The organism is Leptospira gomenensis (assembly GCF_004770155.1).
GTDB classification, from domain to species: domain Bacteria; phylum Spirochaetota; class Leptospiria; order Leptospirales; family Leptospiraceae; genus Leptospira; species Leptospira gomenensis.
This window is the reverse complement of the sequence record NZ_RQFA01000026.1, coordinates 132,672-190,342: the sequence shown is the minus strand read 5'-3', so window position 1 is coordinate 190,342 and position 57,671 is coordinate 132,672. Positions and strand designations below refer to the sequence as shown.

Genomic DNA, 57,671 nt, shown 5'->3' with positions numbered 1-57,671 from the left:
AAACCTTGGGACGGACCGGACGTAACCACGGTGATCAATTATTTTCCGAAAGGATTCCAATTCACGATGGCCGCGCCTACGTTCAACGAACCGGTGATGGCGGTATTGGCTTCCTTGGGAATCGCAAAACCGAATTGGTTTCTTCGTTTGATCGGACCGATTTTTTGGAAAAGTCTGGAATGGATCCTTCCTTTCGTATTCAAAAAAGGATTACTTTCCAAACCTCTTCCTCCCGGAGCGCCGGGCGCAGGAGATCCGAAATATATGACCAATCTTTTCGCCATAGGAAGGGACAATGCCAACGGAAGAATCGTACGCTGCGGAAAGAACATCGACATACGCTGGAACTATTCGAAAGAAAACAAAACATTGATTCAGAATATGACGGCATCGATGCAACAGGTGGGGGACGCTTACGGCGGGCAGTTCGGTCCTCTCGCGACGTTTCTTTTGTTCAATCGAATTCTTTCGGTCCACTCCTTGGGCGGCTGCACTCTTGCTTCCAATCCCGACAAAGGTGTCGTTTCAGAAACGGGAGAGGTGTTCGGTTATAAGAATTTGTTCATCGCGGACGGCTCGGTAATTCCTTCTTCCATCGGCTTCCATCCCGTAATGACCATCTCCGCAGTAGCCGAACATACGGCGGCCTCGATTTGTGCCGGATTATAAGAAGATAAAGGAGTTCGGCCGCGGCTTTGATTCGAATTCCGCAAATGAATGGACAAAGTTTTATTATATTCAAGAATAATGAATTATGAATTCTTGATTCTTTTTTATTTTAAAATAAAACTAATTAAGAATTCCGTAAAATAACACTCCGTCCGTTCACACGAAAAGGGCTCGAAAAGGAAAGAAAAATGCAGCAAGATCAACTCTATATCGACCTTGGATTATCCGAAAACCAATACAGCAAGGAAGTGATCGCGGGACAACAGGTTTATACGAGTAGTTTTCTTAGAGTTTACGATCTTATCGTATTGCATATCATCAGCCGCTGGTTATGGCGTTGTCCTCCGCAGAACATGGTTGATTTATACAATAAGTATTTGAGCGGAAACCATCTCGACATCGGAGTGGGAACCGGATATCTTCTGCAAAAGGCGAAGTTCCCCGTGGAAAAACCCTCCATCTCCGTTATGGATCTGAATCCGAACAGCCTCATCGAATCTAAACGAAGACTCGCGGGAATCGCCGGGCAGCTCAACGCGTATCGCGCGAATATTCTGGAACCGATTCAGACCAAGGAAAAATTCGATTCGATCGGAATGAGTTTTCTTTTTCATTGTGTTCCCGGCGCGATACGAAAAAAGGCTTCCGTCGCGTTTCAAAATCTTCTCAAGATACGCAAACCGGAAGGGGTCATTTTCGGAGCGACCGGATTACACGATCTCGGTCAGACTCACCTTCTTTCCAGAAAAGGAATGAAAAATTTGAATCGGAAAGGCGTGTTCCACAATACGGAAGACACGTTACCCGATCTAGAAGCGGCACTTAAGGAGAATTTCAAGGACTACGAACTCTACGTAATCGGAGCGATCGCCTTTTTTGCGGGAAAAAAAGCCAAGTAGGAAACCGGAAGACGTGAATCTCCGGTTCGTTTTGGAGGCGCAAGGGAGCGAACGAATTTAAATTTTCTATTTATTCCTCAAAGTTTCGGCATCTTGTTCGCATCAATTATGTTAGGCGATAGATCGATCGAATACGGAGTTAAATGATAGATGCCGGGTTCTATCCAGGTCCGTTCCCATTAGTATCACTTTAGGAAATTGAACGTTAACGACCTTTTCGGAAATTTTGCTCAAGATAAAGATTTAGCAAAAACGATTCGAACCAAATGTTTTATTCCAGATTTTTACGAAACTGAAACGATGATTTTCGATTTCAAATTTATAGAGTATTGTTTTAAAAAGTTAACGGATAAAAAGAAAAACGTATCCGATGTCGAAATCGACTCGGTGGAAACGATGATGTTATTGTAGTTTAACCCTGACAATCGTATAACTTAGATTTTGCTTTCGAAACAAGCATATTCCCTCCGATCTTACTCGGCTTCACCGCTTCGGCTTACAAAAGCGGACTCGGGTTCTTGCAAACCGGCGGACCGATCAACCGATTCCCCTCCCGCATCCCCCGCCGCTCCGACCGTTCCAACGACGATAAACCGCCGAGGTTATACGTTATGCGAAACGGATCCGTTTTCCCGCAATCGTTTCAGATCCGCTTTTGCCCCTAAGTCTAGGAAGATTTTTTCCGCGGCGGAAATACGTTCTCCATCCTGCAACAATTCGCCGATTTCATACAACGCAGTAGCGTATTCCCAACGGTTTTGTGTGGTGGAAAGGAAAGATTCCGCTTCCTTAAAAAGGGCTTCCGCTTTTTTGCGTTTGCCGGAATAAAACGACAATTTGCCCTTCAATACGAGCGAAGGACCGTAAAGATACGGAAGGGATTTTCCGAGTTTCAGCCCGTTTTTTAATCCGTAATCGATGATCTTGTTCAGACTTTTATCGCCGGTGTTCCTTTGAGCGTATAACGCCGCTTCGGCGAGATAAACGTTTCCGATCTGTAGCTGCGGAAATTTCACTTCGCACTTCAAGAATCCCGCATAACTGCGTTTAGACCAATACGCCGCCTTTTCCGGCCATCCTTCCAGAATCGCCAGTTTGAGAAGTTTATTGATCGTGGAAAGTTCGTTCATAACGTCGTTTTCCAACGAGGCTCGTTCGACCTCGATCAAAAGACGTTTTTCCAATTCCAACGGATCGAATTCGCCCAAAAGATAACCGAAATAAGGGGACCAGATCCTCGTCCAACGTAGCTGAAGTTGCGCACCGAGATCGCTCGCGATCTCTCCGATGTCGTCGAAGTATTTTTTCGCGGTTCTGAAATCGGATTGGAAGTAATACAAAAATCCGCCCGAAGAAAGCGCGGAAAGCAGATCCCACTTTTCTCCCACTTGACGATAAATGGAAATCGAATCTTGAAGATACGGAAGTCCTTGATCGGGACGGTTCAACATCATATAATAAAGACCTCGGACCAAAAGACTGATCGCGCGCGCATAAGGATCACCCGTCTTTTCGGCGAGTTCTCCGCCTTTGGTCAAAAAATGTTTCGAAGGTCCGAAAAGATTCATTCCCACGAAAACCTGACCGAGCGCACATTCCGCCAATGACTGACGAACAGGATCGTCGAATCTCTGTGTCGCGTTGTATTGCGTGAACACCGACCATCCGAATTTTTTTATGTCCTTCATGATATACATTTTCGCCAAAGTAACCAAGACCAGACAACGCAGCCGTAACCGTTCCGCCTTATTGTCCGAAGTGTAAGAGGAACCCAACAAGGCGAAACGAATCACAAAAGGAAGTTGTAATACGATTTTGAAAATCGTATCCGGTCTACTTCCGGGAGCGCGAATGCCGGTGATCTTCAACGCCTTCTCCAAGGTTTCCATCGCCCGGGGAATATCGTCCTGTTCCTGATACACCTGCCCCAGTCCGGTGTAGGAACGGATAAGATTCAGATTGGATTTATTTTCCAGACATTCCTTAAATAGAACTTCGGCGACTGAATACTGACCGAGCTGACGATGAACGTGCGCGAGCTCCAGTTTGATTTCGTAATACGTTTCGCTTTTGTCCTTTTCGAATTCGGCGATCAACTCCAAGGTTTTGGAGTAGTGATAAATCGCATCGCGGTTTGCGTATTTGCTTCTCGCTTTACGGGCCGCCATCAGGGAATACTTGGCTGCTCTTTCAAAATCGGAACATTGTTGATAATGGAACGAAAGTATATCCGCCATTTCGGTGACGTTATTCTCGTTCTCTTTTTCGATGAAGAACGCGATCCTTCTGTGAAGGTCCTCTCGTGTGGAATGCAGTAGAGTATTGTAGACGATGTCTCGTATCACGATATGTTTGAAGATATACGTCAAAGGATCCGTGATTTCCAACGGAGTAAGATCCAAACCTTCCAGGCTTTGGAGAATATTCTGGATTTCGGAACGGAACTCCACCGGAAGAAGATGATTGAGCGTTTCAACGTTGATCAATCTGCCGATTACGGAAGCGGTCTTTAATACGATCTTTTCCCGTTCCTGGAGACGATCCACCCTTGCGAGTAGAACGTCGTTAAGCGTGTTGGGAATTTGTATATCGCGGTTCGTATCCGCGGGAGACAACGTCCCGTCTTCCAGTCGTTTTAACGTACCTTCTTCGATCAGGTTGTGTACGATGGATTCCAAAAAGAAAGGGTTACCGCTGGATCTCGTGAGAATCTGATCCATAAACTCGTCCTGATTCCGATCCATCTGAAATTTGTGGATGAGAAAATCGCGCGCTTCCTCCGGTTTGAACTCCTTGAGTCGGATCAATTCTTCGTCGGCGGAAACGGCCTCTTCTCCGAATTGTCCTTCGGGTCTGGAAACGAGAACGAGCATGGATTTCATCGAAGGCAAACGGGAGGCGAGTTTTTCCAAAAGACGACTGGAAAGTTCGTCGATCCAGTGAACGTCTTCGAAGATCAACAGAAGAGGTTTTTTCGAGGAGCGTTCCTCGAGCAAAGAGAGGATGATCTCGAACAATCTTTCGTTTTTCTGTTTACGATCGATCTCTCTCGTGAGCGTGTCCTCTTCGACGGGAACTCCCATCAACGCGACTAACGCTTTGGCCCACGCCATGTCGAATGACTGCAGATTTTCCAAAGCCTTTTCCGCCTTTCCTACGCGGACCTCAACCGAGTCCTCTTCGAAAATTCCCAGAAAAAGACTGAGCAATTCCTTCCACGGATAAAACGGAGTGAATTTTTCGTACGGATAACAATAACCTATTAGAATTTCAACGTCGCGATCGTAGGCCTGATCGATGAACGTATTGGTAAGTCTGGACTTTCCCAAACCGGCGTCGGCGATGATTCTGCAGACGACTCCGTGTTTTTCTACGGAACGATCGAGCATACGATGCAGGCGATCGATCTCTTCCTTTCTACCGATCATCGGATCGCGATATTGAATCAAAAGACCGGGAATATTTTTTTGTTCGGAAGCGAGTTGGAAAACCTTTTTGGCTCCGGAAACCCCTTTGAGTTCGATTTCGCCGAGCTCGTGGATCGAAAAATTCTTTCCTAATTTCGTTTTCGTCTGCGAATCGATGAGGATTCCGGTTCGACCGGGCAGCGTTGCGAGACGCGCGGCGATGTTCATCATTTCTCCGATGGCCGTAAAATCTTTTCGAAACGGCGCGCCTAAATCCCCGCAATACGCCATTCCCGTCGAAATTCCCACCTGAAGATTTTTGGCCGCGGAAAAATTGGAGGAGGCTTCCGAAACCCGGATCGCAAAACGGGCGGCCAACGCCTCCTTGTTTTCGAGAGCGGCAGGAGCCCCGAAAAGAATCAGAAACAAACCGCCCTTATCGGACAAATCCGTAAGAACGAACGTTCCGGAAAAGGAGGCGGCCGCTTCCTGAACGTATACGAAAAAGTCGTTGAAGTTTTTGGAATCCGTATTCGATTCCAAAGGCGAATCGATGTGGACGAACACGGCCGCAACTTCCCGATAATCCCCTGAAAACGCGCGATGAACGTTAGTCGCTCTTTGATACAATTCGGGTACGATAAAACGCCTGCATCGTTTGAAAAAACGCTCCGTGGAAATCCGTTCCCCTTCTTCCCGAGAAGGAGGAGAGATCGTATTTTCGATTCGTTCGCAATCGGTCAGACGATAAAAACCTTCTCCGACCGCTTCTCCCATCCTCGACTCCGAGGACAAAAGATTCCAAAGACCAGCACTGAGAATGATTTCTCCTCCGGAAGCCAACTTTTCGGCTGCGATACATTCGTCCACGGGAGTTCCCGCGATGACAGCTCGAAGGAAACGGCTCGGTTCTCCCAATATGAATTCCTGAAATTCACCGTAAGCCAGACCTACCCTCGCCGGAAGATTTACTTCCTCCTCCAAAAGACGGTTGGAACTGAACTCGGAAATCGAATTAAAAATTCCTAATGCACAATTCGCGACGCGCAAAGCGGCTTCCGCGTCCGTTTCATTTTCCTTTTTTTCGAAACTTACAAGAACGGAATCTCCCGCGAACTGGTAAACGGCCCCGCCCCAATGACTGAGATGTTTTAACAGCGCTGTATAATAATTGGAAAGGACGGTTTGTAAAACGTCGATCCCGCGCGTCCCCTTGGCGGCGAGAGCGAGTGTCGTAGGCGTGAACCCGACCACGTCGAAAAAAAGGACGGCCCCTTGGAACGACTGCGACCTTTGCAGTTTGGATTCGTTCGCATCCGCCAACCTTCGTACGATTCCGGAAGGAAGATAAGGTCGTATCAGCTCGAGAGTGTCTTTGGTGGATTCGGTCGTACTATTCATAATAAACCTAAAAACGATTTTTTTATACGGTTTTCACTGCAGGCAGTGTTAGACGAATATTTTTGCCTTAATAGTTTCACTTGTTTTCATTTCGCCCGCAGAATCGTGTTTTTTATTACAACTTATCCGTCGGCCGATTTTACAATTTCGCCGTGGGTTTGATCCCTGTAATTCCTTCCGCAACGCGTTCGGACAAAGCGGCGATCGTCATCGAAGGATTGGCTCCGATGGCGGTAGGAGACAAACTTCCGTCCGCAACGTAAAGTCCTTGGTATGAAAAAACCTGACCGAACGTTTTCGGGTCCGAGGATGTGACCGAATTCGTTTTGGAAGTTCCGAGAATACAACCCCCTAAGGGATGCACCGAAACGTTGTTGCGAATCGGCCACGCCCAAGTCGGCAACGCAAAATGAGTTCTTGCTTTGATGAACGCTGCGAAACGTTTGGTGACTCCTAAAATGCTTTCGTACAAAGGCATGCTGTTTTTCTGGGGCCATACCACTTGCAGACCGCGTTTGCGATCCAAAACCATTTCTCCGTCCGCGCGATCGATTCCCATACAAAGCAAAACCGCGGTCGTATAGGAAACGTCGCCTTTCATCAACTCGCTGAAAAGATAACCCACTTTTCCGAAAATTTTTCCCGAGAAAAAACGTTTGCACAGCTCGACGATCGTATGAAAGAAAAATCCGATCCTCAAAAACCAAGGGATGGCCGCCTCGGTGAAATACGAAGCGAAAACCGGATAACTCGCGTCCTCCAAAACGAAGGCCCGTTGCGGGTCGAAATTCTTAAACAGATTGTAATCCGTATACTGCGTTATGATCGGTCCGTAATTAGGATCCGCGGGTTCCTTTCCCTGCGTCGCAAAGGAAAGAAAGTCCCCGTTACCAGAAAACTGTTTTCCCAAATGATCGGATACATCCGGTAAAGTTTTAAATTGTTGTTTGCATTTCAGAAGAAGTTCCGTACTTCCCAACGTCCCCGCCGAAATAATCACACGTTTCGTCACCGCGGATTCGAATTCCCGGTTTTCGGAATTTAGATTTCTATAATATACTCTGTAACCGTGTTCGCCGTGGAAGGAAGGATCGTCGCTTCCATCGGGAGCCAAAGGTACGATCCGATCGACCAGGTGTTCGGTGCGTATGTCCGCCCTGTATTTGTTCTCCGCTACGAAAAGATAATTGAGGTCCAACGTGTTTTTGGAATGTGTGTTACAACCTACGTCGCATTCGGCGCAGTAAACGCAGGATGTCTGAACCGCTCCGTATCGGTTTTTTTCCTGAAGCCCGATCGGTGTAGGTTTTTTGAAATCGTTGCCGAAAAAGACGTTGATATCCGCCAATTTCGATTCTCTTCCCGCCGCTTTGGCGAATTTTTGAAACAACTCCGTACGGACGATCCGCCTACGGGGATCCGAGTTTTGCGGAATCGGTCTAGAACCCAAAACCTCTTTTACAATTTTATAATAGGGTGAAAGAGACTTTTTTTTGACGTTGGCGGGCCAACGATCATCGAAGATATGATCGGGCGGCTCCAAAAAAACGTTCGCATAAATCAGGGAACCTCCGCCCAATCCCGCGGAAAGAACCACGTCCATGTGCGGATAATTCCTAATATCGAACAAACCAGTCTGATTCAGTTTGGAAAGTTTTTTAGGACGGACCCTACTGTTCTCTTCGGGGACGTTCCAAAAATTTTTGGACATGGCGTGCGGAGAACGGGGAAAGGAGCCCATCGGATAGCGTTTACCGCGCTCCAAAACCAAGACTTGTCCCGGCCATTTTTTGCTCAGCCTACAACCGTTAACGGCTCCGCCGAAACCGGTTCCTATCACGACAGCTTCGTATTTTTTCATGACAACCCCGAAAATTCTATAAATATATTAAAATAAACTAAATTCGAAATGACGAAGAAGATAAATTCCTATGATCAAAGCTCCCAAAAAGGAAACGAATGAAAACAGAACATGGAACTTATCCCAATTTTCCAAAGAACGAAAACCGCGATAACTTCTCTTCATCGACCACTTGGGAAGATCTTCGAGTTCGTCTCCCAACTTGTGAAGATCCACAAGACAAAGAACCAAAAGAACTAAGGTCGAAACCAAAAGGATCGGTTTGATGATTCCGGAAACCCTACAAAAAAGTTCTCCGAAAAAACCCAAACGTCCCCAACAGACGAAGGTTCTAAACCAAACCCAAATCAGAAGTATCGGAAGTCCCGCAAAAACGATGAACACTTCTCCGAGGATGGATTTCCGTTTCACCTTCCTCTTTCTTTTTTTCCGGGGATTCTCGTCGCTTATTGATTCTGCCATAAACCGTCCCCCTCGTAGAGCTCGATCTGTTTACGCGAAGTAGTATCCTGAAAATACCCGAGCCGTTTCCAAATCTCCATGGAAACTGTTTTGTAGATCTTCCAGGATTTTTCGCAATTCGGAGTAAACGGGATATCTCTGGATTCAACCACCTTCTCCACATAACCTTGACAGTTCGATGCCGGATAACGTTCCTTCTGAATGGGATCGTATTTAGGAAATGAATCCGATTCGCGAAGACGATTCAATAAGATTTTCCTCATATTATCTTCGCACTTTGTGCCGAAGATGCAGTGCCAAGGATTATTGTCTCCGGTAAGTTCTCGCACTTTCGGAAAATCGTCCCGGATCACGACGTCCTTTAAGTTGGAACGGAATAGGTTCGGAATTCCCTTGGCGTAATTTTCCCATTCCGTGACGCGACTATCGCTGTGAACGGGCTGATCCGGAAGCGTCATGTCGGAAGCGTGTCCCCTACCCGTGGGATACATCTTTTTGGGATTGGAAAGTTTGCGATGAGCGAAGGAATCGCCTAATAAATGAAAGGCGAAGCCGAGCGCACAAAGTTTTTCGGGTTGTTTTTCCTTTTTGGAAGTGAGTTCTCTTCGAAGATGATCCAACGTCTCCAACGCGACTTTCCGTAAATGTTCGCTATTGCCGCCGGTCAAACCGTGCAGAAGTTGTTGGACCTCCGCCATTCTTCCCAAAACGTCTCCGGATCCGCGATCCGCAAAAACCCAGAGCAAAAACTGGAGCGGATGTCCGAAAGCCAATTTCCGATATACTGAAATCGCATCGAGTTCCGGAACTTCGTCCGGAAGTTGGGCGCAAAACGCGACGAGCGCCGTCTCCTCTTTCGTAAGAGGCGAAGGAGTGTGAAAATTGTTCAGGACGGTTTGAACCGTATAAAAATGTCCGTCCTCCTGATACGCGCTTATGCCGTGACATAAGAATAGGAAGGAGAAGAAGTAAGTCAATTTCTTCCAAAACATAAATCGACAATAAATACTTTTTTTGACAACAATTGCAACAATAGTTTACTTCAATGCGGAATTTCGCGACATTTTTCCTTAAAAAAGGGGGGAATCGAAATCCGTTCCGAACAAAACCTCGGTTCGATTCTTCCGAAGGTTGTTATACGAGTTCGTTTGGAATTCGAACGTCGTTGGAAATACGGCGATTACCGAAACGCGAAAACGGACGCGACCTAAAACGAGATTTCGTTTTACGGATCGGTTTGCGATTTCCGTTGGATCACTTTCCTTCTGTAAATAAAATTGTCCGAAAACGAAAAACGGACCGCCTTTATTCCCGAACGGATCACACGCGGTGCGGATCAAATGAAACTTCAGTTTAGAATTTTTGCATATATTTTGTATTTCGCGATCACCGTTCCTGCTTCGTTGTTCTCCGAAACCCGGATCGACTTGTCGAAACGATGCGACCCTCAATCGGTCTGTGAAAATCGGGAATGGAGGATTTTGGATCGTTTCCAATCGGAATTTCTGGAGGAGAGTTTCGAACCGGACGACGAATGGAAGAAGGTTCTCCGTTTCCCGATTTGGACGAACAAATTCTACAAACCGGAAAGTTCGTTTCACACGTTCAGTTTTTATACCGAGTTCGATCTTCCTTCGGGTTTTTTGGAGAATTCGCAGGAACCGGGAATTCGTTTCGGAGAAATCGGAGAAGTTTTCGAAATTTATGTGAACGGAAAACGGATCGCGCAGGAGGGAAAAATTTCGAAGGACAAAGTCCTCGTTTCCAGAACGGTCCGCGGTCAGGTTTACGAAATCGATAAAAAAATCCTCAGACCCGAACGTAACAAAATCCTGATCAAATTGAGCGGAGATCCTCGTTACGACCATACCGGATTTTATCTGACCTCGGGATATGATTTAGGATATTATAAAGAACTAATTCATCAGGAACAAGACCGCATCGGAATGATGTTGATCGGAATTTACGTCACCACCGGTCTCTACCATCTTTTCCTATTCCTAAAAAGAAGGAAGGAAAAACACAATTTTTCTTTCGGAGTTTTCGCACTTCTTTTGGGGCTTTACATCTACACGAGATCTTCGTCGGTTTTCGAAAACGAAATCGACACAACGATCGTTCAAAGAGTGGAGTTGATAGCGTTGTATATTCTGGTTTCCTGTTATTTCACTTTCATGAGTCAGCTTTTTAACGGAAAAACTGTTCCGATGATACGGTATTATTCCGCGTTTAACGTCCTTTTGGCGATCCCCACCTTTTTCGCTCCGATGTATATCTGCGAATACCTTCTCAGACTTTGGCAATTCGCCGCGATCTTTTTTGCCGCTCCCGTAAATTTCTACGTTTTGATCCGGGGAATCCGTCACAAACTTCCCTCAGCAAAAAGACTATTCCTCGGAACGATCGTAATCACCGCGACGGCGATCTTCGACGTCGTCGATTCTTTGATCCTCAACACTGGAATCGCCCTCAGCAAATACGGGTTTTTCATTTACGTGATGGGAATCGCGACGATTTTGGCGGAACGTTTCAGCGAGCTTCACCTCAAAACCGAAGAGCTAAACTCCAATCTGGAACATCGCGTAGAGGAAAGAACGAAAGAACTTTCCGAAACCCTGGACGTCATGAGTAAACTCAAGAATCAACAGGACGGGGATTATTTTCTGACTTCCCTTTTAATCAATCCTTTGGGCAAAAACAACGCGGACAGCGACAACGTTCGAATCCGATTCTTTATAAAACAAAAGAAGGAATTTCTTTTTAAGAACGTCCGCAACGAAATCGGAGGAGACCTCTGCAAAACGGAAAGTATCGAATTAAAAGGAAGGAAGGTCACCGTGTTCTTCAACGCGGATGCGATGGGGAAATCGATGCAAGGCGCGGGTGGCGCTTTGGTATTGGGCGCCGTTTTTAAATCCATCATAGAAAGAACCAGATTCGATTCGTTTATGAAGGATCTCTATCCGGAACGATGGTTGAAAAACTCCTTCATCGAACTTCACCGTGTGTTCGAAAGTTTCGAAGGATCGATGCTCGTATCGATCGTGTTAGGCGTTATAGACGATAAGACCGGATTCATGTATTATATGAACGCGGAACATCCCTATTCCATACTTTACCGGGACGGGATCGCGTCCTTTTTGGGAGACGACGTGTTCTATAGAAAATTGGGATCGCAGCTCGTGGAAGGAACCCTTTCCGTACAGACCTTTCAGCTTCTACCCGGAGACGTATTGTTCAACGGTTCCGACGGAAGGGACGACATCCTTGTGGAAACTACGGACGGCGGAAAAAACATGAACTACGACGAAACTAGAATTCTGAGAATCGTGGAACGATGCGGTGGAAATCTGGAGGATATAGAAAGACAACTGGATCTCGAAGGCGTTCTCACGGACGATCTTTCTATTATGAAAATTGAATGGAATGGAAGAATCCGCCACGACGAAAAAATCAAACTTCCGAAAAAAGACGGCAGGTCTCTGGAAAGAATGTTTTCCGAACTCCGCGACGGTAAAGAGATACATCCATCCGCGATCAAGGAACTCGCTTTCTTTTTTTTCAGAACCAGGGAATACCACAAAACTTCCTTTTGTCTGCAGGAATATACGGACGCGGTTCCATCCGACGAACGTATGTTAGGTTATGCTTCCAGAATGTTGCGTAAAGCCGGAGAAATACATCGCGCCGTGGATATGGGGGAAAGACTTCGTATTAGAAGACCCAGGAACGCGCGCAATCTCAGGAATCTCATCCGAGCGTACAAGGACCTAAAAAACGCGGATCGAATCGCAAAACTGGAAGAGACATTGCTCTCGTTCGACGTCGGTCGAAACGACCGAAGTTCCGGATAAAGTTCGAACCGATCCTGTTCTAAAAATTCTTTCCGCGACCGATCGTTTCGGTTTTTACGGAAAACTCCGTTCCTACTTTAAGAAAATCTAATTCTACGTAAATTCGTCCGAGCATACGATCTTCGTTATCAGAGAACCCATTCTCAACAACGGATCGATTTTTCTGTTTACATTCGCGCATAGACTCTAATCTGGACGATAGCTCGACTTTCTGGAAAACGAAATGGGACATCATCACGATCACACACATTCTCACGACCATTCACATCACGATCACGGCGCGAAATCCGGAAACGTAAATAGAACCCTACTCGTTGCCATTGTGCTCAACCTCCTCTACGCCGGTTTGGAAGCGGGAATCGGTCTTTGGTCTGGATCGCTCGCTTTGATCTCCGACGCGGGCCACAACCTAATGGATGTAAGTTCCCTTTTGTTAGCATGGATCGCGGTCAAACTACAGACACGAATTCCTTCGCCTCGTTTCACCTATGGATTGAAAAAATCATCGATTCTTATCAGCCTTTTGAATTCCATCCTCATTTTCGGAACGGTCGCTTTTATCTTTTACGAGTCCTATGAAAAACTAAAACATCCGAGTTCGGTTCCGGGAGGAATGATAGCGCTCGTCGCGCTCGCGGGAGTGGTCGTCAACTTTTCCTCTTCGTTCCTCTTTCATAAATCGAAGGACGACGACCTGAATATGAAAGGCGCGTATCTACATCTACTCGCGGACGGTTTGGTATCGTTAGGCGTAATCGTATCGGGACTGCTGATACAGTGGACAGGATTACAGTGGATCGACCCCGTTACCGGAATCGTGGTCGGACTCGTAATCCTTTACGGAAACGTTCCTTTGTTCCGTGAAAGTCTTAGGTTGAGCATGGATTCCGCGCCGGAGGCGATTCGGGCGGACGCGGTGGAACGGGAATTGAGGTCAATCGAAGGGATATTAAATATTCATCATATTCATATCTGGTCGTTAAGCACGACCGAAAACGCGCTTACCGCCCATCTCGTTTTGAAAAACGGCCTTCCCTGGGAAAAACAAAGAAACATCAAGGACAAGGTTAGGGAAGTCCTTAAAACATTAAGAATTTCTCATGTAACCTTGGAAACGGAGGAGGAACGGGAAAACTGCGGCCAAATCGACTGCAGTTGATCCGTTTGATACGATTTCCGTCAATCCTCCTGATCCTGTCTTCCGGTCATCCTCTTTAACATGGAATCCTGAAGGATAAGAACGCTCGATGTGGAAATCGCGATGAGTTTGTTCTTCGGATTCCTTACTTCGGCCTGCATCGTCATCATCGCGGGCGATTTTGAAATCACCTTCGCCTCGATGTTGATGAATTCATCCTTGGGAAAAAAAGTTCGGAAAAATTGCGTGGAAAGATCCGTCGTCACACAGGGTTTTTTCGCGGCGAGATAGGAAAGCGGACCGAAAGTATTGTCGAGGGCGGTGCAAAGCATCCCCCCCTGAAAGATGCCCATCGGATTCGCAAAACGCTCGTCATACGGAAACCGTACTACGACCCGTTTAGAATCTATCTCGATGAACTGCGCCTTCATCTCCTTGAACGATTTGGGAGGAACTTCCAGACTGAGTCCGTATTCCTTTTCCATTTTTTCGGTCATCTTGTTCAACTCTTCCTGTGCTTTCGTAACGGAATCAGTGGACGGCATTTTTTTGCTCCTTTATTTGAATCATAGATTTAAGACTTTTGATCGTTTTCGGAAAGAAATCCTTATCCTTACGGATGCGAGAGATCTGCATCGAACCTTGTATCGCGGACATAAAAAGATCCGCCGTCTCCCGAGCGTTCAACGGAAGAAGAAAAACCCCTTCCTTAGAACCGTCGCTTAACGTTTGAATCAAAAAGTCGCGATGTTGATTGTGCAACACGAGAGTTTTGTCCCGAATCGATTGCGACAAAACGTAGTATTCGCTTCCGACGACTCCGAAAGGACAGATTTTTCCGTTTTCGCCGGTATATGCTTCGTATAACTTGAATAATGCGAAAAGCCGCACCCTCGGAGGACGATCTTTCAAATTCGCGGTATAAACGGCAAAATCCTTATAATAAATTTCCAGCACTTCGAGCCCCAATTCCTCCTTGGAGGGGAAGTGATAATGAACGCTCGCCTTTTTAATCCCTAAATCGTCGGCGATATCCTGAAAACTGAAGGATTGAAAACCTACGCTTTGAAAATACCCCCTCGCCAAAGACGCGATCTTATCCCTGGTTTCTCCGGAAACTTTCATAAAACTACCTACCTATCGGTAGGTAGTTTGGTCAAGAAAAATTTGATCACCCATTTCGAATGATCCGAACCGATCCGTGCAAAAGGGTCGGTAGGTTTCGGCGGAAAAACGCCGACCTTCGTTTCTTTTTTACGTTTTAGCCGAAAAAACGGACCGAGGAAGGAGTAAGATTCCAAAACTTCTCGTCCAAAAAGTCGCCGATACAAAAAGAATTTTAGAGCCCTTCGAAATATTGACTGGAGCGATACGAATTGATAGGATAATCAATCTTAGGTTAGGGTTTTTAAACCCTTGAAATTCGACTCGATTTTTTTAAAAATGCCACTTCGTTTATCAAAACATAAAACATTAATACGAAATCACCTTTTATTCTTTTTTCTCGTAATCCTTTCGTATTTTCCGATCTCGGCGGAGGCTTCGCCTAACGAGGAAAAATGCCGATTCGAACGAATCGATATCGCCGTGGCTTCGGATTCGAACGACGAAATTCCGAATGGACCCGACGAAAACCTCGCGTATACGCAAGCGGAAACCTCGCTTCTTAAATTCGGGTTTATTCCAAACGAAATTTGGATCCGTTTTTCCGTTACCGATTATCCGCGCTCCCGTTGTTTTCTACGTATTCCGCAGGTTACTCTGGACGCCGCTGTGCTTTTTTCCAAAACTTCGATACAGATTTCCGGGGACCGCTTTCCTTATTCGGAAAGAACCATCGACGACTATTATCCGACTTTTCATCTTGAACCTTCCGAGACGAAGGACGGAAAACATCTCTATTATCTTTGGATCAAAACTTCTTCGATCGTGAATTTTCCGCTTTTACTCGAGTCGGGTTTAGAATATCAAAGAGGAAATTATTTCAGAAATTTATTGATTCTTTTCGTTCTCGTTCTAAGTCTTTTTATAACCCTTTTGACTGGTTTCGTTTATCGTCAGACTCTGGATCCTATCTATCTAAGCATCGTAGGTTTTTCGATCTTTATATCGTTGGAAGGATGGGCGTGTTTCGCAAACGGCTATAAATACCTTTGGCCGTATGCGCCAGAATTCCAGAATATTACCCCTCCCCTTTTCGCCTTCCTCGCGCTCGCGTGTTCCGCTTATTTCGTTTATCAATTTTTATCTCCCGGATCACCTTCTAAGTTCGTACGTTTTTCGTTGGTCGGAAGCGCGACCGCTCTGACGGCTTACGGAATTTTATCGGCGTTCTTTGCGAACCGTCCGTTTGTCGTCCTGTCGTTTTCTTGGAGTTTCGTAATCGTAGTGGCGTTGATCCTGATCTCGATTTTATCCGTTATCGGAAGTTTCGCGCCCGCCAAAAAAATCGTGTTCTGCGTAATTCCGATTGCGGGAAGCGTTTTGATAACGACTTTATATTATTTGGATCTAATCAAGTATAACGAGTATTCCCTACACGCTTACGTGATTTCACTTCCCGCGATCTACGTGGTCGTCATGATCAGCCTCTCGGATCGGGAAAAATTCGTCCGAAGAAAAACGATTAGCCGGGCATACGATATTCAGCAATTGCAGGAAAAACTGGAAAAACCGGTCGGAACCCCGAAAGCTCCCTCGATTCAGTTCAGTCTCGACCACCTTTTTAAGGTGGAAAGAATTTTCAAAAATCCGGACCTAACCAAAGAGGATCTGACGAGCATTTTGAAAATCTCTTCGGAAGAGTTAGAGGAATACATTCAAAAAACCGAAAATACGTCCTCGTTCGATATTTATATAAGTCGCTTCAGAGTAGAGGAAGCCAAACATCTTTTAAAAACCAGAAACAATCTTAAAAGTTCGGAGATCGCGCAAAGGGCCGGCTTCGGTTCCGCGAGAGAAATGGAAAAATCCTTTAAAAGCCTGATCGGAATGACTTCTTCCGAATACAAACTTATGGTTCGTCCGGAATCGATCTGACATGATCCGTAGTTTTTTTCGGATCCTTTTCCTTATATTCATTTTTTCTAAAACTAATATAGGATCGGAACCGTTAAACGAAGAAGGCTTTCGTAACGTTTCGGAATATCCTTTCATCGAACACGATACGGACCGGACTTCGCTGCAAAAAGCCTTTCGACAATCCGAGTTTTATATAAAAAAACTTCCCGAAAACTGGCAAACTACGATTTACGGAGAAACGTATAGTAAAAAGGATTTATCCGATTCTCTCCGCACGTTGAAGAGGATTTTCGAGGAAAAGGATCCTGAACGAAAAAGAACCGCGTTTCAAAAGAATTTTCTATTATTGGAAACCCGTCCAAAAAACGAAAAATCTAAAATAACAGGATATTATGAAGTTCTTATGGAAGGAAGAAGGTATCCGGAAGGTGAATTCGAATTTCCCGTATTGGAGACTCCTTCCGATCTTTTCTTACAAAAAAAAAAATCGGATAACGTAGTCGTAAAAAAGGAGAACGACGTTTTTACACCTTATCCTACGCGGCTTGAATTGAATAAGGATTCCGAATGGAAAGGGAAAACCTCCGCGTTAGCGTATGTCAGGATCGTCGATCTGCATTTGGCTCAGCTGGAAGGTTCCGCCAAAGTTAAAATCCCCGGCCAATCTCCGTTTCGCATAACGTATTCCGCGGATAACGGAAGAAAATATCGCAGTCCCGCAGAATCTCTGAAAGGAATCTGCAAAAGCCTGATTCCATCCGATCTTCGAAACTGTATTTCGGAATTTCCCAAAGAGGTTAAAGACGCGATTCTGCAGAATCCTAGATACGTTTTTTTCAAAAGGGAATCCTTCGCTCCGCGCGGAGGAGGAGGAATCGAGTTGATCCCGGAACGTTCCGTCGCGATGGACCCGGCAATTCCTTTGGGTTTACCGGCGCTACTCAGCTTTCGATCTCCTCTTAAATACGCCGTAAACCGAATCGTCTTCGTCCACGACCGAGGTTCGGAAATCAAAGGACACGGTCGTTTGGATTATTTCTTAGGTACCGGCGAAACGGCCGAATCCGCGGCCGGCAAAATCAACTCGGAAGGTAGGATACTTTTGATCCTGCCGAAGAAGTGAACAAATCATCCAAAGAACCCGCAAATTGTATTCGATACGACCTAACAGATAAAAAACGTATTCAATTTTAATCATAGTCTCTCCGTCGTAAACATAGCAGTTCCGATGAACTCGCGTGATTTTCAGAAATCGTTTTACAACGTTATCGCATCTTGTTTCTTATCACTGGGAATTCGTTTTAACACGGACATAAGAATTTCTTAAATAAGGTGCGGTTCTTGTAACGGAAACTTTCCTTTGCACGTCCTTAAAACGCGGATACCGAACGAAGATTCGTAAAGAGAAAAATTTGGGATTCAATTTTACAGGATATATGCATGCATTTGATGTTTATGGGCTCGACTGAAAAAACACTTACGGACGTTCTTTGGATCTTACTCTGCTCGGGATTGGTTCTGTTGATGCAGGGAGGATTTCTAATTTTAGAATCGGGACTGACGAGGGCTAAAAACTCGATCAATGTCGCAATCAAAAACATAGCCGACTTCGGAATCGCAACCGTACTTTTTTGGTTCGTAGGTTTCGGATTAATGTTCGGATCTTCCTGGAAGGGATTTTTCGGAACTTCCTGGTTTCTTCCCGTTTTTCCTCCCGACGATATATGGAGTCCCGCATTCTTTTTGTTCCAGTTGGTATTCTGCGGCACCGCGGCCACGATCGTCTCCGGCGCGATCGCGGAAAGATTGAAATTTATTTCCTACGTGATTTCCACGATTCTTATTTCCGGATTCATATATCCCGTCGCGGGTCATTGGGTCTGGTCCGGTTTGTATCAATCCGAAACCCACGGTTGGTTATCAGTAATCGGATTCCGCGATTTCGCGGGATCTTCGGTGGTACATAGCGTCGGAGGTTGGGTCGCGCTCGCGTTTCTAATCGTAGTCGGCCCGCGAGCCGGAAGATTTGTCCCGGGTGAACCTCCTAGAAAAGTTACGGGAAGTAATCTCCCCTTGGCGATGTTAGGTGGAATCATTCTTTGGGTCGGTTGGTTCGGATTCAACGGAGGTAGTACGCTGGCTTTCGACAAACACGTTCCGACCGTTTTGTTGAACACGGTATTGGCATCGGGAGCCGCTATGTTCTCGGCCTTATTCGTGGGTTGGTTCAGAAAAGGATATCCGGACGCGGTTCTACCGTTGAACGGTTCGCTCGGAGGTTTGGTCGCGATCACGGCCTGCGCAAACGTCGTAAACGCTCTGGAAGCCGGTATGATAGGAGTCATCGCCGGAATCCTGGTTTCCCCGATAGAAGACATATTAGAAAAACTTAAAATAGACGACGCGGTCGGTGCGGTGCCCGTACATCTCGGCATGGGCGTTTTTGGAACGATCTGCGTGGGAATCTTCGGAGATCTTAAGATATTGAATTCCGGCTTAACGAGATGGGGACAAATACAAGTCCAACTGATCGGAGTCGCTTCCATAGGCGCGTTCGCGTTCGGAACTTCTTTTTTGTTTTTCTCAGTCATCAATCGTTATTTCAAACTCAGAGTCGATCCGGAAGAGGAATACCAAGGTTTAAACATCTCGGAACACAAAGCGACCACCGAACTCATAGATTTGTTTCTCGTAATGGAACATCAAAAACGAACTGGCGACTTGAGTTACGACGTTCCAGTCGAGCCGTTTACCGAAGTGGGTCAAATTGCGGATCGTTATAATCAGGTATTGGGAACGGTTCGAAACACCCTCGACGAAAACGAAAAAGCCAGAAAGGAACTTGCAAAGGCCTACGCAAAAGTACAAAAAGAGCAGGAGCGAGCGGAAAAACTTTTGCTGAACGTGTTACCGAAGACGATCGCGGACAAACTTAAAAAAGACAGCTCCGTTATCGCACAAAGTTTCAGCGAGGCGACGATCCTATTCGCGGACATAGTAGGATTCACCGAAATCGCGGGGAAGTTTCATCCCGAAAAAGTGGTGCGCATCCTGAACAAGGTTTTTTCGGCATTCGATCTGATGGCGGAAAAATACGGATTAGAAAAGATTAAAACGATCGGCGACGCTTACATGGTTGTAGGCGGACTTCCCCAACCGAGAAAGGATCATACATTAGCGATTGCTCATATGGCTTGGGAAATGATGGATCTGTTGAAGCGTTTCAGAATCAAAGAAGGCAATCTCAAATTGGACATGCGTATCGGAATCAACACCGGTCCCGTGGTCGCCGGAGTCATCGGTACGAAAAAATTCATCTACGACATTTGGGGCGATGCGGTAAACGTAGCCAGCAGAATGGAATCGCACGGCTTGAGCGGACAAATCCAAGTGACTCCGAGCACGGCGGAGTTGATCTCGGAAGAATTCCATTTGGAAAAACGCGAGGACGTCGAAATCAAAGGCAAAGGAAGAATCGATACGTTTCTTCTGACCGGTCGCAAACGGGATCCTTCCGAAGATTTGTTTTTCGGTTTTAGGAATTAGCCGCCGCTTCCGTAGGTTCGGAGGATTGGGAGTTCGAAGTTTCCGAAGGCTCCTCGCTAGCTTTGGAAGCCTCCTCGGCGAGATGATCCAAACCTTCTCCGTTGACGTATTCCGAATCCGAAGAAACTTCGGGAGATACGGATACCGCGGATACGGTTTCGGTGGAATTTACGTTCCTCTCCGCCTCCTTACTAATCTTGAGACATTGACTGAGAATCGTAAAGTCGTACACGATCGTTTTAAAAACGTTGAAGAAAAGTTTCGGGTTTAAGGTCAACACTCGATACAAAAGATTTCTGTCTATCGAAGTCATAACGGCGACGTCGTCCACGGCCTTAACGGAAAAAACCCTCGGATTGGATCCGATCAAAGAAGAAAGATCCAGTAGATCTCCCGGATGAAAATCCCTGACTTCGGATTCCACACCGTCTCGAGTCGTTCTACACAACACCAACTTCCCCTGAAGGACGAACCATAATTTTTCGGAAGCGGGTTCGCCGGAATGAAACAGATATTTTCCTGGCGGATAATAGTTGCTGAGGTGACCGTAAATTCTGGAAATAACTCCGAGGTTGTGAATTCTGCAATTCTCATAATCCTGCGCAAACTCAAGCTGAGACGGATCGATTTTGACGAAGCGAGGTAATTTAGAAAAATATAATTCTTCCCTGTAGTGCCTACTGGCCGCAGTGAGCAACAACCGAAACATGAACTTAGGATTTTTTTGAATCATGTTTTCCATGATACGACTATCCAAAGAAATCAATCGGACTCCGTCCGTCGCCGCGATCGCGGAGGCGGTCCTTCGTCCGCCGGTGAGAAGCGCCATTTCACCGAAAAAATTATTTTCTCCGATCCTACAAATCGCGTTTTCCTTATTGTCTACAGTTTCCGATAAAACGACCGAACCTTTGGAAATAAAAAACATCTGATCCTTGGAAGGATCCCCTTGGCGAAAAATGATCTGCCCTCTGGAATAATCGATCGGCTGAATATGATTGAGCAAATTAGGAGATTCTGGCACCATTCTGTATCGCTTCTTTTCGGAATTTCTACAAAGAGACGAAGTGATTCGGACGATTCTTCGAGCGAGAATGAAAAAAAGGCAAAACTGGTCGATAGATAATCCGAATGGATTATAAACGACTTAATTATAAAATGAATTTTCCTATTCTTAAATTAGATTTGTTAAAAAGGAAGGGTTTGACCCTCTGAACTTCCAGAAAAACGTTGGATAAGGAAATCTTATGTCAATAGAAACGGAAAAAGACTTGGTCGGACTCAAAAAAATCGGCCGGATTGTTGGACTCGTATTGAAGGAAATGAAGGCGTTCGCAAAACCCGGTATGTCCACGAAAGAATTGGATGACTTCGGGTTTCATTTGCTTGCAAAATACGGCGCGAAATCAGCCCCGAAAATAACCTACAATTTTCCCGGAACCACCTGTATCAGCGTAAACCGCGAAATTGCGCACGGAATTCCCTCCTCCAAAAAAATACTCAAGGCCGGCGATCTCGTAAACATAGACGTTTCGGCGGAGTTGGACGGATATTTCGGAGACAACGGAAGTTCCTTCGTTCTCGGCGTGGGACATCCCGTATTCGATTCCCTCGTAAACTGCTCTCGCACCTCTCTTTACAAAGGTTTGGCGGCCGCCAAATCGGGAAATCGTATCAGCGACATAGGCAAAGCGATCCACCAAGAAGCGAAATCGCACGGTTTTACCGTGATCAAAAATTTAATGGGACACGGCACGGGAGGAAGTCTTCACGAAGCTCCGAAATACATCCCTTGTTATGAAGACAAAAAATATTCCCAGAAATTAAAATCAGGAATGGTGCTTGCGATAGAAACTTTCATTTCCACGAAATCGGAAATCGCAATCGAAACTTCGGACGGATGGACGCTCGTAACCAGCGACGGAAGTTACGTCGCCCAACAGGAACATACCATCGTCGTTACCGAAAACGAACCGATTCTTCTGACCGCCAGCAACGGAGTCTAAAAGAATATTCCATAATTCTAATTCTATCTGCTTTTCCCGACGGAGAAGACGATCGATCCGATCCAAGCCGCCGACCTTCTCGGAAGAATCGAAGTTAAAATTTTCTGAATATGATTTACCCAACCGACTACGATGACGGTTTTTCCTCTCTCCATTCCGGCGAGGGCGGTCGTTACCACCTTAGTCGGAGTCAGCCAAAATAGATCCGGAGATCTAAAACCTTTCGGAAATGCTTTTCCGAAAAAAGGGGTTCGTATCGGTCCGGGGGAAACTGCGTGAACACTGACTCCCGTTCCCTTGAGTTCGAAACTCAATCCGTCCGTAAAATACAAAACAAAAACCTTACTAGCGGCATAGACCGTAAAATAAGGAACCGGTTGAAAGGACGCGGTGGAAGCGAGATTCAAAATTCTTCCTTTGCCGTTTGCGATCATAATCGGAAGAATTTTTCTAGTCATCTCGGTCAACGCTTCCACGTTCACTCGAATCATCGTAAGGAAGCTGGATTCCGGTTCGTTTACGAAGTCTCCGATATAACCGAGTCCGGCGTTGTTGACCAATAAATCCGGCGTTAACCGATTCTTCGTTACGTAGGATAGGATTTTATCTCGACCTTCGGAAATAGAAAGATCCGCCTCTATCGTATGGACCGCGATTTTATAGTTTGTCTCCAATTCGGTCCGAAGTTTCTTGAGGGAACTCGAAGATAAATCCGTTACGATCAAATCGCTACCGGCCGCGGCAAGTTGATTGCAAAACTCGTTTCCCAATCCTCCCGATGCGCCCGTTATCAACGCTAATTGGTATTTCATATCAGCTCCTTTTTAGATTTTAAGAAGAATACGGATTCAGAATTTACGTTCTACCTTAAGGAATGTCCTTCGTTTACGGAAGTTCCGAAATCCGTGTGGAACGATCCTATAAAAGAGGGAATTTTTTTTCGATCGGAATTATACGTTTCAACGTGTAATATTGTTTTCGATTTTATGCGAACTCGGTTATACTCTCATCGATGAATTGGCAGTTTAAAATTCTTAAATTTTCCGTAGTAACGATGGTCTTACTTTCATTCCGTCCTTCGTTCGCACACAAAGGAAAACCTACTTTCGTTTTGGAGGAATTTTCCAAACTTACGGATCGGATCGAACTCGAAAAGGACGGGATCGTGGTTACGGAAACTCTGGAAAAACTTTTGGAAAAAGGAGGCGAAAAGGAAAGAGATTCCGAGGTTTTTATAAAGGCGCTTCCGATCGTTCGTGAACTCGGAAAGACGACGAATTCAAAAACGAAACAAAAATTCTACTCGGAACTCGTAATCCTGTTGCAGCGGGTGATCGGCTATCACGATCGATCCGGAGCGGTTCTTTATCACTGCCCCGAAACTGGAAAACAATGGATCACGAATTCGGAGCGGGTGATAAATCCTTTCGATCGAAAAAATACGACCTGCATCCGCAAAAAGGAAGAATAACGTTTTCCCTTTAGCGGATTTTTTTGTTAAACGAACTTTTCCAAAGTTTCGAAATCCAGGCACGTTAGGAACTCCAGCGAGTTCGTTATCTTCTCCGGACTCCAATCCCACCATCGTAATTTCAAAAGTTTTTCGGTCGTATCCTTTGAAAATCGATCTCGAATCAGGCGAGCGGGATTTCCCGCTACGATCGTGTACGGTGGAACGTCCCGTGCGACCACGGAATAGGCGCCGACGATCGCTCCGTCGCCGATTTTTACTCCGGGCAAAATTACCGCGTTCGTTCCGATCCAAACGTCGTTTCCTACGATCGTATCCCCTTTGTGGGGAAGATTTTGCATACGGGACATCACGACTTCCCAGCCGTTTCCGAAAATAGCGAACGGATACGTGGAAAACGAATTCATCCGGTGATTGGCGCCGTTCATGATAAATTTCACTCCTGTTGCGAGCGCGCAAAACTTACCGACGATCAACCGATCTCCACTAAAGTCGTAGTGGTAGAGCACGTTTTCGGTTTCGAAATTCTCAGCCCCTTTCGGATCGTCGTAGTAGGTATAATCGCCTACTTCGATCGACTGAGATCGAATGAAATTCTTTAAAAATCCGATCCTAGGAAATTGAGGAAATGGATGAGGGGTAGAAGGGTCCGGGCCGAATAAATTCGGGTTCGATTTTGTCATAGATATACCTCCGCAAAAGAAAGCGGTTCGTTGTTATGGGTTAATTTGAAATAAAATTAGAATATTCTAGAATTGGAATATTCCACGTTTTGAGGCGGGATTAAAGGCTCATAATGGATCCAGAATGGAAGACGACCGGTTTCCGTCAAGAATTTAAGATAAAACGGATCCGATCTAGAATTTATCCGATTCGAAGCCGAATCCGTTCACTCGATCGGCCTCTACGGTTTTGAAAACTTAGCGGGTATTTTTTTCTTCCTCCTAAACGGGAACACCGCCCGCTTCCTTCAACTTCGCGAGATTTCCTTCGAGTACGGAAAGCGTATCAAGGTGATAGTTCCTTGCGTGTTTGAGACGTGCGTTTCTTCTTTCTTCCGGTATTCTTCTGCAGGAAAGTTCCAAAAGAACTCCCGCAAGAACGCGCGAACAAGTCATTACGATTTCTTCCGCATACGTATCCCTGTCTTCCCTTGCCGGAAGATCCTTATAAAGAGACACGAGCTCTTGGAATCCGTGAAACAACTTACGAGCCAAAGAAGAATCCGATTGATTCACAAGTTCGCTTAGATATTCGCCGAACGTATGCGTCAGCCCGGAAGTGATACCGCCGATGCTGGCGTTAATCTGAATCTGGGATGTTCCGTCGTATATGGTCGTGATTCTCGCATCACGATAAATTCTTGCGATGTCATAATCCTCCGTATAACCGGCGCCACCGTGGACCTGAAGGGCGTCGCTGACGACTTTCAAACAGGATTCCGAACAGTAAAACTTACTGATCGGCGTAAGCACGTTCGCGATCTTTTCCCAATAGCGAACCACTGTATCGTTCTTCGCTTCCTTTTCGGAGGCTCCCATTTTTTCAAGGCGAAGCGCTCTCCAATAATAACGGTCCATCACTCTGGACCCTTCCAACGTTAGACAACGCATTGCAAGAGTCTCCCTTTCCAAACGGTCCATGATCTTTTTGACGGCGGGAATTTCGATCAACGGTTTTCCGAATTGAATTCTTTCTTTAGAGTATTTTAGAGCTTCATAATATGCTGCGGTTGCGAGCCCCGTGGATTGTTGTGCGATTCCCATTCTGGCTCCGTTCAGCATTCCCATAGTATATTTTACGAGCCCGTAACCTTCTTCCCCGATTAAAATCCCCGGAGAATTTTCGAAAACGACTTCGCAAGTCGGAGAACAATGAAGTCCGAGTTTGGTTTCTATTCCGGCGATCTGCACGTCCGTACTTCGTACGAGAAAAAAGGAAAGTCCGCGTGCTCCGGATCCGACTTCTCCCGAACGAGCCAAAGTCAATAGGATAGCCGGAACATCTCCAAAACCGCATCCATGTGTGATGAAACGTTTCGTTCCGTTTAAAAGCCAGGTTCCGTCCTCGCGTTTCGTGGCTTTCGTTCTTAAATTTGGAAGGTCGGAGCCGTGATCCGGTTCGGTCAACCCCATTGCACAGACGTATTCACCTGCGGTCATCTTCGGAATCCACTCCCGTTTCATTTCTTCCGAAGCGTGACGTTCGAGGATTTCCGCAAGATTCACACATCCGACGGCAATGGCGAGTGACGCGTCTACTCTATAAAAAATTTCCGAGATGAAGGATTTAACCGTCCAGGGAACGCCCAAGCCGCCGTATTTTCTGGAAAAGCCGTAGGCTTGTACGCCGGCATCGACGACTTTCGAGACGAGTTCTATCATCTTCGGAGGGAATTCCACCTTACCGTCATTAAACGAAAGTCCGGTGCGATCCAACTCTGCGACGTGCGGCGAAAGGATATTTCCCGCCAAATCACCGACGGTATCTAAAATAGTTTTATAATATTCTTTCGCCTCGGAAGGATTGGAAGGACCTCCTTCGGTTGCGTCCGAAAACTCGTTTTCATAATCGAGAATAATTTCCGTCCAGGGAAGAATGTGTTCGAAGTGATCTTGGATATCTTGTGTGTCGGAAAAGTAATTGTTCTGGATCATGGAACCTCCGGAGATTCCACCAGTTTATAAGAAGAGAAAGGAACGGAAAAGGAAAATTGGGGGAGTTCCCACATTTACGAAAATTTTTCGATGAAATTACCGACGCAAACGATAGAATGAAACTCGAAAACCGGTTGATCCGTTAAGAGGAGCGGAAAGATACAAAAAAACGCCGCACCGGTCGAACCTCCTACTTCGGAGTTCCGACCCGTACGACGACATAGGCTCAGCGTTTTTTCTTCACCTTCTTTTTAGCGGTTTGATAACCCAAAACCTGCGACATTTTCCAAAGCTCCTCCGCCTTGGACTGAAATTGATCTTTCCAAACCGAAGAATTCAAACCGGATTCCGCTCTTGAATTCTCCAAAATACTGTGAAGATAGAACTCCTCGATACCGAAACGGATTTCTTTCGGATGAATCGAAATCCAAAACCGAGGACCATAATCTCTTCCATTGACCCATTGTTCCAATTCAATTCCATCATCCGATAACTCAGGTAGATTTTTCCAGTCAGAGTCTCCGGATTTTTTCGCCGCAGAATCCAGGATATATTTCACTTCGGATTCTTTCGGAGCCGCTTTCCAAAGGATTTCGATGGCCTGTTCTCCGTCCCTTCCGAACCAATTTAGGACGGCGGGAAGCCTTGCCGCCAACGCCTCTTCGGTCGAAGAAGAAGAATAACTGTGAAGACTTGCGTATCCCAATCTTCTTTTGACGAGTTTTAAAACGGAATCAAAAGCGTCTTTTCCGAGCGATACAAAAAGTTTTGCGGCCAATAAATCCCCCCACGCGGCCCATTCCGGCGGGTTGGTATCCACGATTTTTTGAACTTCCTCCGCGTCCATGGTAAGAATCTTTTCCCACTTCCCGCTTTCCGGTTCGATAAATCTCATAAACTGAAGCGTATAAAGTTTCCAATCCGATCTTGCATAAGGAAGTTCTAATATTTTCGCAAAGGAAGGAATTGCGGGAAGACCCTGGATAAAAAGCGCCTTCATCGCCTCCCAACGATCGTAGTTCCCTCCGTATCGGTATTCGTCGGTCGAATAACGCAACGATTCCTCCAGCCAAGGCCCTCCGATTTTGATCACGTCCGGATCCTTATATTTCTTTTCCCTAATATTCTGGAATACGTGTTGAATACTGTATTTTTCGGGTTTTAAAATCGCAGCGGGAAGATCCTTCGGATTTTTCGCGAGGCGATTTGCGTATTCGTCGTCATCGTCGAAAGGAGGAAGTTCCTTACCGGTCAACTGAATCCACGCGTGTCTCGCAGCGTGTTCGATGTATGTCCAGGTATAATCCACCATCGGATCCGGATCCGCATAAACGTGATAATAAAGATGCGGTTTCAACGCTTGAATCTTCGCCTTTCCCACCGCGCGGATCGGACCGTAAACCCGGTATTCCTCTCCCTTGTTTCCCAGGATTCGATGGCCCAATTGGATCCATTCCTCGCGATCCGGCTCCAAAAAGAGCAACCCGGAAAGATAACAAGCCTGTAGATCGATCGCAATTCCGGGACTCGTATTTTTCTCCGCGCGTTCCAATAAATCCTTCAATCCGGACTTAGCCGTTTCCGGATCCAAAACCGCCCACGCGATGGAACCTTCCGATAAATTTACGAGTTGATGGAATTGAAGATACGAATCTCGTCCGCTTCCCTTGATACCGACGCCGGCCTCGAGATACGTACGGATATAATCCAGATTCTCCTTAAAACCCAATTTTGCGGAGACCGCAAAGGAATATCCCAGAGCGATTCCGAACATACCCAAGTTGTTACGATACGTTAAAACCTTTCCGGCAAGTTTGCCAGCCTCCTCGTCACCCACGAGAAGACGCTCGTTCAGGGCTTGTTGCAGATAACTGAAGACGGTGAAGATGTTGTTCAAATTCGGACCTTCCTTCTCCACCTTCTTTTTCTTTTCCAGGGCTTCGTCCAAGGTTTCGAAAAATTTCCACGCCGCTTCCGTCAAAATCGAAAGCGCGTCGTCGCGATCGCTTTGTAAAAGACAAGCGATCACTTCTTCCAGACGTTTATCGTCCTGTTTGAGTTTTTGTATCGCGTCGCGGAAGGCGTTCATCGCGTTGAGATCATCAAATTTTCCTAATGTTTTTATGATTCCTGCGAACGCCTTTTTGTTTTCGGAATCGTAGTTCAATCCTTGCCTAAACGCGGCCGAAATCGGAAGCGAAAGTCTTTCGTCCAGCTTATCGTTGTTATACGGCCATTCGTTATAGCTGGAAGAAGTCCTTTCGCGGAAGTATTCTTCCACAAGTTTACCGAACTTCTGATCCTTTTTTCCCATTTCCTTCAGAAGAAAATCGTGCGTATCCACGTCCTCCGAAAATTCCTCGACGAGCGCCATCGGATCTTCCCCTTTTTGAATCCTTTTTTTCAGATCTGCAGAGGAGATTTTTTTCTTTCCGGCAAGCCCGGTGGCTTGTTCCAAAAGGTTTCGGTTTTCGGGTTGAATCTGTTTGGGATCGCAGTTACGGAACGTCTGTTCCCGAAGTTCCTCGAGTTTTTTCAGGGACAGCCTTCCCAAAGAATCGGACTTACCGTCTAACAACGATAATACGGCCTTGGCGAGCGCCGGAAGAATTTTACCGGGAAGTTTTTTCGAGATCGTACACGCTTCGCGACAAGCGTTTTCGTTTTTCATAAAGTAATGTGCGAGAATCCAATACGCGGCCAAAACGTGGGATTTCTCCAGACTTTTCTTTTCGTTCTCCCAATCCTTGAACGTCGGAGCGGAAGCGAGTTTCTCCGCGTATGCGAACGCCGGATCGCCGTAGGAATGTCCGAGGAGCCAGGAAGAACGTTCGAACAAATCCAGGGACTTGGTGTAAAAGGGTCGTTTGGCGTATTTTTTATTCGCGTCGGTTTCGTATTGTTTCAAAACCGAATTCGACAATGCGGACGTCAGGATCGGCTCGGGAGTTTCCTCGTCGTCGTCCTCGTAATCTTCGTCGTAATCGTCCCGATCTGCGGACCAATTGGATGCGATAAAATGACTGATGGAAAAGAAGGGCTCGTCCTCCAATTCTCCGATTTCATGATTGTAACGATGTACTTCCGCGGAACCTTCTGCATGAGGAAGCAAATTGATCCAACAACTGTCGCCTCCTCCGTCCGAACCGAAATGCGCCACCCCCGTAAATAAAAACATAAGACCGTCATACGACCCGATGAGCGACGCAAGTTTGTCTTCGACCGTTTGACCTTTTTTCATCAGAAATTTCTGAAAGGAAACCGGTTGGTAGTCGGCGTCGTATTCCGCATCTTCCTCTTCTTCTTCGTCGTCGGATTGAAGTCCTCCTTCGTGATCGATCATGTTCCAGATATCGCTTACGTTATACATGATCTGTTGATAAGCGAATCTAACGTTTTCCCATTCCAAAACCTCTTCGGGAGGACGAAAGCCGTAGAGTTTTTCGAATTGATCCAAAAATTGGGCGGGAGCCTTTTTCTTTTTCGATCGATACGCTTTCCAAAAAAGATCCCGATACGATTGTTTTACGAGCATCCGATCCTCGATGATTTCGGGTAACTTTCCCGAAGAAAGGTCGGATTTTTTAAAAGAAGGGGTAGATTTCTGTGTCATAAGAATATAACAAAAAAATAATTCCGCTTTGATTCCTTTTTGAATACGTTTCATTCCCCGAAAAACGGACTTCCCGCTAATCCGAAGTCGTATTTCGGATATCGGCCTCGATCGTATTACGCGGATTATTTTCCGAATTTCGGATTTTTTTTCGATTCCGACCTTGACTTAGAGCTAACTTTAAGCTGTAGAATGGATTTAAATCGGGGGAATCTTTTGAATCAAAAACTCAGCATTTCGGAAATTTCCGAGATCACAAACTTTACTCCGCACACTCTTAGATACTACGAGAAGATGGGACTTCTCCCTAAACCGGAACGTTCTCACGGAAAAGACAGAATCTATTCCGACAAGGAAATCAGATATCTGAGACTGATCCGAACCTTGAAGGAAATCAACATGCCGCTGGAGGATATCAAGGAGTTCATCAAAGAAGGTTGTATCTTGGATAAAATTTCCCAAGGGGAGAATTTCAAACCACCTTTGAACAAAAGAATCAGGATTTTGACCTCGCACCTAGGAACCTTGGAAGAGAAAAAAAAGGATCTTGAAATCATGATAAAACTTACCAGATCGAAACTGCGCGAATACGAAACGCTTCTTTCACAAAACGGAGAAACCTAATTCAATGACCCGAATCAAACCATACCTTTCGCTACTTTCTTTTACCTTTTTTACGGGAACAACCTTTCACGTCACCAAACACGCGTTACAGTCTTTTACTCCGGCGCAAACCGGCGCAGTCCGTTTTTTATTCGCCTCGGCCATGCTCTTTTTGTTTCTGTTTTTTTCGGACAAAAAACTTCTACGCGTAGGATATAAAAATCTGATCGTATTCGTTCTTTTGGGAATCGGAGGAGTTTTCGGTTTTAACACCTTTTTCTTTTTGGGGATGAAAAAAGCGTCTCCGATCGACGCCGCGATCATCGCCGCGTTCGGGCCCGCCATTACCGTATTTCTTTCGCTTTTTCTTTTAAAAACGAAAATTCGTTGGAATCAATATCTCGGAACCTTCATCTCCTTCGTCGGAGTGATCACGGTTATTTCGGACGGAAACCTGCAATCCGTTGGAAACGTACTCGAAAGCGGAGGAATTCTCCACCTTTTTATAGCCGTGTTCTGCTGGTGTTTGTATTCCGTTGGAATCAAAAAATATCTTTCCGGAGTTTCCGCAATTCAAACTACCGCCTATACGTCGTTATTCGGTATGATATCCTTGGTGTGTTTCGTGATCGTATCGGGTGAATTCAGATTTAACCCCGACGATATTCCGACCAGTGCCTGGATGGCGATTCTTTATATGGCGGTGTTCACCACGTTTTTCAGTTATCTTTTTTGGAATTACGGAATTCAAAAGTTAGGACCGGATAAGGCCGCCGTATTCGGGAATTTGATTCCTATCGTCGCCATGTTCACCACTTGGTTTCTCGGAGAATCTCCGAACCCTCTCGACATCGTCGGAGCGATCGTCGTGATCGCCGGAATCCTCATCGTCAATTCCCGATTCGGCAAATTTAAAACGGATCCTATAAAAACTTCGACCGCAGGTACCGCATGAAAAAAATTTATTTCCTTTTGACTTTGTTTTTTTTATCGGCTTACGCTTTAACGGGCCAGGATAAACAAAGCCCGGATCTTCCTTCCGGAATTCCCGAAGATAATCCGAAGGAACTTCCTAAGTCCCGGGAGAAAAAGCCCGAATTCGGCTTGAGTCAATCGATCGCGAACGACGTCTTCGTTTTGGGTAACAGTCTTTTCGGCGAACGGTTGAGTCGGAGAAACAACGAATCCTACGGAGGTTTTTCTCAAGGTTTGGTTTTGGGAACGTTCGTAAATTTTTATACTCCGATTCCCGGTTTCCGTTTAAATTTAATTATTGCTAATCCGCTAATAGGTCGGTCGAATACGGACAACGACTTTTTTTATCAGTCTTCGCCGGGAGGACCGGACCAATCCGACAAAGCGATCAAAGCCCTGGAATCGGGCAACCTTACCTTCGATCCCAACCAGGTGCGACCTAGAAAGGAAAACAACGGTCTACGCGATTACTTCATCGGACAGATCGTGTACGAATGGAACACTTCGATCGGCCAGTTTTTCACCGGGTTTTTGATCGTCAACAGCGCTAATTATCCGTCCAACGCAAGTCTTTTGAACTATACGCTGGGATGGAAACCTTCTATATTAGCTTTTTTGAAACCGGAAATAGTTTCCAACTACCGTCTTTCCTCCGAAACCAACGGAATAAATCAAGGCAACAGTCATCATAGGGCGGCCGTAAGTCACGAATACGGTTTGGTGGGCGATTTGAAATTCAATCCCTCGTTTCAAGTCGGTTACCAGTATTTCAACAACAACACGGATCGAAGATCGGGCGTAACGGATATCACCGCCAAACTACAGTTAAACTTTAAGGACGTGAACGTAAGCGTCAGCGACGTTTACAGACCGGATCAATATCTATTCGACAACGACCGAGTCTATCCCAAACCTTCCGGCGTAACTTCCGATAACGACGCAAACGACGGCAAAGTGACGGATCCTTCCAAAATCCACGGAACGTACAACCAGACGGTCGCCTCCTTGATCCAATCGCTTCCCGTAGACGCCGCCTCTAAAAGTCATCTGCTGAATTCCTACCAACAGCAACATTTACCGAAACATCACTTCGTGGTGAGTCTCGGTTATATGACGAAATTCTAAAAACCGTTTTCCCTCTCTTCCGAACCCTCCCAGGGTTCGGAGTTTCTTTTTGGCTGGATTTTTTGGATCCAGATTTTATAATCCTAATTCTTTCTTAACCGAAAGAGCGGAAATCTTACGCCGTTTCCGGACCTTGCCACTTGAGTATCAAACTGGAATTCTTTATTATATACGTATGAGACAAAAAAAAGGTCCGCAACATTCCGAAGTCGCGGCGTGTTTAGAACCGAAAAGATTCGGTCGAAAATTCCGTTTTCCGAATGTAATTCCGACGTTGTTCGTTTTGACTCTGATCGCGTTCCAATCGACCTTTTCCGAAACCGGGATCAAGAAGAAAGAATATTCAAATTCTATAATACATTCGGAGCAAAACGTACAAAACGAAAAGACGGACGAGGTTCCCAAAAAGGAGAATGAGGAATCGAAACCGGAAAAACCGATTCCGAAATTCGGTTTTTTCACCGACTTTTATTACGCGCACAATCCGTATCGCGGATCCTCGCGCGAAAACCGATATCTAACCCAACCTTCGCGTTGGGACGAATTCAACGTAAACCTAGCGTATGTGGACGCCAAAATCGAAAACGACCGTTATCGCGGAAGGGTAGCGCTACAATTCGGCACTTCCGTCAACGCAAACTACAAAAACGAACCGAATTCGGATCAGAATTCGAATCAATTTTCGGTGAGAAACATTCAGGAAGCGTATGCGGGAATCCGTCTTTGGAAAAATCTATGGATGGATGCTGGCATTTATTTCGGCAATATCGGTTTGGAAAGTTGGATCTCCCATTCCAACTGGAATTACACGCGAGCCTTGGCCTTGGATTACGTTCCCTATTATTCCAGCGGAATACGATTCTCCTATCGATATTCGGACAAACTCTCGTTTCAACTTCATCTTATGAACGGATGGTCGAATATCGTGGAAACCAATCGGGACAAAGCGATAGGAACACAAATCGAATACAAGATCGCGGACCGTCTTAAGATCGTACACAATACGTTCGTCGGAAACGAGGCCCCCGATCGCGAGCGCAGACAAACAAGATATTATAATAATCTAATTATCCAATACGAATTGTCCGAATATTTCATCTTGGCGATTTCAGGAGATGCGGGAATACAAAGGGTACCCGATCCGGGGGTGAACGCGTATCGTCAATGGTATATAGGAACTTTTTGGATGACGTGGAAGCCCGTGGAAACCTTCCGAACCTCCGTCCGTTTGGAACGTATGTATGATCCCGACCAAACGATCATACAAACCGGTACGAAAAACGGTTTCCTTACTTCGGGTGCGACACTGGGTTTCGATTATATCCCGGACGAAAATTCCATGATCCGTTTGGAGGGAAGATATTTCCGCTCGTATGATCCCGTATTCGATTATCATAAAACGAAATCGAAGGAGGAAAAATTTTTGGTCTTTTCGGTTTCGATCAAAATCTAAAGCGGAATTCGGTTTAATTCTTGAAACCTTGGATTCTTCGTATCGAATAGAATCGTATGGAACTTGCGACTTTAGGCGGCGGTTGTTTTTGGTGTTTGGAAGCGGTTTATCAGATGGTGGAAGGAGTACAATCGGTCGTCTCCGGTTACTCCGCGGGGCATCAAAAAAATCCCGATTACCGTTCGGTTTGTTCCGGAAGCACGGGACACGCGGAAGTCGTACAAATACGTTTCGACCCTTCGATCGTATCGTATGGGGAAGTCCTGGATATTTTTTGGATTTGTCACGACCCTACGACTTTGAATCGGCAAGGAAACGACATAGGCACTCAATATCGTTCGATCATTCTTTACCATACCGTCGAACAAAAAAAAATCGCGGAGCAAGCGATCGAAAAAGCACGGTCCTTATTTTCGAATCCGATCGTTACTCAGATCGAAGCCTTAGTCGAATTTTATCCCGCCGAAGATTATCATCAGAACTATTATCGGACTAATCCGGAACAGTCTTACTGTCATTATGTGGTGCGACCCAAACTGGAAAAGTTTCTCAAGTCCGGCTTTAAGACGAAAACAAACCGCTCCGATTAAGATAATACTCGGCGCGTAAACGCGTCGTATTCTAAAACGGAATCGTATCGGACGAGAAAAACGGTCTCGTAAATTCTTCTTGATCCTTCCCTTTCCGATCCTTATCCTGATCGATTAATGAACGCAAACTTACGAAGAACTCTATTGTTCCTGATCCTAGGAACGTTTTTTTCCCGATGTGCGGCCAACATTCAACTGCAAGGGGAAATTCATCATCCAAAAACGGAAGACGGATGGGAACTGACCTTGGAACATTTTCCGCCGATCGGAAACGTTTCCAAAAAATACCCCGTCATCCTTTGCCACGGCCTCATCGCCAATCGGACCTACTTGAAGATCAACGAAAAAAGTTCCATCGTAGCCAGACTTCAAAAGGAAGGATACGACGTTTGGCTTATGGATCTTAGAGGAAGAAGGGACGCTGGATATCCTTCCCTTTTTTTCGGGGACAAAACCTATTCGTATAGTTTGGACGATTACGTCAAATACGACGTGGACGCGGCCATCAAACACGTGTTAGTTCGCTCGGGGAAGGATAAGGTCAATTGGATCGGTCATAGTATGGGTGGAATGATCGTATATGCGAGGGTCGGGGCCTTGGGGGAAAAACGGATCGCGAACTTCGTTGCGATCGGTTCTCCTATGATCATGGATCCTCCCAGCTCCTCGATTCGACGTTGGTCGTCCCTGACTTGGTTGTTGAATCTTTGGCCCGTTTTACCGGCGGAAACTTGGGCGGGTTTGCAAGGAGGAACGGGGATTCCCTTTCTTCCTCAAAAATCCTTTGAGGAACTTTTTTGGCACAAACCTAACATCGATTCGACGATCTTATCCGCGGTCAAACGCACTTCCATCAATCCGGGGGCGCGGAACGAAATCCTTCAGTTCAAGGATCTTGCCGAAAGCGGAGAACTCGGAACTCTGGATCAAAAAACTTCTTACGCGTCGGCCTTAAAAAACTTCAAAATTCCTTCCCTTTTGATCGCGGGCAGAAGGGACAAATTGGGAACCGCCACGTCGGTGCGGTACGCGTATGACACGATCGGATCCGAGGACAAGACCCTGTTCATCGCGTCCCGTTCGAATCAACACTCGGACGACTACGGACATACCGATCTCGTCGTGGGCAAAAACGCTGACAAGGACGTCTTTACGCCGTTAGTCGCCTGGTTGGATAAAAGAAATTAAATCATGGATTTTAGAATGAAATACGTAAAACATACGTCTTTAACGATCGTTTTTCTGTTAATAACCGAGTTTTGGAGCTGTACGCGTTATGCGGTCATTACGGAGCAAAAATTCGCCTCACAAACCGCCAACGTCGGACCGAACGTTTTTTTAACTACCTTTTCCTACGAGAATTCCTCCTATCCTCCGATTCTTCTGGTGGATCCGGTGTTCATCAACAAAAAGGCGTTGTATCTCGGAGACAAATCAGGACTCATCGGCGTGCTCAACGGAAACGGATTTTCGGTCTGGCTCCTTCATTTCGAGGATCATAAATCCGTAAATCTGAAGGAAGTCGGAGAGAATCTGATTCCAGAAACGGTCGCGAGAATCCAAAAAATCTCCGGAAGAAAGGAATACGTCCTCGGAGGAGTTTCGCTCGGCGGCCAGGCGATCCTTCATTCTTTCAAAGCGAAAAAAGTTCCCGATACGGCAAAGACCTTCTTTTTGGGAACGGGAATGGATTATAAATACAACGACAGTTTCTTGGAACAGATGAAATCCGAAAAACGATTCGGAACGGACGTAAACGTTTCCTGTAAGAACAAGGATTCTTTCTGTAAACGGTTCATCTCCTTGGACGAGGACGATCCGAAAACTCTATTCGTATATCAGAATCTTTTAAACTACCTGCCGACGATCGAAGAAAATCCCAAAACCTGGGAATCCTTTGAAGCTACCGGTTTTCCTTCGTTGTTCATCGGAGGAAGGATCGACAACGTCGCTCCGACGGAAAGTATTCATCCGGTTTATCGGAGAAAAAAAGGAGACAAGGAATTTTGGGAAGCGGGAAGGGACAACGGAATGTCGATCGACTACGATCACCTCGGACTTTTCGCGTATGAGGACGCTCCTTCCGAACTATATCAGAAAATCGCGGATTGGTTAAAACGATCCGTCTCCGAAACTAAGAAGACCTCTTCCAACCCAGCAAGTCCATAACCTTTTTGATGTCCTCCCAGACTTCGCGTTTGAGAGGACTGTTTTCTCCTCCGTTGCGGATCACGAAACTCGGGTGATACGTGGGCATCACAGGAATTCCGTAAAAGGAACCCCAAGTTCCACGCAACTTCGTGATACCTTCCTTCGTGTTGAGGATAAATCTCGTGGAAGGATTTCCTAAAGTGACGATGACCTTGGGTTGAATGATTTCCAACTGACGGATCAGATACGGAGCACAAGCTCTCGTTTCATCGTCCTCGGGCGGACGATCCTTTTCGAATTTCATATCGACGGTGGGTCTACACTTCACCACGTTCGCGATAAAAACCGATTCCCGAGAAACCCCCATACCTTTTTCGATGATTCTCGTCAGAAGTTCGCCGGCACGACCGACGAACGGTCTGCCTGTCAAATCCTCCTGTTTACCGGGGCCTTCTCCGATAAAAACCACTTCCGAGTCGGGATTCCCCTCTCCGAAAACGGTCTTCGTCCTCGTCGAATGGAGTTTACAAAGAGTACAATCCGATACTTCGGAATGAACGAGATTCAATCTTCTCAGTTTTTCTTCAGTGCTCATAAAAATACGTTCGATCCAGATTGAAAAAGAATTTCCCTGGAGTCAATGGAAATGATCGTCTTAACGGAAGCCGGCCTCTACGTACCACAAGCGGACGTTTACATCGATCCTTGGAAATCCGTTCCACGCGCAATTTTGACGCACGCACATTCGGATCACACGCGTAGAGGATCGTATCATTATTTGTGCGCGGAATCCGGTCTTCCTCTGACCCGGGAACGTCTCGGCGAAAAAGTTACGATCGAAACTCTTCCCTACGGACGTTCCGTATATCGCAACGGAGTAAAACTCAGCCTGCATTCGGCGGGGCATATCTTAGGTTCGGCTCAGGTAAGAATCGAATACAAAGGGCGCGTTACGGTGGTAAGCGGCGATTATAAAACCGAACCCGATCCGACCTGCGATCCGATCGAAGTCTTGAAGTGCGACACTTTTCTTTCTGAATCGACGTTTGCAAAACCGTATTACGTTTGGGAAAAATCGGATTTAGTATTTCAGAATATTCTTAACTACTTAATGGAAAATCGGGACCGGGACGAAATCACGGCATTGTTCGGATATTCCCTCGGCAAGGCGCAGAGGCTGATCCGAGGACTTGCCGACACGGCACGAACGAAAGGGATTCCCTTGGATTTTTTCGTACACGAATCGATTCATAACATGAATCGCCGCTACGAACAAGCGGGGATATCCTTGCCTCGGACGAAACGAATGGACGAAATTTCCGAAGAGCCGAAAACTCCGTTCGTGTTCGTCGTTCCGCCGGGAAGTCCGATTCCGAATCTCCGAAAGAAGAGGATTCGAACCGCCTTTTGTTCCGGGTGGATGTGCCTTTCCAAAAACAGAAAAGGCGGAAGTTTCGGAAAGGGTTTCGTACTTTCGGACCACGCGGATTGGAACGGGTTGATCGAAAGCATCCTCTCGACCGAAGCGGAAGAAATCCTACTCACTCACGGAGAAACGAAGGATATCGTCCGTTATTTGCAAGAGCGTGGCAAAAATGCCAAAACGCTCGAGACTAAGTTCGGTTCGGAAGAATTGGAACGTTTACCGTGAATTTCTTTTCCGAACATTTGGAACCTTAAAATATCAATATTCTTAAATTATAATTTTAAAACATCGTTTATTCAGACGGATTCGCCTCTATCGTTACTTTATAAGCCAAGAGGAAATTAATACGAATTCGGATTATACTGATTCACGGACTCGAAAACTCCGTTCTCGGAATTCGACCCCTTATTTTAAAAGAATCAGTAGGCGTATGAGCGAAAATTTTACCGCAAAACCCAAACGCGCATCCAGGGAAGAAATCTATTCCATGAGCCAGTGGATCGCAAAAAACAACGTGCAAAGACTCAGACAGGAAATCGAATCCAGAGGAAAGGATTTTTACGGAAGTAAACCTCTGTTTTTTGCCGCGAGCGAAAACAGCCTCCTTACTTTGGAATATCTCAAGGAGATCGGATTTTCTCCCGGAATCAAAGACTCCAATCAAAATTCGTTGCACTACTACGCGTGCCGGGATCGCGGTGAAGCCGATGTGGTTCGATATCTTTTGGATCACGACGTACAACCCGAACCCAAGGACATACTTCAGGCGGCCTGCAACGGAAAGATAGAAATATTAAAACTATATCAAGAATATGGAATAGACCTGCGCGATCCGAATCTTCGGGACGGACATTACTCGTTGATGGAAATCGCCGTCTTCAGCGGATTGGAGGTAGTTAAATTTCTTTTCGAACAGGGACTTTCCCTGGAGGATCGTCTTTTACCGGACGCCGCAAATCTCGGAAAACTGGATCTTGTTCGTTATCTCGTTTTAGAACGGAACGCGGATCCAAACCGAATCGCCCTAAAACAAAACGCCGTCCACGCGGCTTGTGTAGGACCTTCGCACCATAACCCCTCGGATCACTTAGAAATATTAAAATTTCTGCATAAACATGGCGGCGATCTCAACGCGCCCAGCGATTGGAGGGCGGGGTATACCCCTTTGCACTTCGCGTGTATGCCCGGGCCGCAGGATAAACTGCCGATCATCGTCTATCTCTTGGAAAACGGAGCGAAATTAGATCTGGCCGCGCCCGATTCCGCCCTGAGCATTGCGGACACGAAAACCAGAAAAGCCGTATTAAAACATCTGGAAAAAACGGGAAAGCCCGTTTTAAAGGACCCGTTCGAAAGATCCTTTAAAATCGATCCCATGATCGAGTTCGCGAAAAACGCCCTCAAAAAATTTGCATTAGAAAATCCTAATGCTCTTATATGCCAATTCGTAATCGAAGGGGCAATCATGAGCATGAACGACGAATTCGATCCCGAATACGTCGTTGCGGACTGGAAATACGAGGGATTCGCCGAATTCGACGAAAGCTCCGGCTTCGACTTTCCCTTATGGAAGGAACATTACGATTCCATGGGAGACGAAAATTCCGAGTATACGATCGCAATGAAGGAAGTGATCGAAGGTCTTCATAGAACGAACGCCTTCGATTGCCTCAATCGAGCCGCAAACTTCGAAACGAAGACGATCGATCACTCCTATTGAACCGTTTATTTTTCGGGGATAAACTTCAACACGTGTTTGGAATCCCGTTCTATCTGTGACTGAGTAAATCGAATCTGTCTGTAATCCCCTTTTAGGAAAAGATCGATCTGGTCGCCGTAGAACGGAGATCCCTGATTTCCGGAATTGCCCGTCGGCAAAACAGACCAGGAATTTTCCGGATTCGAAAGATCCACGATCCTTCTCTTGGAAGGACCGAGGTGCGGACTCATCTTCGGTTCGATTTCCTTCTGATTCATCAGGTTGATGACCGCTTCTCCGGAAGGAACCGGAAAAGGCCCTTGATTGAAAATCAAACCCAAAACGGGCACCTTACCGATCGGATGTTCGAACGTGATCTTGTGCGCCTTTCCCCAAGTCCAGGAATCAGGAGCGCCACCGTGTTCATCGGCCAAAAAACGGACCGTCTGCAAAAACGCGCGCGCCAAAATATCCCTTCTAATCTCGCGGATCTCCGGAGTGGTAAGATCGTCCCAGAAAGTGGAACTTTCGTTAAACAGAATATACTTATATGCGTTCCAACGTTCGGCGCCTTGGCCGAAAACTTTCAGATCCTCTTCTCCCAGTTCGTCCCGCCAAAGATTGATCATCACGAACTGATTCATCGTGTGGAACAGAGTCGCTCCCGGAGAATCGAGCGTATTTTCTCCGTCGAATTTTTCGTAGATGTCGAGCGCCTCGCGAAACACCCCTTCCCACTTACGGGATTTTTTCAGCTCTTCGCTTATCAATGGAACGAAACTTCTCGCGGCAAAGGAATGGACATCCGTTTGGATTTTTTTCATATCTTCGACGGACCAGGATTTTTTCTCTCCGAGTAATTCGTAGATCCTTCGTGCACGGTCCGACTCCTGCCAATAACCTTCCGGTTTTCCGTAACCCGAAAGCTGCGACGCGGGAAGATGATTCGCGGTAAGGATGATTCCCTCATTAGGATTCACCAAACGAGGATTTTGCGAAAACGGAAGATAACCGATCACGTCGTCCTCTCCGGAAGAACCGTTCAGGATTTTGCGCGTGTTGGTTTTCTTTTTTCGAATAGGAAACCTACCCACTCCCCACCACGCGATATTACCGTCCCGATCCGCGTAGGAAACGTTCAAACCGGGGGCCGGTAAACCCGCGGCGACCTGCTCGCATTCGTTGATCGAAGAACAACGATCCAAAGTATAGATCGTCTTCAACATAGGAACCGAAAGATGATGAAACACCCAATACATGGAAAGCGCAGGTCCGTTGTAACCGGGAATCGGCTTCGAAACGATCGGACCGTGCGAAGTGACTTGGATTTCGATTTCTCTCGGCGCCTCGCCTTTTACCGCGATCGTTTCCTTGAGGACTTGAACGGGAACCCATTTGCCTTTTTCCATGACCAAATTCGGATCGGTCGGATGAAAGGTCTCCTCATAAAGATCCATGTCGTCGTTCTCCAACATGGTCAAAGCCCACGCCTTACGCGCGTTATGTGCGATTAGGGGAAACGGAACGAGCGGAAAGTGATAACCGTAGGATTCGAAATCGCCCACGATCATATGGACTTCGTACCAAGTTCCGGGATTTCCGTATTCGATATGCGGGTCGTTGGCGAGAATCGCTCCGCCCGTGGAAGAGCGCGAAGGAGCGACCACCCAGGAATTACTTCCCGTGAAAAGCGGGAGCCCCTTCAACACTTCGCTCACTTTGTGCAATGTCGTTTCGAGATGAGGAGCAGAGGAAACGGATAAATCGGATGAATCAAGAATTTTAGAATTTTTTAATAAACTAAACTTTTTTCCGGAATTTTCAGTCAGCCTTTTCGGCGAATACGCCGGTTGATTTTCAAGAATCGAAAACGGATCTTCATGATCGTGTCTCGGAAAAAGTTCGGAAACGTCCCTGTTATCGTTCCTAAGCCGCGATTCCAAAATGGTATGGAGGGAATCGTTGCGGAAGGCTTCCGAAAAGGAAAAAGACAACAAAGCCATGGAACTGAGTACGTCCAAACGATCGAACGGTTTGGGTTGATATCCGAGGAGGGTGAATTCGATCGGAAGCGGCTCGTTTTTTAGAAAGAAGTTCAATCCTTCCAAAAAAGAATCCAATTTCGCCCATTCAGGAGAATCGTCCCGCGCGGAGAGCATTTTTTCCGCGCTTCTCCTTAAAAGCATCTGTCTCAAAAATACGTCCGTTGGAACAAGATCGGGTCCCAGGATTTCGGATAATTCCCCTCGCCCGGCCTTTCTTAAAATCTCCATCTGAAAGATACGATCGCTGGCGCTCACATAACCTAACGCGAAGTAGGCGGAGTGAGGATCCTCGGAACGGATATGCGGAACACCGTAGGAATCACGGATGACGGAAACCGGCTTGGTAAGTCCCGGAACCTTCAATTCGCCGGATAAACGCGGAGCCTTGGAGGAGATCAAAAACGAATAACCGATTTTTACGGAGATAAGTAAAAGGATCAAGATCGCGAAAGATCTTCTAAGCCATAAGGGAAACTTTTTCCAAAAGGAAAAGCAACTGGAAATCAATTCTTTCATATTCTAAACCGACTTTGTATTTTAGGGTGTTAAGTTTTATAAGGACGGATTTCATAGGCAAGGAAAGTTTTTTCCGAATCTCTTTTTTCGAACCGATCGCAAGTTTCGATTTATAGTTTGCGGACGAATTTAAAAATAAGTTTACGGAAGCGCAAGAAAACGAAGTCGCAATCGAAAAAGCGGAAACCCGTAAGCAATCTATTCCACCGTATACGATGATATCTTTTTGCAAGTTGATCGAAGATTACAAGGAGCAATCCGAAACCGCCTTAAAACGGGAACTTTTGATTTCTTATCTTTGCGAATGCAAAGAGGAAGAATTGGATTCCGCAGTGTTTCTTTTAAGCGGAGAAAAAAGGAAACGAATTATAACGGAGGAAAGTTTAATCCGATTGGCCTCCGAATTTTCTCAACATCCGCTATGGCTGTTACACGCTTCGATACGAGAAGTCGGCGACGTTGCGGAAACGTTGGCTTTGACGACGGGACTCCCCGTCCTTTCTAAAAACTGGGACCTAGGTTCGATTTTGAATGAAACGGAACGGTTACGAGCGGAGCCGGAACTTTTACGGGAACGTTTATTTTTTTTCTGGAAGACTTTGGAAATTTCGGAAAAAACTTTTTTACATTCGCTCCTACTCGGCAAACGAATCATCAAAGTTCCGGAGATTCTTCTGTTCTCCGTTCTTGCGGATTGTTTCGATCTCGAACTGGGGATTCTTTTGATACGGTATAAGAGAGAGCGTCCTGATCTCAGGACGATTCCAGTTTCACAAATTTTGCGTTCTTGGTTTCCGGATAAAAAACGGACGCGACTTTCGAAAAAGGAAATCGCGGGACGCACGGACGTTTCCCTCGGCGAAAGGAAAAACGAATCGAACTCGGTTGATCCGGTTTACTCGGATGATACGATTCCCGATAATTACGGTTTTTTTTGGGAATGTCCCGGAATTCCGGTCCGAGCGGTCGGAAATTCTTCCGGAATTTTTCTTTGGAAAGAAGGGGAAAACGGGGATCTTTTGGATCCAATTTCATTTTCCGAAGTTTATTCCGCATGTTCCGAGCTTTTGACATCCGGAAACACTTTTTCTTTGACGGGCGTTGTCCAGGAAGACGGGAACAATACATTCATAATTTATGATATACTGGAATACAACGGCCGCACATCGGCAAATATTTCCTTTCGGGAAAGAAGGGACATCCTATCCTCCTTGGTCGGAAATCCGAAAACCCTCGCAATAAGATCCGTTGAAACGAACTCCTTCGCGAAAAACGTATCTATAAAAGAATTTTATAAACTTCTAATGGATAAAAAATCGAACGCCTACCTTTTCGATCCGACGGGAAACACCCTTTTCCTTTTTTTGCGCCCGGCTCGGTCCTTAAAAGCGGTCTTATTGTACGGTAGAAAAGGCCGAGAGGAATCGGGAACCGTGTTTTGGGAACTCGGTTTCGGGATCCGATTCAATTCCATCTCCCCGGAACCGCGGACGATCGCTCGAATCGTTTTACGTAACGAAGATCCATTTTTCGCAGAACTGGATTCTTTTTTTCAGGAGAATACGATTGAAAAAAAGGGACCGATCCGGGGAGTTCCTACGATTTGGAAAGCCGAACTTTCCTTTCAAACGGTGCACCAATCTAAGAGACATAAGTTAGGCTTTCGTTTGGAAGGAGTTCGATTGGTTCGAAGAATTTCAGAGGAAGAGACCATTGATTCGCTGGAAACTCTGGTTGAGTTTTGGGAAAAATCTTTGTAGGAGAAACTGTGGGAACTCACACGAAACCTCGCGCCTATATCCAAACAATCCTTCCGTTTCTCCGTGTGGGAACTCACACGAAACCCCGCGCCTATATCCAAACAATCCTTCCGTTTCTCCGTGTGGGAACTCACACGAAACCCCAACCACAGAAAGTGGATCCGACTGAGTTGCTTGACAGTGTCCCTCACTCCGGTTTTTTGGTCGATATGAACCAGAAAACCGCAAAACTCCTCAGCAAATACGCAGCTCTCAAAGCGGGAGACTCTGAACAACGCAAACTGCTCGAAAAACAGTTTAAAAGAGAATGGTTGGTTTTGAACGAACACGAAAAAGACCGGAAAAGACAGGAAATTTTGAAAGAGCTGGTAAAATAAGCCGGCCCTTTTTTCCGAATCATACCGGGTCCGGCAAATAAGTTCTTTATTGAATCCTTACCTATTTTCTTCGACAGGCCGGACGACCACATGGAAGAAATCGAACTCACCAAAGAATTCCGCTTCGATGCGGCCCATTTACTCCCGAACGTTCCGGACGGACACAAATGCAAGCGGCTCCACGGTCACAGCTTTCGCTTTAAACTTCATCTCAAAGGAACGATCGATCCCGCAACCGGCTGGCTCATCGATTATGCGGAAGTTAGTAAGATCGTAAAACCTCTGATCGAAAATCATCTCGATCACTATTATCTCAACGACGTTCCGGGACTTGATAATCCGACTTCGGAAAATATTTCGATCTGGCTCTGGAATCACCTAAAACCCTTGCTGCCTTTACTTTACAAAATCACCCTCAACGAAACCTGCACGAGTGCCTGCATTTACGAAGGCCCGAAAACTTCTTCTCGAACGTAAAGGGTAAAGCGAACTTTGAATTCGGCAAAAGATAAGAATTCGAAACGAAAGAATTCCGAATCCGATCGGAAACATTCTTCTCGGCAAACGAAAAAGGACGGAGCAAAACCCAACCGCGATAAGGCGATCGTGCTTTTATCCGGGGGATTGGATTCCACGACTTGTTTATACCAAGCGATCGCGGACGGAAAAGAAGTCCGGGCCTTGTCCTTCGATTACGGACAACGACATAGGATCGAATTGTCCTACGCGAAAAAAATCACCCGCAAATTAGAAATCCCGCACACGATCCAAAAACTACAGCCGGAGTTGTTTCTCGGATCTTCTCTGACGCAGAGGTCGATCCAGGTTCCGAAAAATTCCCTCGGAAAAGACGAGATTCCGAACACGTATGTTCCGGGACGAAACATTCTCTTTCTTTCGTTTGCGGTTTCTCTCGCGGAAGGAACCGGATCGGATTCCATCTACATCGGCGTAAACGCGATGGACTATTCCGGATATCCGGATTGCAGACCCGAGTTCATCAAGATGTACGAGATGGCGATTCAACTCGGAACCAAAAAGGGAAGCCAAGGTTCTCCGATCAAAATAGTAACTCCTCTACAAAATCTTTCCAAGAAAGAGATCGTACTTTTAGGAAACGAATTGAACGTTCCCTTTCATCTTACATTCTCTTGCTACGACCCGCAAAACGGGAAAGCCTGCGGAAAATGCGACGCCTGTCTCTTGAGAAAAAAAGGTTTTCAGGAGACAGGAGTTTCTGAAAAGTGATTCCATCGGTTTACCCGGCCTTCCCCAACATCTTCCGGGAAGGAATCTCTGATTAGGAAAAGTTATTATGGAACAGTTCGTAGGTTACCTGACGATCTTCTTATTAGCCGTATTCGTAGGTTTCGAGGTTATCACAAGAATTCCTCCGCTTTTACATACTCCTCTTATGTCGGGTTCCAATGCTATTTCCGGAATCACGATCATCGGAGCGATCCTTTCTCTTCATTCCGTGAACGGCCCTCTGATCAATATCATCGGCTTTATCGCGATGGTCGCCGCTACGATCAACGTCGTAGGCGGGTTCTTGGTAACTCATAGAATGTTAGGAATGTTCAAGAAGAAAGAAAAGTAAGAATATGGAAAAATCGATCATCAATTTAGTTTATCTTCTCTCCTCCGTCCTTTTTATCGTAGGATTAAAACTTCTTTCTCATCCTAAAACCGCCGTAAAAGGAAATTTCGTAGGCGCGGTGGGAATGTTCTTCGCGATCGCCGCGGCTCTCGTGGAAAAAGGACTGGCCTACGAATATATCCTCGCCGGTTTTATCGTAGGAACCGCAATCGGAGTCTATCTTTCCGTAAAAGTGGAAATGACCTCCATGCCTCAGCTCGTTGCGGCGTTGAACGGATTCGGAGGTCTTGCTTCCTTTCTCGTTGCAGGTGCCGCCGTGATGGAAGTGATTCACCAAGGAACCAATCTCGAAGTCCTGAAATCCTATCAATTCACCGTTTCGACGGCCGCATCCGGAATCATCGGTGCGGTGACTTTAACGGGAAGTTTCGTGGCGTACGGAAAACTGCAAGGGCTGCTTTCCGAAAAAGCGGTTCGTTATCCGGGCGATCAAATCGTAAAAGTCCTTTTTTTCATCGGCTCGATCGTTCTCAGTTATTTCGTAGTGATCGAACCGACTAAGATCGAGTGGTATTGGTATGTGGTTGCGGTCGGTTCCGTATTGGGGATTCTTCTCGTGATGCCGATCGGAGGAGCGGATATGCCGGTGGTAATTGCGCTTCTCAACTCTTATTCCGGAATCGCCGCTTCCGCGACCGGATTCGTTCTTGGCAATAACGTTCTCATCATCTCGGGTTCTCTCGTAGGAGCGTCGGGAATCATCCTAACACAGATTATGTGTAAGGCGATGAATCGTTCGCTTCCGAACGTTCTTTTCGGAGGACTCGGCGCAGCGGTAGATAACTCCAAAGGCGGAGAAGACATCTATGCGGGAAAAACGAAGAGCACTTCTGCGGAAGAGGTCGCGATGCTTCTTGATATGGCTCAAAGAGTCGTGATCGTTCCCGGTTACGGAATGGCGGTCGCACAGGCGCAGCACGCAGTAAGAGATCTTTATAATATTCTAACGGACCGTGGAATCGACGTGGAGTTTGCAATTCACCCCGTCGCTGGAAGAATGCCGGGGCACATGAACGTTCTTCTTGCGGAAGCGGATATCCCTTACGACAAGATGAAGGAAATGGACGAAATCAATCCTTCCTTTGAGCAGGTCGATGTAGTGATCATCAACGGCGCGAATGACGTTGTCAACCCTCTGGCAAAAACCGATCCGGGTAGCCCCATCGCGGGAATGCCGATTTTGGACGTGGACAAAGCGAAGACGGTCATCGTAATCAAACGAAGCCTGAGTCCCGGGTTTGCGGGAGTTCCCAATCCGTTGTTTATCCAAGACAATGCTCTTATGTATTTCCAAGACGGAAAAAAAGCGACGCAGGAAATCGTCACCGCTCTCAAAGAGACCTGAAGTTTCCCGCTCAAGAAAAAATCGCTCGAAGCCGGACCATAAAAGGTTCGGCTTTTTTATTTCCATCGGACCGGATCCGTCATGCGTCGCGTTTTATCGCGTGGCATCCGTCAGCCGAGGTCGATGGTCCGGAGTTCCGACCTTGGGATGGACTCGTCGTTTCGGATTCGGGGGAGTTCCCACAAGGAAGGTATTTCGGGCGCGTCCCTCGGAAAATTCTGAAATACCGACAAACAGCTAAAAAGCCTCGGGTCAGGCTACTCCGGGCTCCGCTTCGCTCCGGTCGTCGTTCGCGCCGCTATCTTTTTCCCGAAGAAAACACGGATCCAAAAAAGAAGGAACCAAATCGTAGAATCCGGCGCTACCGACGGACCAAGCCCTCCGTATCCTTCGCGCGGGAAATATCGAAGTAAATCGATCGGCCGACCTACCGCACCGTGTAGGATCTCATACAAAATTTCATTCCACTTGAAAACGATTCCGCAGACCGCTTCCAGTGTGGGAACTCATACCTAAACTCGCAAGCAACCGTATTCCCCGATATCCGGGGAGTTCCCACACTACCCAAATCCATCAGCAAAAACGCGTCTGCGGGCGGGCCACAACGTAGGAATTCGCCCGCAGCCGAATCCATCATTCTAAAATTAAAACCGACTTTTGAATTTTCCCGATCCAAAATCGGAGAATGTACTTTTGTATGAATGGATGAAAAACCGCGTCACGCGTCCACGGTGGGGAAAAAGGATGAACGAACAAAGAGAACAAATCGTCGGAACTTGGATCAAAAACTTGGATCCGAATCGTTTTACGGAACGGGAAAACGCGATCCAAAAATGGCTCAACGATAATAACGCGAAAACGTATTTAGATCGGGCACAGGAATTAATTTCTTCGCTTAACAAAGAAGAAATAATAAACGAATTTAAAATCGGAATAGAATCGGGTTTGGAATTCTGCTCAGAACTAGAAAAAATCCAAGCCCTCGATTTTTCCTGGTACTACGGAGGGGATTCCGTGGACGTCGCCTACGCCTACGCACTCGGCTCCTGCCACGGGCAAGGAAAATTATTCGGAACCGATTTAGGACCTGAAGAAATTCCGGGACTAGAATCGGATCTCAAACACGGAAGTTTACTCGATGAGGATTTTTCGGAACTACCCGTCCATTGGGCGATCAATCTCTATGTAGAAGAATTGAATCCTTCCTTAGAGGAAGCGCTAAAAAATAAACGAATCCCGTCCGATGCGGAGAATCTGCTCTTGGATCTTTTTCAAATCTGGAATTACAGATTGGGCACGGAAGCGTGCAAAAATATTCCCGTACGATATCAGAACGCACTAAAAAAAAGAAAACCGTTTTGGATTTCGATGACGCGACACGGAAGATGGTCCGTTCCTATAGGATTGATCTAATGAATGTTTTCGAATATTCAAATTTTGGAATTCGAACGTAGAATCTTTCCGAACCGAATTTTTTTGGAAAAAAAACAATCGATCCGCGACCGGAACCTACGGAAAACACCCCGATTTTCTATAAAATCCGACAAAGACGCATAACGCAAACTTTCGAATGAAATAATTCAAACGAAATAAAAATGTCAAAAGAAACGAAATCCTATGGCGAAATCCGCGATCTTGACGTCGAATCCATCAAATCGATTCCAAAAGCGAAAATCAAACTTTCGGATCAAGCGGGGCGTAAATACAGAATTTCTGTTTAAATTATTTCTATCTAAAAAGAAATCGAATCGAACCCGAAAACGGAAATAACACGACCGCAAAATCGAAGAAAAACTTTCGATTTTTCGATCGTTCGTTCGTCGGTTTTAGTAAACCGTGCGAATATAAAAAGGAAAGGCCGCACGCCTTTGAAAGAGAACATTTTTGTCAGATCAAACAACGAAACGAAATTCCGAAGAATCCGCAAACTCGATATCCGCTAAAAAGGACAACTTCTACTCCAACCATCCGATCGAAAACGAAATCCTGGAAAAGATAAGAACCCAGGAACTCGAACTTCTACGTATTGAGGAACTAAAACCGTTTTTGGAACGCCTTTCTTCCCTACCCTGGGCCGAATACGAGGAGAAGTTATCTTTGAAGTATTATACTTCGGCGCCGTTCGGAAAGGAATCTTCCGATCCGTTGTATCCAAAAATTTCCTCGGAAAAAGAGTTTGAATTCCAGCTACTCGAACCGGGAAACATTCTTGCAGAAGCGGAAACGAGTTTAGGCTCCGATAGCGAAAGTTTCGCTCGACTGAACAATTTCGTTTCCAATCTGATCGCGCGAACGATGGGAAAAGCCGTTGCCATCTCGATCAAAAAAAGAATCGACGCCTAACATAGATTAGCTGAAATTTTCCAGAAATCCCACCTCTTAAAACGAAAATCTCCGGATTCACCGCATTATAATCCGATCGAAAACCAACCCAATTTAAGCGAAATTAATTTCCACCGATCCGTTATGTTTTGCAATGAACGGCACCGCCGGAAATTCGGAAATCATCCGGATGGATCCTGCAAATCAAATATCCGCCGATCATTCGGAGGTAGGATCGAATGGATGTAGATTCTTTAGCCGCGCGCATCGAAGAAACCACGTTGTCCGCTCTCGAGGACGGAACAATCGATCGGGAAAGTTTACGTCAAATCGTCATAGGTGTTTCGACTTTAGGAGACGAAATCCTGCTCTGGGGGTTCGACAATTGGTCCGATTATCCTTGGGTTGACGAAGGAGACGCGTATGCGCATATTTCGAATTCGGAATGGCTGGATCGATGGGACGAATTGGACGATCCAACCGGAACCGAAGCGAACGAACTTCGACCTCGATTGCGTAAAACCGTAAAAGAAGCGGTTCGTCAAACGATTCTCAAACAAAGCCTCGGAGAATTCTCCTCCCTATTAGGTTTTGCGGAACATCGTCTCAACCCGCACGCGGATATCGAACACGGAGTCGAAGCGAACATAGACGATAGCGATCTCGAAGGAGAGGTCTTCGCATTCTATCATCCCTACGGCGCGGACGGTCTCGTCGGAATGATGGAAAAAATTCCACCGAACAATTTGATTTATCCGTTCGGGGCGTTTTTCGAAAACGGGATCGCGCTTTTTTATCCGGACGGACAACAGGATTCCCTTTCCGATAGTGAGGACGCGCCCGGTATAAAAATTATTTCCTTCGAAGAACTGGAGGCTTGGTGGTACGAAGATTCGGGTAATGGCGGCGTGATATTCCGGATCAAAAACGAACCGCTTAACTCGGAACTCAGCGGAGGACATACCCACGAAGAATGGGGGCAGCCCGATCGATCGGAAATTGACGGAATGATTCGGGAACATTTCCGAAAAAACGCAGCGCAACTTTTATTCCAACCGGACACGTTAACCGAAATTGAAAACGAAATCGAAGTGCGAAAATGGACCGAGCGTATAGAACGTTACGAAATCCATCCCGCTTCTTTCGTAAATCTTCTTTTAGGACGACTCGGTTTCGATAAAACATTGGGCTTGTTGACATCCTTTCAAAACGAAAAACTCCGTGAAAGATCCGTTTCACTGTTTGCGGAAACGCTCCTAGAACAAAACCGCAACGAAGAGTTCTTACGAAGTTTATCCGCGTTGGGGGAACTTCCCCGATTGGAAAAATGGACGCAGGAAATTCGTGCCTTAATCCGGCTCGATCTCCGTGAGGAGACGGATCGTCTGATCGAAACGGTGCAAGAAACCGCAGCGACTCCGTCGAAGCGTAAAATCATACGCAAAGACGAAATTCTTCCGTGGGAAATCGTCGCGGATTTTATTTCCGGTAGAAAGGAATCGGCTTCGAAAAAAATTCTTTCTCTGAAAGAGAAGAACTCATCGATTTATTTCGTTCAGGCCTTACTTCTTCAGGATTCGGACGCAAGGGAAGCGAGAAATTCTCTTCTAAAATCGCTTCAATCCGAAGACTCGGATCTAGGACTGGAACGTTTCATTACGGAACCCGGTTTAAAAAAATGGATCGAGGCGGCAAAAAAAGACAAACAAAGACGGAAGGATGCGTTCGAACTCTCCCAAAACGCGCAAATTACGACGTCGCTCGTCGATACCGTAAGCGCGAAATTCCGCAAAACGGAAATTAGGCGAAAAACGAAAGGGCAATGGAAACTATGTTTCGAAACCGAAATCAAAGAGAAAATAGATCGGAGTCGAATGAACCCGATCTATCGATGCGGATCGGAAATTTGGGTTACGGATTCTCAAGGGCTTTCTTTGTTAAACGAAGAAGGTCCGGAAAAGTATTCGCTGAACCCTTCGATCCAGGGCGAATTTTCTGGTATTTTCGTTTCCGAAAGTCATCTTTACGCACTCGTTGCCGAAGGATTAAAAATTTATAATATACAAAACGGACATTCACCCTCTTCTTTAGGAACGGTTCCGCGCTTGAACCGTCATAAGGACGAAACAATCTCGGGAGGAACGGGTTTTATCGCAACCCTTTCCCGGGAAACATGTACGATTTATTCCACAATCGATCCTTCAAAACCCATGCCGGTTTCCTGCGTAACCGTAAATACGAAATCGCAAGGATATATAAAAGCGATCGCCGGCAAAGGAAACTTTTTATTTATCACTACGAACAAACGAAGAATTATAGGTTTCGATCTTTCGAATACGAGCCTTCCCCGATGTGCGTTTGATCTCGAAATTCCTTGGGACGGAGAAAACGGTTACGGAGAACTTTGGATTTTAGGAAACATCCTTGTGGTCAAGATTCACCAAGGTGTATGGGTGGTGGAGGTTTCCGATCCCGGAAAACCGGTCTCACGCGCGGCATTTATTTATCCGCAACTTGAGACTGCGATCCGAAACGAAGACAAACTCTATCTCGTAAACGAACGCGGCTCCATTCTGACCTTCGATCTCACGACATTGAACGCGGAGGAAATTACGAACATCGTCTTACCGGACGGAAAAATCATCGAGGATTACGAGAAAACGACGGGAACGCTCTTGGGGGAAAGAATCATCCTTTTTTCCTCCCATAACATTAAGGTTTTAGAATATTCTAGAATAGGGTTTATCCCGAATCCGATTCCGAACATCGAAGAGTTGGAATCCAGGTTGAAAGAAGAGATCGAAAAAAATCTTTCCGATCTCGAGGAAGAATCCGAAATCGGATTAATCGTATTACGAAGATATAAAACTTCTTTCCGGATGATTTTGGATCGGCCTAGGAGTTTTGTGGGGATCGGCGCATATCGGGAAAACCGGATCGAAACGGAATGGAAACTATCCGAACTGATCGATAGCGAAGCGTTCTCGGATTACGATCAAAACCGTTTTCCTGCGGAAATTAAGGATCAGGATTCGTACGATATTTATTCGCTTCGTTTCGAAGAAACCTTGAACGTTTTGATCGAGCGGATCTTACGTTGGCTACCGAGTTCCGAATCCTTCCGGAGAATAGCCTCGGGAAAGGTCTACCTATGTGTCGGCGTCGGAGAACACATCCGTTGGATTCATACCTATGTCGATTCCGACCGTGAATGGAAACCGTTTCGTTCGGAAACGATCGCTTCGGGAAGGACGGTCGATGAACTATTAAAGGATTTTAATGTTCGGGATCGTATGATAGAAAGGGCCATCGAAGAACCCGAAGTGCGAGAACGCGCGTACGTGCTGGCGGGCGAAGGTGACCTTTGCGCATTTAGGATCGTTCAGTCGATTCAAAACAAGGATCGAGAATCCGCGATTCGAACGTTTCAACAAACCGCCTTAACGGACCGGGATTGCGCCGTCGAAGCCGTAGAGGAATTATCCGCGTATAAGGATCGTATGGAGGTGAAAGAGTTCCTGGAACACGTCGCCGCAAAAGCCAGAACCTCCGTCCGATTGGAAGCCGCCGTCGCTCTCGGAAGAGGCGATTCGGACGAGGTGTTAAATCTCGTGAAACGTCTTTTAAAACGAGACACTTCTCTTCAAGAAATAGATTTGTTAAACGACTTCGAATTCGACGACCTCGCGGTAAAAACGATGAAAGGAATCGAAAAACGGATCGTGGAACTTCAACCCGATCTGTTGGAATGGATCCGTGAAAACCCGCATAACAATCGTTTAGCGGGAATCGCGGTTTCTCTTTTTCGAGCCGGCTATCGCTCCCTTCCTCCGGAGTTGCTGGAACAAGCCGAAGGAGAAAAATACGACGAGGAATATCATAACATGACCACGGGGATCGATTCCTTGGACAAACAGGATTGGAGTCAGTCGGAAGTTTGTTTCGCCGAACGTTTGTTTACAGGTTATCGGCTCGCGGAATACGTCGGACAACTTCGCGATCAAGAGGACAAAGATTCGTCCTTGTGGCCTCCCGAATTGAAACCCGAACCTTGGAGTGCAAGTTGGTCGTATGTGTTGGATTCTTCCCTACCTCATTTACGGGAAATGAATCTTCTCGATTGGTTCGAAGACGAACTCGGCAAACGCGCCGGTAAGTCCGGAGATCGTTACTCGCCCGATCGGAGTTTATTGGCTGCGATTTTGAAACGGTATTCCTCTTCGAACGATTTCGAGGCTACGATTCGAATAGCCTCGTATTATCGAAACACGGAGGGAAACGCGTTTAACAAAAAGGAAACCGATTACTCGGATCGTATTTATACCTGGGCGAAAGTCCAGCTCGGATTTAAATCGATACAGGAAGGAAACCTAACGCGCGCTAGAGAACTTGCCACCGAGGTATTAACCCGAAATCCGGCCGAAGGAACCGCATTGTTTTTGGACGCGCGTTTGTTCTGGCTGGAAAGAGGTTCGGCATCCGAATGTATAGAACGTGCAAAAGAGAATTTGGAAAAGTTAAGTCCGGACGATAAACTCGGACGCGGCCGTATTTTGAATCTCGTAGGATGTGCGTTAGACGATCTTAAGGACTGGGAACAAGCAGCCGTTTGGTTCGAAAAAGCCTGGAAAGCGCATTCGTCCGATCCGAATTACCTGTCGAACCTCGCGGAAGCCCATTTCAAACGGGGCGCAATCGAGGAAGCGTCCAAAACGGCTCAGTTAGCTCGACGCAGCGGGTCGAAAGCGGAAATACTGGACGAAATACTCGGCAATTTCGCATAACGTATTTGGGAAACGATGCGGTGAGGTGGGAAAGAACACCGCGAATTCCTCGATTAGAATCGTTGAAAATAAAATCGGTATTTCTAAAACGGACCTAAGGAAACCGAATGTTGAAAACCGAAAAACGCACAAACTACGATCGAAAAGTTTACCTCGGTTTTTTCGTTTTCTTCGTATCGATTTGTATCGCGATCGTAACGTTTTTTCATTCGGTTCCTTTTGTCCGCGGGTTTATGGGGGATATGATCGTAGTGATGTTGATGTATTCCTTCTGCAAATCGGTCTTCGATTTTCCTCCGTTGAGTTTGGCGTTTGCCGTATTGACCGTTTCGTTCTCGGTGGAAATCGCGCAATACTTGCGTTCTATCGGGATCGTTCGTTGGAACGAGACGGAAATTTCGCGTTTAACCGTCGGCGCCGTATTCGATCCCTGGGATCTAATCGCGTATCTTTTCGGGGTTACGGCGATCTATTCGTTGGATCGCTCGATCCTGAAACGTATTCAAACAAAAAACGATCCGTCCTATTCTCCGAAATCGAAATGAGAATTCCGGCGGCGCAAAACTCCCAATCGCATTATAATTCGATAAAATAATCCGTTCTTTTAAGTACAATTCATTCGAAAAGTTTGTTATCGGATTATGACCTTATCTTGTCTTAGATCGATTTCGATCTTAACCTTCGTTTGTTTTTTTTGGAATTGCAATCGGAATGATTTTCTGGAAGACCTCGAATTTTGGAAACGAACCTCCTCGGAAAAACAGACGCAACTTTTATACCTCGCGACGGCTCAGGCGATTACGATCCAGGACTTACTCAACGGCCCGGTTCCGATCGATCAGGAAAACGAACTCACCAATTACCAGATCCGTTTGTACAATTCGACGCAGGGAATCATCATCACTGGTTATTTTTCCAAACCGGAAGGGAACGGTCCGTTTCCTTTGATCGTAATGATGCACGGTTGCGGAGGAGCCTACTCATACAACGATCCCGGTCGCGGGGTGGGTTTCTTATTTACGGAATGGGCCGCCCGGGGGAAAAACCTCGGATATGCGACTTTGCTTCTGGACAGTTTTACGCCGCGTAACGCACCTCAGAATCAATGCGGAAACGGACCGGGAACGGGCACGTCCGAAGTTACGGACCGACCTACCGACGCCTACGCCGCGTTAGACTATGTTCGGCGATCCTCGATTATAGACTCGGACAAAATCGTTCTATTGGGATGGTCTCACGGAGGAAGCAGCGTTCTTTCCACAGTGGACACGAATTCCACGTTAGTCTATCGTTCGATTTATCCTAAACCCTTTCGAGCGGTCGTTTCCTTTTATCCGGGATGCGGCTTGAACAACGCATTCGGTGGAATCGTCAACGGATCGTATCTTCCGTTTACGCACACCAAAATTTTAGCCGCAGAGCTGGATCCTCTTTATACTTCCGGTTATTGCGACGATAGAATCGCAAGGGCGCAGACGTTAGGCGCTAGCGTCGCGACTGGAAATTCATTTACGATCACCGTTTATCCGAACGCTCACCATAGTTTCGACCAGGCGAATGCGGTGAATTCTCAATTCGACGCGAACGACGTCGCAGCCAAACCGATCGCCGACCAGGAAGCCGTGGATTTCTTTCAAACCCACAACCCTTGATCGAAACCTAAAAAACCTCATCTGCGAAAACGGGAAGTCGATCCAAATCAAAGTATAAACGAATTAATAAAACTTAATATTATAAAATCAGGAATACAAATGAAACGAAATCTTGTATTTAAAGATGGAACGTCCGATAAGTTTTGGAATATAGAAGTAAACGGAAATTTCTTTACCGTTCAATACGGAAAAACCGGAACCGGCGGACAAACACAGACGAAATCCTTCGAAAACGAGGAGCAATGTCGTAAAGAGGCCGACAAGCTCGTAAACGAGAAATTAAAAAAGGGATACGGAGAAAATTCGGTTTCAGACTTCGCCGCAACCTGGAAGGAACTTACGGAATCTTCACAACCTTCGGAAGCGTTTTTAAAACACTTTTCGTTTTTGACGGAATCCGAGGAAGACATAACGATCCTGGAAAAACTTTCACGAAACGTTCTGGAAATAAACATGGATTCTTCCGGAGGAGAGCCGGCTTTGGTCGTTGCGATCCGATACGCGGATCCGGATTTCGACGAACCCGCCGCGATTCGATGTTCGGCTCCGTTTGCGGGAACTCCGGCGAAAGGCCTTCCTATAAGTTACGTCAAGGCGGCTCGAGTTCATAACGGAATGTATTTCGAGGATTTTGGGGGAGGTGCGGTCGGATTTTTCGGAATCGGTTCCGACGGAAAAATCAATTCGGGCGGATGGGAACCGGAAGCGATCGAAGAAGGCGACAACGAGGAATTCATCGAACGATTGGAGAACAAGGATCTTTCCGTGAGCGACATGGATTGTATCATCGAATTCGGACAAAATTGGATTCTCAGCGATCCTCTGAAAAAGACGACTCATAAGGAACCGGGTTATCTGTTTATTTCCCACGAGGACTGCGAGCTCGTTTCGATCGAAGGGGCCAACCGATTGACTTTCGGTCCGATTTTGCTCCGCGTTTTCGCGCAGAGAATTTTGGACGAAGAATTTTTTTCCGAAGTTTATTCGTAATACGATTTGCGAAAACGGTTCGGAAAACCGTATCATCGAAAAGAATTGAAATGTCCGAAGGCGTTTCGATTCTTTTGATTATGGAACAAAAAGATTACAGCGACGAAGTCCGTCTTCATCGATCCAAGCTCATTCGTTTTTTATTGTTCGTCGTCGGTTCGATTTCCTTAGCTTTGGGGATCGTAGGAATTTT

Annotated in this window: 45 protein-coding genes (2 of these 45 cut by a window edge); 32 read left to right on the top strand and 13 right to left on the bottom strand. The window is 46.1% G+C overall.

Features of this window, described 5'->3' with window-relative positions:
* On the top strand, positions 1-669 hold the final stretch of the coding sequence (locus tag EHQ17_RS05565) for a GMC family oxidoreductase N-terminal domain-containing protein (protein WP_135591265.1). Its footprint begins 900 nt before the window's first position; only the last 669 of its 1,569 coding nucleotides appear in the window; the start codon falls outside the window, past its left edge; the stop codon is at positions 667-669.
* Between the two features lie 188 nt (positions 670-857).
* Positions 858-1,568 (top strand): class I SAM-dependent methyltransferase, encoded by a 711-nt coding sequence (locus EHQ17_RS05560; RefSeq protein WP_135591267.1) that lies wholly within the window; start codon positions 858-860, stop codon positions 1,566-1,568.
* A gap of 602 nt (positions 1,569-2,170) precedes the next feature.
* On the opposite strand, the gene EHQ17_RS05555 is transcribed toward EHQ17_RS05560, so the two are convergent.
* From EHQ17_RS05555 to EHQ17_RS05540, 4 genes are all read right to left on the bottom strand, one after another.
* Entirely contained in the window at positions 2,171-6,376 is a 4,206-nt protein-coding gene (locus EHQ17_RS05555) for an AAA family ATPase (protein WP_135591269.1), read from the bottom strand.
* Between the two features lie 139 nt (positions 6,377-6,515).
* Positions 6,516-8,237 carry a GMC oxidoreductase gene (locus EHQ17_RS05550; protein ID WP_135591271.1) on the bottom strand — a complete coding sequence of 574 codons (1,722 nt, stop codon included), beginning with the start codon at positions 8,235-8,237 and terminating at the stop codon, positions 6,516-6,518.
* A gap of 27 nt (positions 8,238-8,264) precedes the next feature.
* Positions 8,265-8,699: a hypothetical protein gene (locus EHQ17_RS05545; protein ID WP_135591273.1), complete on the bottom strand. Its 435-nt coding sequence runs from the start codon at positions 8,697-8,699 to the stop codon at positions 8,265-8,267.
* Positions 8,684-9,691, bottom strand: coding sequence for a hypothetical protein (locus EHQ17_RS05540; RefSeq protein ID WP_135591275.1), 1,008 nt, complete (start codon positions 9,689-9,691; stop codon positions 8,684-8,686). Before EHQ17_RS05540 ends, EHQ17_RS05545 begins: the two co-directional genes overlap by 16 nt.
* A gap of 285 nt (positions 9,692-9,976) precedes the next feature.
* Between EHQ17_RS05540 and EHQ17_RS05535 the strand changes: the two genes are divergently transcribed.
* Together EHQ17_RS05535 and EHQ17_RS05530 are read left to right on the top strand one after the other, a co-directional pair.
* Positions 9,977-12,553, top strand: a complete 2,577-nt coding sequence (locus EHQ17_RS05535; RefSeq protein ID WP_135591277.1) for a SpoIIE family protein phosphatase — start codon at positions 9,977-9,979, stop codon at positions 12,551-12,553.
* 223 nt (positions 12,554-12,776) lie between these two features.
* Positions 12,777-13,712 (top strand): cation diffusion facilitator family transporter, encoded by a 936-nt coding sequence (locus EHQ17_RS05530; protein WP_135591279.1) that lies wholly within the window; start codon positions 12,777-12,779, stop codon positions 13,710-13,712.
* Positions 13,713-13,732: 20 nt separating this feature from the next.
* Here the strand turns inward: EHQ17_RS05530 and EHQ17_RS05525 are convergent, their stop codons facing one another.
* Together EHQ17_RS05525 and EHQ17_RS05520 are read right to left on the bottom strand one after the other, a co-directional pair.
* Complete coding sequence (locus EHQ17_RS05525) at positions 13,733-14,236, bottom strand: PaaI family thioesterase (protein ID WP_135591281.1); 504 nt, start codon at positions 14,234-14,236, stop codon at positions 13,733-13,735.
* A complete protein-coding gene (locus EHQ17_RS05520; protein WP_135591283.1) occupies positions 14,223-14,816 on the bottom strand; it encodes a TetR/AcrR family transcriptional regulator in 594 nt (197 codons plus the stop codon). Before EHQ17_RS05520 ends, EHQ17_RS05525 begins: the two co-directional genes overlap by 14 nt.
* Before the next feature lie 318 nt (positions 14,817-15,134).
* Between EHQ17_RS05520 and EHQ17_RS05515 the strand changes: the two genes are divergently transcribed.
* From EHQ17_RS05515 to amt, 3 genes are all read left to right on the top strand, one after another.
* Positions 15,135-16,730: a 7TM diverse intracellular signaling domain-containing protein gene (locus tag EHQ17_RS05515; RefSeq protein ID WP_135736152.1), complete on the top strand. Its 1,596-nt coding sequence runs from the start codon at positions 15,135-15,137 to the stop codon at positions 16,728-16,730.
* Position 16,731: 1 nt separating this feature from the next.
* Entirely contained in the window at positions 16,732-17,835 is a 1,104-nt protein-coding gene (locus EHQ17_RS05510; protein ID WP_135592939.1) for an MltA domain-containing protein, read from the top strand.
* Positions 17,836-18,152: 317 nt separating this feature from the next.
* On the top strand, positions 18,153-20,258 hold the full coding sequence (gene amt / locus EHQ17_RS05505) for an ammonium transporter (protein ID WP_135592937.1): 2,106 nt from the start codon (positions 18,153-18,155) through the stop codon (positions 20,256-20,258).
* Here the strand turns inward: amt and EHQ17_RS05500 are convergent.
* On the bottom strand, positions 20,248-21,285 hold the full coding sequence (locus EHQ17_RS05500; protein ID WP_135592935.1) for a cyclic nucleotide-binding domain-containing protein: 1,038 nt from the start codon (positions 21,283-21,285) through the stop codon (positions 20,248-20,250). The genes amt and EHQ17_RS05500 overlap by 11 nt on opposite strands.
* A 220-nt stretch (positions 21,286-21,505) precedes the next feature.
* Between EHQ17_RS05500 and map the strand changes: the two genes are divergently transcribed.
* Positions 21,506-22,264, top strand: coding sequence for a type I methionyl aminopeptidase (gene map, locus EHQ17_RS05495; RefSeq protein WP_135592933.1), 759 nt, complete (start codon positions 21,506-21,508; stop codon positions 22,262-22,264).
* 23 nt (positions 22,265-22,287) lie between these two features.
* On the opposite strand, the gene EHQ17_RS05490 is transcribed toward map, so the two are convergent.
* A complete protein-coding gene (locus EHQ17_RS05490; RefSeq protein WP_135592931.1) occupies positions 22,288-23,076 on the bottom strand; it encodes an SDR family NAD(P)-dependent oxidoreductase in 789 nt (262 codons plus the stop codon).
* Positions 23,077-23,276: 200 nt separating this feature from the next.
* Here EHQ17_RS05490 and EHQ17_RS05485 point away from each other — a divergent pair, with 200 nt between their 5' ends.
* The gene (locus tag EHQ17_RS05485; RefSeq protein WP_135592929.1) at positions 23,277-23,735 is read left to right on the top strand and encodes a hypothetical protein; all 459 of its coding nucleotides are present in this window, start codon (positions 23,277-23,279) and stop codon (positions 23,733-23,735) included.
* Between the two features lie 26 nt (positions 23,736-23,761).
* On the opposite strand, the gene EHQ17_RS05480 is transcribed toward EHQ17_RS05485, so the two are convergent.
* From EHQ17_RS05480 to EHQ17_RS05470, 3 genes are all read right to left on the bottom strand, one after another.
* On the bottom strand, positions 23,762-24,418 hold the full coding sequence (locus EHQ17_RS05480) for a CatB-related O-acetyltransferase (protein ID WP_135592927.1): 657 nt from the start codon (positions 24,416-24,418) through the stop codon (positions 23,762-23,764).
* Positions 24,419-24,679: 261 nt separating this feature from the next.
* Positions 24,680-26,392: an acyl-CoA dehydrogenase family protein gene (locus tag EHQ17_RS05475; RefSeq protein WP_135592925.1), complete on the bottom strand. Its 1,713-nt coding sequence runs from the start codon at positions 26,390-26,392 to the stop codon at positions 24,680-24,682.
* 226 nt (positions 26,393-26,618) lie between these two features.
* On the bottom strand, positions 26,619-30,059 hold the full coding sequence (locus EHQ17_RS05470; protein WP_246057412.1) for a hypothetical protein: 3,441 nt from the start codon (positions 30,057-30,059) through the stop codon (positions 26,619-26,621).
* Between the two features lie 162 nt (positions 30,060-30,221).
* On the opposite strand from EHQ17_RS05470, the gene EHQ17_RS05465 reads away from it, so the two are divergent.
* The 7 genes from EHQ17_RS05465 (at position 30,222) to EHQ17_RS05435 (ending at position 36,920) form a co-directional block, all read left to right on the top strand.
* Complete coding sequence (locus EHQ17_RS05465) at positions 30,222-30,629, top strand: MerR family transcriptional regulator (protein ID WP_167882474.1); 408 nt, start codon at positions 30,222-30,224, stop codon at positions 30,627-30,629.
* 4 nt (positions 30,630-30,633) lie between these two features.
* Complete coding sequence (locus EHQ17_RS05460) at positions 30,634-31,563, top strand: DMT family transporter (RefSeq protein WP_135592921.1); 930 nt, start codon at positions 30,634-30,636, stop codon at positions 31,561-31,563.
* Complete coding sequence (locus EHQ17_RS05455) at positions 31,560-32,708, top strand: hypothetical protein (RefSeq protein WP_135592919.1); 1,149 nt, start codon at positions 31,560-31,562, stop codon at positions 32,706-32,708. The genes EHQ17_RS05460 and EHQ17_RS05455 overlap by 4 nt, the downstream gene beginning before the upstream one ends.
* Before the next feature lie 175 nt (positions 32,709-32,883).
* Positions 32,884-34,161 carry a porin gene (locus tag EHQ17_RS05450; RefSeq protein WP_135592917.1) on the top strand — a complete coding sequence of 426 codons (1,278 nt, stop codon included), beginning with the start codon at positions 32,884-32,886 and terminating at the stop codon, positions 34,159-34,161.
* 56 nt (positions 34,162-34,217) lie between these two features.
* Positions 34,218-34,751, top strand: coding sequence for a peptide-methionine (S)-S-oxide reductase MsrA (gene msrA, locus EHQ17_RS05445; RefSeq protein ID WP_135592915.1), 534 nt, complete (start codon positions 34,218-34,220; stop codon positions 34,749-34,751).
* A gap of 117 nt (positions 34,752-34,868) precedes the next feature.
* Positions 34,869-35,939, top strand: a complete 1,071-nt coding sequence (locus tag EHQ17_RS05440) for an alpha/beta fold hydrolase (RefSeq protein WP_135592913.1) — start codon at positions 34,869-34,871, stop codon at positions 35,937-35,939.
* 15 nt (positions 35,940-35,954) lie between these two features.
* On the top strand, positions 35,955-36,920 hold the full coding sequence (locus EHQ17_RS05435) for an alpha/beta hydrolase family protein (protein WP_135592911.1): 966 nt from the start codon (positions 35,955-35,957) through the stop codon (positions 36,918-36,920).
* On the opposite strand, the gene EHQ17_RS05430 is transcribed toward EHQ17_RS05435, so the two are convergent.
* A complete protein-coding gene (locus tag EHQ17_RS05430) occupies positions 36,886-37,497 on the bottom strand; it encodes a uracil-DNA glycosylase (protein WP_135592909.1) in 612 nt (203 codons plus the stop codon). The two genes, EHQ17_RS05435 and EHQ17_RS05430, sit on opposite strands and share 35 nt — an antisense overlap.
* Positions 37,498-37,548: 51 nt before the next feature.
* On the opposite strand from EHQ17_RS05430, the gene EHQ17_RS05425 reads away from it, so the two are divergent.
* On the top strand, positions 37,549-38,553 hold the full coding sequence (locus EHQ17_RS05425) for a ligase-associated DNA damage response exonuclease (RefSeq protein WP_167881088.1): 1,005 nt from the start codon (positions 37,549-37,551) through the stop codon (positions 38,551-38,553).
* Between the two features lie 205 nt (positions 38,554-38,758).
* Positions 38,759-40,048 carry an ankyrin repeat domain-containing protein gene (locus tag EHQ17_RS05420; RefSeq protein ID WP_135592905.1) on the top strand — a complete coding sequence of 430 codons (1,290 nt, stop codon included), beginning with the start codon at positions 38,759-38,761 and terminating at the stop codon, positions 40,046-40,048.
* Positions 40,049-40,053: 5 nt separating this feature from the next.
* Here EHQ17_RS05420 and EHQ17_RS05415 read toward each other — a convergent pair whose 3' ends face one another.
* Complete coding sequence (locus tag EHQ17_RS05415) at positions 40,054-42,588, bottom strand: penicillin acylase family protein (RefSeq protein WP_135592903.1); 2,535 nt, start codon at positions 42,586-42,588, stop codon at positions 40,054-40,056.
* Positions 42,589-42,803: 215 nt separating this feature from the next.
* On the opposite strand from EHQ17_RS05415, the gene EHQ17_RS05410 reads away from it, so the two are divergent.
* The 14 genes from EHQ17_RS05410 to EHQ17_RS05355 all read left to right on the top strand — a co-directional run.
* Complete coding sequence (locus EHQ17_RS05410; protein WP_135592901.1) at positions 42,804-44,348, top strand: DNA ligase-like domain-containing protein; 1,545 nt, start codon at positions 42,804-42,806, stop codon at positions 44,346-44,348.
* A 209-nt stretch (positions 44,349-44,557) separates the two neighbouring features.
* The gene (locus tag EHQ17_RS19745) at positions 44,558-44,725 is read left to right on the top strand and encodes a hypothetical protein (protein WP_167881089.1); all 168 of its coding nucleotides are present in this window, start codon (positions 44,558-44,560) and stop codon (positions 44,723-44,725) included.
* Positions 44,726-44,815: 90 nt separating this feature from the next.
* A complete protein-coding gene (gene queD, locus EHQ17_RS05405) occupies positions 44,816-45,202 on the top strand; it encodes a 6-carboxytetrahydropterin synthase QueD (protein ID WP_135592899.1) in 387 nt (128 codons plus the stop codon).
* Between the two features lie 15 nt (positions 45,203-45,217).
* Positions 45,218-45,973, top strand: coding sequence for a 7-cyano-7-deazaguanine synthase QueC (gene queC, locus EHQ17_RS05400; protein ID WP_135592897.1), 756 nt, complete (start codon positions 45,218-45,220; stop codon positions 45,971-45,973).
* A 67-nt stretch (positions 45,974-46,040) separates the two neighbouring features.
* Positions 46,041-46,325 (top strand): NAD(P) transhydrogenase subunit alpha part 2, encoded by a 285-nt coding sequence (locus EHQ17_RS05395; protein ID WP_000434762.1) that lies wholly within the window; start codon positions 46,041-46,043, stop codon positions 46,323-46,325.
* Between the two features lie 4 nt (positions 46,326-46,329).
* A complete protein-coding gene (locus EHQ17_RS05390; RefSeq protein ID WP_135736151.1) occupies positions 46,330-47,730 on the top strand; it encodes an NAD(P)(+) transhydrogenase (Re/Si-specific) subunit beta in 1,401 nt (466 codons plus the stop codon).
* Between the two features lie 744 nt (positions 47,731-48,474).
* Entirely contained in the window at positions 48,475-49,143 is a 669-nt protein-coding gene (locus EHQ17_RS05385) for an LIC13197/LIC10919/LIC10469 family protein (protein ID WP_135591356.1), read from the top strand.
* A 182-nt stretch (positions 49,144-49,325) separates the two neighbouring features.
* Positions 49,326-49,451 (top strand): hypothetical protein, encoded by a 126-nt coding sequence (locus tag EHQ17_RS20265; RefSeq protein WP_281276511.1) that lies wholly within the window; start codon positions 49,326-49,328, stop codon positions 49,449-49,451.
* Positions 49,452-49,614: 163 nt separating this feature from the next.
* Positions 49,615-50,073 (top strand): hypothetical protein, encoded by a 459-nt coding sequence (locus EHQ17_RS05380; RefSeq protein WP_135591354.1) that lies wholly within the window; start codon positions 49,615-49,617, stop codon positions 50,071-50,073.
* A 218-nt stretch (positions 50,074-50,291) separates the two neighbouring features.
* Positions 50,292-54,836 (top strand): tetratricopeptide repeat protein, encoded by a 4,545-nt coding sequence (locus tag EHQ17_RS05375; RefSeq protein WP_135591352.1) that lies wholly within the window; start codon positions 50,292-50,294, stop codon positions 54,834-54,836.
* 107 nt (positions 54,837-54,943) lie between these two features.
* On the top strand, positions 54,944-55,381 hold the full coding sequence (locus EHQ17_RS05370) for a ribosomal maturation YjgA family protein (RefSeq protein WP_135591350.1): 438 nt from the start codon (positions 54,944-54,946) through the stop codon (positions 55,379-55,381).
* 96 nt (positions 55,382-55,477) lie between these two features.
* The gene (locus EHQ17_RS05365) at positions 55,478-56,488 is read left to right on the top strand and encodes a dienelactone hydrolase family protein (RefSeq protein WP_135591348.1); all 1,011 of its coding nucleotides are present in this window, start codon (positions 55,478-55,480) and stop codon (positions 56,486-56,488) included.
* A 99-nt stretch (positions 56,489-56,587) separates the two neighbouring features.
* Positions 56,588-57,478, top strand: a complete 891-nt coding sequence (locus tag EHQ17_RS05360) for a WGR domain-containing protein (protein ID WP_135591346.1) — start codon at positions 56,588-56,590, stop codon at positions 57,476-57,478.
* Between the two features lie 80 nt (positions 57,479-57,558).
* Positions 57,559-57,671 carry the 5' end (the start) of a YbaN family protein gene (locus EHQ17_RS05355; protein ID WP_135591364.1) on the top strand. 304 nt of this gene lie beyond the right edge of the window, so the window shows 113 of its 417 coding nt (coding positions 1-113); its start codon is at positions 57,559-57,561; its stop codon lies off the right edge, out of view.

Coding starts and splice junctions, on each gene's coding strand:
- EHQ17_RS05475 (WP_135592925.1), bottom strand. CDS start 26,392: ATGATCCAGAACAATTACTTTTCCGACACACAAGATATCCAAGATCAC.
- EHQ17_RS05365 (WP_135591348.1), top strand. CDS start 55,478: ATGACCTTATCTTGTCTTAGATCGATTTCGATCTTAACCTTCGTTTGT.
- EHQ17_RS05360 (WP_135591346.1), top strand. CDS start 56,588: ATGAAACGAAATCTTGTATTTAAAGATGGAACGTCCGATAAGTTTTGG.
- EHQ17_RS05430 (WP_135592909.1), bottom strand. CDS start 37,497: ATGAGCACTGAAGAAAAACTGAGAAGATTGAATCTCGTTCATTCCGAA.
- EHQ17_RS05375 (WP_135591352.1), top strand. CDS start 50,292: ATGGATGTAGATTCTTTAGCCGCGCGCATCGAAGAAACCACGTTGTCC.
- msrA (WP_135592915.1), top strand. CDS start 34,218: ATGGAACTTGCGACTTTAGGCGGCGGTTGTTTTTGGTGTTTGGAAGCG.
- EHQ17_RS05440 (WP_135592913.1), top strand. CDS start 34,869: ATGAACGCAAACTTACGAAGAACTCTATTGTTCCTGATCCTAGGAACG.
- EHQ17_RS05490 (WP_135592931.1), bottom strand. CDS start 23,076: ATGAAATACCAATTAGCGTTGATAACGGGCGCATCGGGAGGATTGGGA.
- EHQ17_RS05435 (WP_135592911.1), top strand. CDS start 35,955: ATGAAATACGTAAAACATACGTCTTTAACGATCGTTTTTCTGTTAATA.
- amt (WP_135592937.1), top strand. CDS start 18,153: ATGCATTTGATGTTTATGGGCTCGACTGAAAAAACACTTACGGACGTT.
- EHQ17_RS05470 (WP_246057412.1), bottom strand. CDS start 30,059: ATGAAACGTATTCAAAAAGGAATCAAAGCGGAATTATTTTTTTGTTAT.
- queD (WP_135592899.1), top strand. CDS start 44,816: ATGGAAGAAATCGAACTCACCAAAGAATTCCGCTTCGATGCGGCCCAT.
- EHQ17_RS05520 (WP_135591283.1), bottom strand. CDS start 14,816: ATGAAAGTTTCCGGAGAAACCAGGGATAAGATCGCGTCTTTGGCGAGG.
- EHQ17_RS20265 (WP_281276511.1), top strand. CDS start 49,326: ATGTCAAAAGAAACGAAATCCTATGGCGAAATCCGCGATCTTGACGTC.
- EHQ17_RS05415 (WP_135592903.1), bottom strand. CDS start 42,588: ATGAAAGAATTGATTTCCAGTTGCTTTTCCTTTTGGAAAAAGTTTCCC.
- EHQ17_RS05540 (WP_135591275.1), bottom strand. CDS start 9,691: ATGTTTTGGAAGAAATTGACTTACTTCTTCTCCTTCCTATTCTTATGT.
- EHQ17_RS05385 (WP_135591356.1), top strand. CDS start 48,475: ATGAACGAACAAAGAGAACAAATCGTCGGAACTTGGATCAAAAACTTG.
- EHQ17_RS05515 (WP_135736152.1), top strand. CDS start 15,135: ATGCCACTTCGTTTATCAAAACATAAAACATTAATACGAAATCACCTT.
- EHQ17_RS05410 (WP_135592901.1), top strand. CDS start 42,804: ATGATATCTTTTTGCAAGTTGATCGAAGATTACAAGGAGCAATCCGAA.
- EHQ17_RS05545 (WP_135591273.1), bottom strand. CDS start 8,699: ATGGCAGAATCAATAAGCGACGAGAATCCCCGGAAAAAAAGAAAGAGG.
- EHQ17_RS05550 (WP_135591271.1), bottom strand. CDS start 8,237: ATGAAAAAATACGAAGCTGTCGTGATAGGAACCGGTTTCGGCGGAGCC.
- EHQ17_RS05525 (WP_135591281.1), bottom strand. CDS start 14,236: ATGCCGTCCACTGATTCCGTTACGAAAGCACAGGAAGAGTTGAACAAG.
- EHQ17_RS05455 (WP_135592919.1), top strand. CDS start 31,560: ATGAAAAAAATTTATTTCCTTTTGACTTTGTTTTTTTTATCGGCTTAC.
- EHQ17_RS05530 (WP_135591279.1), top strand. CDS start 12,777: ATGGGACATCATCACGATCACACACATTCTCACGACCATTCACATCAC.
- EHQ17_RS05510 (WP_135592939.1), top strand. CDS start 16,732: ATGATCCGTAGTTTTTTTCGGATCCTTTTCCTTATATTCATTTTTTCT.
- EHQ17_RS05555 (WP_135591269.1), bottom strand. CDS start 6,376: ATGAATAGTACGACCGAATCCACCAAAGACACTCTCGAGCTGATACGA.
- EHQ17_RS05450 (WP_135592917.1), top strand. CDS start 32,884: ATGAGACAAAAAAAAGGTCCGCAACATTCCGAAGTCGCGGCGTGTTTA.
- EHQ17_RS05420 (WP_135592905.1), top strand. CDS start 38,759: ATGAGCGAAAATTTTACCGCAAAACCCAAACGCGCATCCAGGGAAGAA.
- EHQ17_RS05390 (WP_135736151.1), top strand. CDS start 46,330: ATGGAAAAATCGATCATCAATTTAGTTTATCTTCTCTCCTCCGTCCTT.
- EHQ17_RS05485 (WP_135592929.1), top strand. CDS start 23,277: ATGAATTGGCAGTTTAAAATTCTTAAATTTTCCGTAGTAACGATGGTC.
- map (WP_135592933.1), top strand. CDS start 21,506: ATGTCAATAGAAACGGAAAAAGACTTGGTCGGACTCAAAAAAATCGGC.
- EHQ17_RS19745 (WP_167881089.1), top strand. CDS start 44,558: ATGAACCAGAAAACCGCAAAACTCCTCAGCAAATACGCAGCTCTCAAA.
- EHQ17_RS05370 (WP_135591350.1), top strand. CDS start 54,944: ATGTTGAAAACCGAAAAACGCACAAACTACGATCGAAAAGTTTACCTC.
- EHQ17_RS05460 (WP_135592921.1), top strand. CDS start 30,634: ATGACCCGAATCAAACCATACCTTTCGCTACTTTCTTTTACCTTTTTT.
- EHQ17_RS05560 (WP_135591267.1), top strand. CDS start 858: ATGCAGCAAGATCAACTCTATATCGACCTTGGATTATCCGAAAACCAA.
- EHQ17_RS05500 (WP_135592935.1), bottom strand. CDS start 21,285: ATGGTGCCAGAATCTCCTAATTTGCTCAATCATATTCAGCCGATCGAT.
- EHQ17_RS05395 (WP_000434762.1), top strand. CDS start 46,041: ATGGAACAGTTCGTAGGTTACCTGACGATCTTCTTATTAGCCGTATTC.
- EHQ17_RS05425 (WP_167881088.1), top strand. CDS start 37,549: ATGATCGTCTTAACGGAAGCCGGCCTCTACGTACCACAAGCGGACGTT.
- EHQ17_RS05480 (WP_135592927.1), bottom strand. CDS start 24,418: ATGACAAAATCGAACCCGAATTTATTCGGCCCGGACCCTTCTACCCCT.